Below are 56258 nucleotides of genomic sequence, written 5' to 3'. Positions count from 1 at the left end.
GTCCAGTCGTACTCGGTGACGAACCGGCCCACGCTGCTCGCGCCCGCCGCGCCCAGCATCGGCACGGCCGCGGCGAGCACCGTCCACAGGCTGTGGGTGGCCGTCCACAGCAGCGGCACCGCGACGCAGGCGACCACGAGCCAGCCCCAGGTCGCCCCGGTCAGCAGCAGGGAGACGGCGAGCACGCCCGGCGGCACCCGCACCATCCGCCGGGACGGCGCCTCACCCACCTCGTGCGCGGTCTCCGGTGCGAAACCCGCCGCCCGCGCGAGCAGTTCGGCGCGCAGCACCCGCGCCTCGTCGGCGCCGAGGAAGGCCAGCTCGTCCTTCTTGTCGGCGCCTATGACGTCGAGTTTGAGTTTCGCCACGCCCGCGACCCGCGCGAGCAGCGGCTGGGTGACGTCGATGGCCTGGATCCGCTCCAGCCGGATGTGCGCGGTGCGCCGGAACAGCAGCCCGGTACGGATGCGCAACTCGGTCCCGGTCACCGCGAAGTGGGTGAACCACCAGGTCAGGAAGCCGTAGAGGGCGGCGGCCGGGAGGAGCACGGCGAGCCCGATCAGCAGGGTCGTGGTCGTCAGCCGGGTCAGCTGGCGCTGTGCCTGGTCGGGGTCGTGCACCGCCCACCCGATCAGCACCGCGACGGGCGCCCACGCCCGCCTGAACGGCGTGATGGGATGCAGCCGCCGCTCGGTCACGGGCGGCCGGTCGCGTACGTCCTCGTGGACGTCCGGGGCCGTCACAGCCCCGCCGATCGGGCCTCGCCCAGCTCCGTGAGCCGGTCGCGCAGCCGTTCCGCCTCGGCCGGGTCGAGGCCGGGGATGGTCGCGTCGGTCGCCGCGGCCGCCGTGTGCAGCTGGACGCTGGCCAGCCCGAAGTGCCGTTCCACGGGCCCGGAGGTGACCTCGACCAGCTGCATCCGCCCGTACGGCACGACCGTCTCCTGGCGCCACAGGACGCCCCGGCTGATCAGCAGGTCGTCGGCGCGCTCCGCGTACCGCCAGGACCGCCAGTTCCGCTCCAGCATCACCCAGCCCCAGACCAGCAGGGCGAGCGGCAGGGCCGCGAAGGCCGCCCAGCCCGGTCCCGCCAGCAGCCCCGGCACCAGCCCGGTGGCGAGCGTCAGCAGGCCCAGCCACACCACCAGCAGCAGGCGCCGCATGGTCAGCAGTCCCGGGGGCAGGGCGATCCACACCGGTTCGTCCCCCGCGCCCGCCGGCCCCGCCGCCTGCGCCGTCCTGCCCGTTCCCGCTGGCCCCGTGTCGTGCGGGCTCCCCGTCTCCATGGGGCCAGCGTACGTAGGAGAGACTGTGTTCATGACTCCTACGACGGAGACCATGGTCGGCATCGGCGGCGCGGCGGAGAGCACCGACATGGTGCTCAACATCGGACCCCAGCACCCGTCCACGCACGGGGTGCTGCGGCTGAAGCTCGTCCTGGACGGCGAGCGCATCACCCGCGCGGAGCCCGTCATCGGTTACATGCACCGGGGCGCGGAGAAGCTCTTCGAGGCCCGCGACTACCGCCAGATCATCATGCTGGCCAACCGCCACGACTGGCTGTCGGCCTTCTCCAACGAGCTGGGCGTGGTCCTCGCCGTGGAGCGGATGCTCGGCATGGAGGTCCCCGAGCGCGCGGTGTGGCTGCGCACGCTGCTCGCGGAGCTGAACCGGGTGCTCAACCACCTGATGTTCCTCGGCTCCTATCCGCTGGAACTCGGCGGCATCACCCCGATCTTCTACGCCTTCCGGGAGCGCGAGGAGCTCCAGCACGTCATGGAGGAGGTCTCCGGCGGGCGGATGCACTACATGTTCAACCGCGTGGGCGGCCTCAAGGAGGACCTTCCCGCCGGATGGACCACGCGCGCGCGCGGCGCGGTCGCCGACGTGCGCTCCCGCATGGACCGCTTCGACGGTCTGGTGCTCGGCAACGAGATCTTCCGGGGCCGCACGCGCGGCGTCGGCGTGCTGTCCCCGGAAGCGGTGCACGCCTACGGGGTGAGCGGGCCGATCGGGCGTGCCTCGGGCGTCGACTTCGACCTGCGCCGCGACGAGCCGTACCTCGCCTACGGCGAACTGGGCGACGTCCTGAAGGTGGTGACCCGCGAGGAGGGCGACTGCCTCGCCCGCTTCGAGTGCCTCCTGGAGCAGACCCACAACGCCCTCGACCTCGCCGACGCCTGCCTCGACCGGCTCGCCGACCTGCCGCCGGGCCCGGTCAACCAGCGGCTCCCGAAGGTCCTGAAGGCGCCCGAAGGACATACGTACGCGTGGACCGAGAACCCGCTCGGCATCAACGGCTACTACCTGGTCAGCAAGGGTGAGAAGACGCCGTACCGGCTGAAGCTGCGCTCGGCGTCGTACAACAACATCCAGGCGCTCACCGAACTGCTGCCGGGGACGCTGGTGGCGGACATGGTGGCGATCCTGGGGTCGATGTTCTTCGTGGTGGGAGACATCGACAAGTAGGTCCCCCGGCGGGGCGCCGCGGGGGCTCGGCCGTCCCGGTCGCGGTCAGCCGCCGATCACGTCCCCGATCCCCACCGGCTGCACCAGCCACCCGAAGTCGCCGAGTCCGCCGGGCGCGGTGAGTTCGGCGGCCTCCCCGGCGCCCGCGAGGGCGCGCACGTACCCGGCGGGGTCCGTGGACGCCAGGGCGAGCGGGGGGCGTGCGCCGCTCACCCCCAGGGCGTCGAGGGCGTCCCGCTGCGCCAGCAGGCGCGCGCCGGGGAGCGCGCAGGCCGCGGCGCACGCGTCCAGTGCGACATGCGCGGTGATGTCGCACGACCCGTCCGGCACGGGCGCCGTCTCCCGCCCCTCCCGGAACCCGGTGAGCGTTCCGAACGGCGGACGGGCGGCGGCCGTGTGCGCGTAGTCCACGGCGACGGCGAGCCCGCGCGCGACCGTCCCGGCCACCGCCGCCCAGGCCCGGTCCCGGGGCAGCCCGATCTCCGCGCGGAGCCCCTCCTCGGCCGCCAGGGGCCACCACCGCGCCAGCCACGCGGCCTCCGCACCGGTGACCGGCTCCCCGAGCCGCTCCGTCCCGTCCGCCCGCACCAGCACCAGGCGCGGCACGCCCGCCGCGTCCACCTCGGCGACGTCGACGGGCACATTGTCCAGCCACTCGTTGGCGAAGAGCAGCCCCGTGACCCCCTCCGGGGGCCCGGTCCGCCACTCGATCCGGTGATCGAGCCCCGCGGGCCGGCCGGCGAGCTCGACGGCGTACGCCCGCGTGCGCTCCGCCACGCCGGCGGGCAGCGCGGCGAGGACACCCGCGGCCAGCTCGCCCCGCCCGGCCGCCATGTCCACGAAGTCGAGCACCGCGGGCCGCCCCAGTGCCTCGTCCACCCGGCACAGCAGCCGCGCCACGGCACCCGCGAACAGCGGCGAGGCGTGCACCGACGTACGGAAGTGCCCGGCCGGTCCCTCCCCGGGCCGGCGGTAGAAGCCCTCCGGCCCGTACAGGGCCTCCCGGGCCGCCGCCCGCCAGCCCCGCGGGCCCTCTCCGGTCGCAGCCGTCACCGGTTCCGTTCACCCGCCCTCGCGCTCGCCATCCGCCCAGGTTAAGCGCGGGGATATGCCGGGCCTCCACCTTGCGGAGTACGCGTGCCGACCGGGGATCGACCCTCCGGTTGACCCCTGCACGCATTTCGCTTCCCTACGCTGGGTTACGTGCAGCGCCTCTATGACTTCCTCCGCAGACACCCGACATGGGTCGACGGCTTCTGGGCCGTCGTCCTGTTCGGCCTTTCGGTGATCAGCGGAGAGAATACGGAGGCGGCCCGGGGAACGGATCTTCTGGTCCTCACCCTGCCGGTCATGCTGCTGCTGTCGCTGGTCGTCGCGCTGCGCCGCCGCATGCCCGAGCGGATGCTGGTCCTCGCCCTCGCCGTGGGCGCGGGGCAGCTGATCACGGACGTGGCGACGCTGCCCGCCGACTTCGCCCTGCTGGTGATCGTCTACACGGTCGCGGCCGTCGGTGCCCGCTGGGCCTCCCGCCTCGCGCTGACGGCCGGCCTGTGCGCGGCCCCGCTCGCGCAGCTGCGCTGGCCGAACGAGGAGACGGGCACGGCGGGCAATCTCGCCCTGATGATCTTCCAGGCCGTGCCCTTCGCCCTCGCCTGGGTGCTCGGCGACTCCATCCGCACCCGCCGCGCGTACTTCGCGCAGCTCGAGGAGCGGGCCGCCCGCCTGGAGAAGGAACGCGCGGCGCAGGCCAAGGTCGCGGTGGCCGCCGAACGCGCCCGGATAGCGCGCGAGCTGCACGACGTCGTGGCGCACAACGTGTCGGTGATGGTGGTGCAGGCCGACGGCGCCGCCTACGTCCTCGACGCCGCGCCCGACCAGGCCAAGAAGGCCCTGGAGACCATCTCCTCCACGGGCCGCCAGGCCCTCGCCGAGATGCGCCGCCTGCTGGGCGTGCTGCGCACCGGCGAGCACGAGGAGGCGGGCGAGTACGTGCCGCAGCCCGACGTGCGGCAGATCGAGGACCTCGTCGAGCAGTGCCGGGGGTCAGGGCTGCCCGTGGACTTCAAGATCGAGGGCACCCCGCGCCCGCTGCCCAGCGGAGTCGAGCTCACCGCGTACCGCATCGTGCAGGAGGCGCTCACCAACACGCGCAAGCACGGTGGCCCCAACGCGGGCGCCAGCGTGCGCCTGGTGTACTTCGACGACGGTCTTGGCCTGCTCGTGGAGGACGACGGCAAGGGCGCCCCGCACGAGCTCTACGAGGAGGGCGGCTTCGACGGCCAGGGCCACGGCCTGATCGGCATGCGCGAGCGGGTCGGCATGGTCGGCGGAACCCTGGACGCGGGACCGCGCCCGGGCGGAGGATTCCGCATCAGCGTGCTGCTGCCGCTCAAACCCGCGCATTGACGCCTTCGCACGCCCCCTGTTGACACCTGTCACAACCCCTGTGACGACCTGACGACCGAACGGAAGAGACCCGATGACGATCCGCGTGATGCTCGTCGACGACCAGGTGCTGCTGCGCACCGGGTTCCGGATGGTGCTCGCCGCCCAGCCGGACATGGAGGTCGTGGCGGAGGCGGGCGACGGCGTCGAGGCGCTCCAGGTACTGCGGTCCAGCGCCGTCGACGTGGTGCTGATGGACGTCCGCATGCCCAAGCTCGACGGGGTGGAGACGACCCGCCGGATCTGCGCGGACACCGACCCGCCGAAGGTGCTGATCCTGACCACCTTCGACCTGGACGAGTACGCCTTCTCCGGGCTGAAGGCGGGCGCCTCCGGCTTCATGCTCAAGGACGTGCCGCCGGGCGAGCTGCTCGCCGCGATCCGCGCGGTGCACAGCGGCGACGCCGTGGTCGCCCCCTCCACCACCCGCCGGCTCCTGGACCGGTTCGCGCCGATGCTGCCCAGCAGCGGCAAGCAGCCCCAGCACAAGGAGCTGGAACGGCTCACCGAGCGCGAGCGGGAGGTCATGATCCTGGTCGCGCAGGGCCTGTCCAACGGCGAGATCGCGGCCCGGCTGGTGCTCTCCGAGGCGACCGTGAAGACCCACGTGGGCCGCATCCTCACCAAGCTGGGCCTGCGGGACCGGGTGCAGGTGGTCGTCCTCGCCTACGAGACGGGTTTGGTGCGGGCCGGCGGACACGGCTGACCGGTGGCCCGGCCGCCGGTAGGGTCTGCGCATGCTCCTGTGGATCAACGGGCCCTTCGGGGGCGGTAAAACACAGACCGCACACGAGATACGGCGCCGCCTGCCGGGCAGTGTCATCTGCGATCCGGAGTACCCCGGATTCGGCCTGCACCGCATGCTGCCGCCCGCACTGCGCGGCGACTTCCAGGACCTGGCGGCCTGGCGGCAGGGCGTCGTCGAGGTCCTCGACCTCGCCCTGACCCGGCACGAGGGCGTGGTGATCGCGCCGATGACCGTCACCGACTCCGGGCACTTCGCGGAGACCGTCGGCAGGCTGCGCGAACTCGGCCACGACGTACGCCACTTCACGCTCCTCGCCGAGCGTGCGACGGTGCTGCGGCGGCTGCGCGAGCGCGGCTTCGGCCACCTCCTCGGGTCCGTCCTGGGCAACGCCTCGCCGCGCCGGGAGAGCTGGGCGGTGCAGCGGCTCGACCACTGCCTGGAGCGGCTGCGCGAACCGGAGTTCGCCGAGCACCTGTGGACCGACCGCACCACGGTGCCGAAAACGGCGGACCGCATCGCCGTCCTGGCCGGACTCACCCTGCGCCCGAACCACGAGGGCCGGCTGCGGACCCGGCTGCGGCAGGCGGGCGTGGGCATCCGGCACATCCGCCTGGACTGACCGCACGCGCGCCACGGCCCCTCAGCGCAGGATCCCCTCCAGGAAGTCGCTGCCCAGCCGGGCCACGACCGTCACGTCCAGCTGGTGCAGCACGTACCGACCGCGGCGGCGGGTGCTGATCAGCCCGGCCTTCTTCAGCACGCTCAGGTGCCGGGATATCTCCGGCGCCGTCATGCCGTGCACCTGGGCCAGTTCGCTGGTGGTGTACGCGCTGCGGGCGAGATGGCGGCACATGCGCATACGGACCGGATGGGACAGCGCGGTCATCCGCAGGGCCAGCTGGTCGACCGTCGGCGGGGCGGCCGGCTCGGGGGAGCCGACCGGGTAGTGCAGCACCGGCTGCCAGCCGTGCCGGTGGAGCACCATCAGGTGCGGCCGGCCGAGGCTGGTCGGGATCAGCAGCAGTCCGCCGTCGCCCGTGGCCGTACGGCCCTCACCCAGCTTGTCCACGGTGATCAGGCCCGCCGCCTCGTCGAGCGTCACGGCGGGGGACACCGAGGCCAGTGCCTCGGCCAGCCCCCTGTGCCGGAGCAGGTCGGTCTTGAGGCGGGTGTCGGCGGCGAGCTGCCGGCGCAGCCGGGACCACGTCCCGGCGAAGAACGCGTCGTCGCAGTCCTGGAGGAACTGCCGCAGCCAGTCCCTGATCCGCGGCGGATCCGCGAGCAGCCGCTCGGTGAACAGGACCTGCCGCGGCCCCCGCGCGGCGGCCAGCTCCAGCGAGCGGCGGCGCAGCCCCTCGTCGGCGAGCGGGCCGGCCCCCGGCAGGCCGTAGGGCAGGGCGCAGGTGAACTCGAGGGCGGCGTCCACGAACTGCTCGTCGGACAGCTTGTCCAGCAGGTCCAGTTCCTCGGCGAGGGTCCCGCCCGGGAGCGTCCCGCGGCCCGGTGTGCCGGCGCTCGGCAGGAACAGGTCCGAGAACGTCGTCCGCCACAGGAAGTCCGCCTCGCACATCCGGTCCGCGAGATGCGGGTCAAGGCGCGCGGTCACGCCCGTCACCCAGCCCTGGAGCCCCGGATGGTGCGACGGCTCGGACAGCGCGTGCAGCGCCATGCCGAGCTCGGCCAGGGGCGAGGGCACGACGGCGACCCTCTCCGGCCGCAGCCCCGCGATGTCGATGCTCACACCCATGCCCACATGGTGCATGACGGCGTGTCGAAGGACCGTCAGACCCGGAGCAGCCGCCGCGCGAACTCCACCGCCGCCGCCCGCACGTCCTCGGCGCTCCACTCCAGCCCCGCGGCCCGGATGTACACCTCCGTGAAGGACAGGCCCGGACCCTTCGGGTCCCAGTGGTTGGCGAAGAGCGCCGCCCCCGTCTCCTCAGCCGCCGCGATCGCCACCTCGGCGGCCACGTCGGCCTCGTACGGCAGCCACACCTGGAAGTCGTGGGTGTGCGGCACCTCGGGATGGACCCGGAACCAGGGCAGCCCGCCCTCCGCCAGGCCCTCGCGCAGCGCGGCCGCCACCAGGCGCGCGTGCCGGACGTACTCCGGCAGCCGGGGCAGCTCCCGCTCCAGCCCGATCAGCGCCGACAGCGCGGTCGGGAACTGCTGGAACACGTTGCCGCCGTAGCGGTGCCGCCAGGCCCTCGCCTCCTCCACCAGCGTCTCGGGACCGGCCAGGGCGGCGCCGCCGTAGGCGTCGAGGGACTTGTAGAACGACACGTAGACGCTGTCCGCGAGCCCCGCGATCTCCTCCAGCGGCCGCCCGAAGTGTTCGGTGCACTCCCACAGCCGTGCCCCGTCGATGTGCACGACCGCCTCGCGTTCCCGCGCGGCGTCCACCACCTCGGTCAGCTCCTCCCACGTGGGCAGGACGAAACCGGCGTCCCTGAGCGGCAGTTCCAGCATCAGCGCTCCGAAGGGCTCCTCGAAGTCACGCACCTCGGCGGCGGTGGGCAGCCGGGGCTCGCTCGTCATCCGTACCGGCCGCAACCCGCTGACCTGGCTGAACGCGTTCCGCTCGTACACCTCGGGGTGGCTCAGCGGGTGCAGGGCGACCGCCGGGTCGCCGGTGCGGCCGGCCCAGCAGCGCAGCGCGACCTGCTGGGCCATCGTGCCGGTCGGGAAGAACGCGGCGGCCTCGGTGCCGAGCAGCCCGGCGACCCGCTTCTCCAGGGCCTCCACGACACCGTTGCCGTAGATGTCGGAGGTCTCGCCGAGGTCGTACACGCTCCCCGCCGCCTCCAGCAGCGCCAGCCGCTCCGAGAGAGGGGCGAGGAAGCCGAGGCGCGCGAGCACGCGCGGGGCACCGCGCCAGGCGGCGATCCGCCGCTCGCGCAGCGTCGGCCGCGCCGCGCCGCCCGCCTCCGGGCCGGACCCCGGCTCGTCCCGCACCGTCGCGGTGCCTTCCTTGCCGTCCGTATCGGTCATGCGCGCGATCATCCCGCGTGCCCGTCCGCGCGGGCACCCCCATTTCCGCACGCGCGTGTGCCGCGGCGGCGCACGGAAACCCACAGCCTGTGGACAACCGACCGCCCCCGGAACCGATCGCGTTAACATGACGAGAAATCGTCCGGTACCCCGAGCGGACTGGAACGGGAAGGCCGCCGTCGCGTGAACACAACCCCACAGCCCGATCCCAGGGACCGCCCCGCGCGGCTCACCGTCGGCGTCGTCGGCGCCGGACGCGTGGGCCCCGCCCTGGCCGCGTCCCTCCAGCTCGCCGGGCACCGCCCGGTGGCCGTCTCCGCCGTCTCCGACGCCTCCCGCAGGCGCGCCGGGCAGATGCTCCCGGACGTGCCGGTGATGACGCCCGCCGACGTCCTCCAGCGGTCCGAGCTGGTGCTGCTGACCGTCCCGGACGACGCGCTCCCGGAGCTGGTCTCCGGACTCGCCGACACCGGCGCGGTACGGCCGGGCCAGCTGCTGGTGCACACCTCAGGACGGTACGGCGCGAAGGTCCTCGACCCCGCACTGCGCGCCGGTGCCCTGCCGCTCGCCCTGCACCCCGCGATGACGTTCACCGGCACCCCCGTCGACGTGCAGCGCCTCGCCGGGTGCTCCTTCGGCGTCACCGCGCCCGAGGAGCTGCGGCTGGCCGCCGAGGCCCTCGTCATCGAGATGGGCGGCGAGCCCGAGTGGATCGCCGAGGAGAACCGCCCGCTCTACCACGCGGCCCTCGCCCTGGGCGCCAACCACCTGGTCACCCTGGTCGCCCAGTCCATGGAGCTGCTGCGCGCGGCCGGCGTCGGAGCCCCCGACCGGATGCTCGGCCCGCTGCTCGGCGCCGCCCTGGACAACGCCCTGCGCTCCGGCGACGCGGCCCTCACCGGCCCGGTCGCCCGCGGCGACGCGGGCACGGTCGCCGCGCACGTCACCGAGCTGCGCCGGCACTCCCCGGGGGCCGTCGCCGGTTATCTCGCGATGGCCCGCGCGACCGCCGACCGCGCCCTCGCCCACGGCCTGCTGAAGCCGGAACTCGCCGAGGACCTCCTCGGCGTACTCGCCGACGGAGCCGACGGCACCGGAAGCACCCCGGGGGAGTCCCGATGAGCGGCACGCCCCGCCCCACCGCCCACCCCACCCGTACGACGACGCGCGCGTGCCGGAACGGAGCCGCCCGATGACCACCCTGCTGCGCACCGCCGCCGAACTGCACGCACGCGCGCGCACGGGCCGCCGCGCCGTCGTGATGACCATGGGCGCGCTGCACGAGGGCCACGCCACGCTGATCCGCACCGCACGGGACATCGCCGGCCCCGACGGGGAGGTCGTGGTCACCGTCTTCGTCAATCCGCTGCAGTTCGGCGCGGGCGAGGACCTGGACCGCTACCCGCGCACCCTGGACGCCGACCTCGAGCTCGCCGGACGGTCCGGTGCCGACGCCGTGTTCGCCCCCGCCGTGGACGAGGTCTACCCGGGCGGCGAACCCCAGGTCCGCGTCAGCGCCGGTCCCATGGGCGAACGCCTGGAGGGCGCATCCCGCCCCGGCCACTTCGACGGCATGCTCACCGTCGTCGCCAAGCTGCTCCACCTCACCCGCCCCGACATCGCCCTGTACGGCCAGAAGGACGCCCAGCAGCTCGCCCTGATCCGCCGCATGGTGCGGGACCTGAACTTCGGCGTCGAGATCGTGGGCGTGCCCACCGTCCGCGAGGAGGACGGGCTCGCCCTGTCCAGCCGCAACCGCTACCTCTCGCCCGCCGGGCGGCGCACCGCGCTCGCCCTGTCGCAGGCCCTGTTCGCCGGACGCGACCGGCACGCGGCCCAGCAGGCACTGCGCGCGCGTGCCCGCGAGGTGCCCTCCACGCGCGCGCGTGCCGAGGCGCTCAGCGCCATAGGCGAGTCCCGCGCCGCGGCCGACGCGCACGCCGTCGCCACCACCGCCGGCGGCCCGGCGGCCATCCGCGCCGCCGCCCGCCTGGTCCTCGACGAGGCCGCCCGGCTCGACCCGCCCCTCCAGCTGGACTACCTGGCCCTGGTCGACCCGTCCGACTTCACCGAGATCGGCGACGACTTCACCGGCGAGGCCGTCCTCGCCGTCGCGGCCCGCGTGGGCGGCACCCGCCTGATCGACAACGTCCCCCTGACCTTCGGAGCCGCCTCGTGACCAGCACAGGCATACGCCCGCCCGTCGCCCGCCACCACCCTCGGACGAGAGCGCTTCGCGCTCACCCCCGTTTGCACGCGCCCGCGCCCGGGTGGTCCATCGACGCGGACGTCGTGGTCGTCGGCTCCGGCGTCGCCGGCCTCACCGCGGCCCTGCGCTGCGAGGCCGCGGGCCTGAGCACGGTGGTCGTCACCAAGGCCCGCCTCGACGACGGCTCCACCCGCTGGGCGCAGGGCGGCATCGCCGCGGCCCTCGGCGAGGGCGACACCCCCGAGCAGCACCTGGACGACACCCTGGTCGCCGGCGCGGGCCTGTGCGACGAGGAAGCGGTCCGCATCCTGGTCACCGAGGGCCCCGACGCCGTACGCCGCCTCATCGCGACGGGCGCGCACTTCGACGAGTCCACCGAGGGCGGCCTCGCCCTCACCCGCGAGGGCGGCCACCACCGCCGCCGTATCGCCCACGCGGGCGGTGACGCCACCGGCGCGGAGATCTCCCGGGCCCTCGTCGACGCGGTCCGCGCGCGGGGGCTGCGCACCGTCGAGAACGCCCTGGTCCTGGACCTCGTCACGGACGCCGACGGCCGTACCGCCGGCGTCACCCTGCACGTCATGGGCGAGGGCCAGCACGACGGCGTGGGCGCGGTCCACGCCCCGGCCGTGGTCCTGGCGACCGGAGGCATGGGCCAGGTCTTCTCGGCGACGACGAACCCCTCCGTCTCCACGGGCGACGGCGTGGCCCTCGCGCTGCGCGCGGGCGCCGAGGTGAGCGACCTCGAATTCGTCCAGTTCCACCCCACGGTCCTCTTCCTCGGACCTGAGGCGGAGGGCCAGCAGCCCCTGGTCTCCGAGGCGGTACGCGGCGAGGGCGCCCATCTGGTGGACGCCGAGGGCGTGCGTTTCATGCAGGGTCAGCACGAGCTCGCCGAACTGGCGCCCCGGGACATCGTGGCCAAGGGCATCATGCGCCGCATGCGGGAGCAGGACGCCGAGCACATGTACCTCGACGCCCGCCACTTCGGCGCCGAGATGTGGGAGCACCGCTTCCCCACGATCCTCGCCGCCTGCCGCGCCCACGGCATCGACCCGGTCACCGAGCCCGTCCCGGTCGCCCCGGCCGCCCACTACGCCTCCGGCGGCGTCCGCACCGACTCCCACGGCCGCACCACCGTGCCCGGCCTGTACGCGTGCGGCGAGGTCGCCTGCACGGGCGTGCACGGCGCCAACCGACTCGCCTCCAACTCCCTCCTCGAGGGCCTGGTCTACGCCGAGCGCATCGCCACCGACATCGCCCGCACCGGCACCCTCCACCCGCGAGTGCCGCAGCCGCTCCCCACCACGGAGCGCCCCGAGCACCCCCTCCTCCCCCCGGAGGCCCGCTTCACCATCCAGCGGATCATGACCCGGGGAGCAGGCGTGCTGCGCTCCGAGGCCTCCCTCTCCGAGGCCGCGCACCGCCTCCACGAGCTGCACGCCGACGCGCGCGACGCCCTCGACGAGAACGGCAAGACCGCCGAGCCCGGCGTCGACACCTGGGAGGCCACCAACCTCCTGTGCGTGGCCCGCGTCCTGGTGGCCGCCGCGCTGCGGCGCGAGGAGACCCGCGGCTGCCACTGGCGCGAGGACCGCCCCGAGCGCGACGACACCAACTGGCGCCGCCACATCGTCGTACGGCTGAATCCGGACCGATCGCTGGCGGCGCACACCACCGACACCACAGACTTCCCCCCGACCCTCCCTCAGTCCCAGGAGCAGTGACAGCAGTGACCACCCCCGACCTTCCCCTCGTTTCCTCCGGCGGCTGTGGCGACGGCTGTGCCTGCGGCGCCGGCGAGGAGACCTACCTGGAGTGCGGCCTCGACCCCGCCCTCGCCCAGCTCCTGGCCGACGCGGGCCTCGACCCCGTCGAGGTCGAGGACATCGCCAACGTGGCCCTCCAGGAGGACCTGGCCCACGGCGTGGACGTGACCACGGTCGCGACCATCCCGGAGGACGCCGTTGCCACCGCCGACTTCACCGCGCGCGAGGCGGGCACGGTGGCGGGCCTGAGGATCGCCGAGGCGGTCATGTCGATCGTCTGCACGGAGGAGTTCGAGGTCGAACGCCACGTGGAGGACGGCGACCGCGTGGAAGCGGGCCAGACCCTCCTCTCGATCACCACCCGCACGCGCGACATCCTCACCGCGGAACGCAGCGCCCTGAACCTGCTGTGCCGCCTGTCGGGCATCGCGACGGCCACGCGCGCGTGGGCGGACGTCCTCGAGGGCACCGGGGCGAAGGTCCGCGACACCCGCAAGACCACCCCCGGCCTGCGCAGCCTGGAGAAGTTCGCGGTGCGCTGCGGGGGCGGCGTCAACCACCGCATGTCCCTCTCGGACGCGGCCCTGGTCAAGGACAACCACGTGGTGGCAGCGGGCGGCGTCGCCCAGGCCTTCCACGCGGTCCGCGAGCGCTTCCCCGACGTCCCGATCGAGGTCGAGGTCGACACCCTCCACCAGCTCCGCGAGGTCCTGGACGCCGGCGCCGACCTGATCCTGCTGGACAACTTCACGCCCGGTGAGTGCGCGGAGGCGGTGGCCCTCGTCGACGGCCGCGCCGCCCTGGAGGCCTCCGGCCGCCTCACCCTCGCGGGCGCGAAGGCGTACGCGGACACGGGCGTGGACTACCTGGCCGTGGGAGCCCTCACCCACTCCTCGCCGATCCTCGACATCGGCCTCGACCTGCGAGCGGCGGAGTAGGACCGGCCATGCTGCTGACGATCGACGTGGGCAACACCCACACCGTCCTGGGCCTCTTCGACGGCGACGACATCGTCGAACACTGGCGCATCTCCACGGACTCCCGCCGCACGGCCGACGAGCTGGCGGTGCTCCTGCAGGGCCTCATGGGCATGCACCCGCTGCTGGGCGACGAGCTGGGCGACGGCATCGACGGCATCGCGATCTGCGCGACGGTCCCCTCCGTGCTGCACGAACTCCGCGAGGTCACGCGCCGCTACTACGGGGACGTCCCCGCCGTCCTCGTCGAACCGGGCGTGAAGACCGGGGTCCCCATCCTCACCGACAACCCCAAGGAGGTCGGAGCGGACCGCATCATCAACGCGGTCGCCGCGGTCGACCTCTACGGCGGTCCGGCGATCGTCGTCGACTTCGGCACGGCGACGACGTTCGACGCGGTCAGCGCGCGCGGGGAGTACGTCGGCGGCGTCATCGCGCCCGGCATCGAGATCTCCGTGGAGGCGCTCGGCGTCCGCGGCGCGCAGCTGCGCAAGATCGAGGTGGCGCGTCCGCGCAGCGTGATCGGCAAGAACACGGTCGAGGCGATGCAGTCCGGCATCATCTACGGGTTCGCCGGTCAGGTCGACGGTGTGGTCAACCGGATGGCGCGGGAGCTGGCGGACGACCCCGACGACGTGACGGTCATCGCGACGGGTGGGCTGGCGCCGATGGTGCTGGGCGAGAGCTCGGTGATCGACGAGCACGAGCCGTGGCTGACGCTGGTCGGGCTCCGCCTGGTGTACGAGCGGAACGTGTCGCGCCTGTAGCCGGGGGCCGTTGCTTGCGTGGTCCACGGCGTTGGTGCGGACCGGGGGATGGTGGCGCAGCCCGGCGCCAACGGGGTGCCGTCGCGCCCACCCTCCCCCACTCTCGACCTAGCTCGAGCGGAGGGACCCCCATGAGCGGGGGGACCCCCATCGCCCCTGGGGGCCACCTCCCAGGCCCTCAAGGCACTGGGGGAGGCACGACTGCCCGCGTAGGCGGTGGTGGGTCGGCGGAGGCGGCCGGGGCGGCGCAGGGGCGGCCCGCAGGCGCGTACGGCGCGGAGGGGTCGGGGCGGGGGTGTGCGCCCGCAGCGGCTGGTGCGAGTCAGCGCCCCGCACCTCCACCGAGAGGCCCGATCGCGCCAGTCCGAGGACGTACACCCCCGACCCGGCCCCGACCCACCCACCGGCACCAGGCGCTACGCCCACCCCCACCCCCACCCCCCCGACGCAGGCGCGGCATCCCACCCACCCGGGTGGCTCCCCACGCCACACCAACGCCCCATACGCGGTGTTTGTCTGATTAGCGCGTATCGTCGCAGCATGCCCACGCCCTACGGATCCCGCGGCGGCATGGCGTTCGGCGCGGAGGAACTGCGCGTGCTCCGCCGCGCTCTCGCCCTCGCCCTGCACCCCACCCCCGCCTCGGCCGACGACGTCCAGGACTGCCTCCGCCTCGCCGACTCCCTCGACGAGGCATCGCGGGAGAGTGCCCGGCTGCGCGCCTTCCTCCTGGCCGACCTCGGCCGCTACCGCGCCGCGCTCCCCGGCACCGCCGCCGGCTACCTCACGCTCCTGGAGGAGGCGCTGGGCGCCGGATACCGCCCTCATCCCGACGATCTGGCAGCCCTCCGCGCCCTGCGCGGCAACCCCACCGCCGCCGCCCTCCTGCACCACTGCGAGCGCACCCGCCTCACGGCCCTCCCCGGAGGACGCGGAGCCGCCGCCGAGGAACAGGAGAAGAAGAAGCCCGCGGAGAAGCCTCCCGCCCCCCACCCCGCGCCGAACCCCAGCCCCGCCCCCGCTCCCACCCCGTCCCCGGCCCCCGGCACCCCCAAGCCCACCCGCCGCCCCGTCCCCACCCCCGGCGAGGTCTTCCCCCGCCGCAAACCCGCGCCACCCCCGGCCGACCAGCACCTCGCCGCGGGCTGACGGCCCGCCCTGGCTACCCTGGAGCCATGGACTACGTCTCCGCGCTCCTCCCCCCGGCCGTCATGGCCGTCCTCTTCATCGCCGTGATCCGGGTGATCGTGAAGACCCAGGGTGGCGCCAACAAGACCAAGGAGGACGCCGCCGTCGACGCGGCCCTCGCGAGGGCGGAGGGCGCGACACCCTCCCCCAAGACGGAAGCCTGACCACCCCGGCCAGGCCTCCCACCAGCAGGGCCCGCACGGCCCGCACGAGCACACCCAAGGGCGTACGACTCACCCTCGTACGCCCTTTTTCGCCATGTTCGCACCAGTTGATGCCCGCCCGGCACGCCGTGACCGGGATCTCCCACTATTGTTCTGAGTTGTGCCTCGCCCATTGGGAGAACTCGAAGACGCGGTCATGACGCGGGTGTGGAAGTGGAACCGCCCGGTGACCGTTCGGGAAGTCCTGGAAGATCTTCAGAAGGAACGGTCCATCGCGTACACCACGGTGATGACCGTTCTGGACAATCTTCATCAGAAGGGCTGGGTCCGCCGAGAAGCCGAGGGCCGGGCCTATCGATATGAGGCGGTCTCCACTCGCGCCGCCTACGCCGCGGCCCTGATGAACGAGGCGTGGTCGCAGAGCGACAACGCCGCCGCCGCTCTCGTCGCGTTCTTCGGCATGATGAGCGAGGAACAGCGCCGGTCACTCACGGACGCGGTGCGGATCGTCCAGCTCCCCGAAACCCCCGACGAGAGCCCCGACGAGAACCTCGACGAGAACCCCGGAGAGAACCCCGGAGAGAACCCCGGCTCCGCCGGCGGCCACGGCGGACGATAGCGTCCGCTCATGTCAGCAGACAGCCCCGAAGCCGCCGCAAATGCCATCACGGTCCGACGGGCCCGCACCAGCGATGTGCCGGCCGTACGCCGTCTCCTTGACGCCTACGTCCGCGGGGGCATCCTGCTCGACAAAGCGACGGTGACGCTTTACGAGGACATCCAGGAGTTCTGGGTCGCGGAACGGGACGACAACGCGGAGGTGGTCGGCTGCGGCGCCCTGCACGTCATGTGGGAGGACCTCGCGGAAGTCCGCACCCTCGCCGTGAAGCCCGGACTGAAGGGCGCCGGCGTCGGACACCGGGTGCTGGAGAAGTTGCTGGAGACGGCCCGCTGGCTCGGTGTTCGGCGCGTATTCTGCCTGACCTTCGAAGTGGACTTCTTCAGCAAGCACGGCTTCGTGGAGATCGGCGAGACGCCCGTCGACACCGATGTCTACGCGGAGTTGCTGCGCTCCTATGACGAGGGCGTCGCGGAGTTCCTCGGTCTCGAACGCGTGAAACCGAACACCTTGGGCAACAGCCGGATGCTTCTGCATCTGTGATCTGCAGGGGGTGCCCTATGTCCGAAACGCGCATGTTTCCGTACCGGTTGCGGGCAGCAGGTCTCTGCCAGGGGTTTGTGTTTTCACGGCAAAAGCGGTTTGCTTTCCGCAGTACTGCAGTACTGCATATAACAAGGGGCGGCGATACGGCGGACGCCGGCACACCCCGGCCCTCAAGTTATCGATGAAAGGAAATCCGGTGGCACAGAAGGTTCAGGTCCTTCTTGTCGACGACCTCGACGGCGGCGAGGCGGACGAGACCGTGACGTTCGCGTTGGACGGCAAGACGTACGAGATCGATCTCACCACCGCCAATGCGGACAAGCTCCGTGGCCTTCTCGAGCCTTACGTGAAGGGCGGTCGTCGCACCGGGGGCCGCGCTTCGGGTGGGCGCGGAAAGGCGCGTGCTTCTTCCGGTGGCAGCCAGGACACCGCGGCCATCCGCGCCTGGGCGAAGGAGAACGGTTACGAGGTCAACGACCGCGGCCGCGTTCCGGCGTCCATCCGCGAGGCCTACGAGAAGGCCAACGGCTGACCGTCGGCCTCGACGGCGGCGCCCGCACGGGCGCGCCGCAGCCGAACGCGGTGGATCTGCGTCGCCACCGTGTTCACCAGCCGCACGAGATCCGGGGGGCTGTCACGGCCCCCCTTCGCACTCCTCGTGCCCATCGCCGACAGCGTCGGCAGCGGGGCCCCGGCCCCGCGTTCCGGCTCGGGGGGCCGCAGCCACAGGGCGGCCCCCTGCGAACCGCCCGGGACTCCCGCGCCACCGCCACGGGGCCGGCCCTCGCGCGCCTCCCCACCGGGGCCGGCGGGCCGGGGAGCCTCCATGGACCCTCCCGCGCCGATCGCCGTCAGATCCAGGTCCAGCGGTGGGCCCCATTCCAGCCACTCCAGCAGCCCCGGCAACTCCTCCGCGCTGCCCGCGGCGACCAGCAGCCGCATCCGGCCGCCGCACAGGGCCACCGGGAACCCCCGCCCGAGGCGACCGCACCGTCCTTGACGCTCCAGACGCCCGAACGCCGCCCACCCCGCCTCCGCGGGCAGGTCGAGGACGTCGAACCTCACTCCCGCCGCCAGCCGCAGCGGAGCCCCGGGCACCGTGGGCCAGCCCAGGACGTTCTCGTACCAGTGCCTCACCTCGTCGTCACCCGGCGCGAGCGGTGGACGGGGAAGCGGTACGCCGGCGGAGCGGGGGCCAACCATGCCCCGCGCAACCGTCCGGAACCCCGGCGGGTTACGGTGGGTCGCGTGATGTGAGCACACAGTGTCGAACCAGGGGGCGCGTGGGGGTGCGGGGAGGCGCAAGGTTGTTCGCCCGTAGCGGAGGGAACCCGTGCACTCGGCATGGACCGTCCGTAGCAGCGGGTAAGACATCCCTAGTGGGAGGGGGCGACACGCAGGGTGGGACGTCTCCCGTTCGCCATGGGCGTACTGGCGATGGGGGTAACTGCCTGGCCTGCGGGAACATCGTCTCGCACCATCGGGTTGGAGCAGATGTCGGCGTTAGCGGGGTCAGGAGGCCATCGACGGTGTCGGCAGTTGGAATGAGCGGTCCCCGCTTGCGGGACTAAGCTGCGGAAGGACAGGGAGGGGAAGTTCCCCCCACTGCCTGACCGCTCTGAGGAGCGATTAACGATGTTCGAGAGGTTCACCGACCGCGCGCGGCGGGTTGTCGTCCTGGCTCAGGAAGAAGCCCGGATGCTCAACCACAACTACATCGGCACCGAGCACATCCTCCTGGGCCTGATCCACGAGGGTGAGGGTGTCGCCGCCAAGGCCCTTGAGAGCCTCGGGATTTCGCTCGAGGCGGTCCGCCAGCAGGTGGAGGAGATCATCGGGCAGGGCCAGCAGGCCCCGTCGGGTCACATTCCCTTCACCCCCCGTGCCAAGAAGGTCCTGGAGCTCTCGCTCCGCGAGGCCCTTCAGCTGGGCCACAACTACATCGGCACGGAGCACATCCTGCTCGGCCTGATCCGTGAGGGCGAGGGCGTCGCCGCCCAGGTCCTGGTCAAGCTGGGCGCTGATCTGAACCGCGTGCGGCAGCAGGTGATCCAGCTGCTCTCCGGTTACCAGGGCAAGGAGACCGCCACCGCCGGCGGTCCTGCCGAGGGCACCCCCTCCACGTCCCTGGTCCTCGACCAGTTCGGCCGGAACCTGACCCAGGCCGCTCGTGAGTCCAAGCTCGACCCGGTCATCGGGCGCGAGAAGGAGATCGAGCGGGTCATGCAGGTGCTGTCCCGCCGTACCAAGAACAACCCGGTGCTGATCGGTGAGCCCGGCGTCGGCAAGACCGCCGTCGTCGAGGGCCTCGCGCAGGCCATCGTCAAGGGCGAGGTGCCCGAGACCCTCAAGGACAAGCACCTCTACACCCTGGACCTCGGCGCGCTGGTCGCCGGCTCCCGCTACCGCGGTGACTTCGAGGAGCGCCTGAAGAAGGTGCTCAAGGAGATCCGCACCCGCGGCGACATCATCCTGTTCATCGACGAGCTGCACACGCTGGTCGGTGCGGGTGCCGCCGAGGGCGCCATCGACGCCGCCTCCATCCTGAAGCCGATGCTGGCCCGCGGTGAGCTCCAGACCATCGGCGCCACCACGCTGGACGAGTACCGCAAGCACCTGGAGAAGGACGCGGCCCTCGAGCGCCGCTTCCAGCCGATCCAGGTCGCCGAGCCGTCCCTGCCGCACACGATCGAGATCCTCAAGGGCCTCCGTGACCGTTACGAGGCGCACCACCGCGTCTCCATCACGGACGAGGCCCTGGTCCAGGCCGCCACCCTGGCCGACCGCTACATCTCGGACCGCTTCCTGCCGGACAAGGCGATCGACCTGATCGACGAGGCCGGCTCGCGGATGCGTATCCGCCGGATGACCGCGCCGCCGGACCTGCGCGAGTTCGACGAGAAGATCGCCGGTGTCCGCCGGGACAAGGAGTCCGCGATCGACTCGCAGGACTTCGAGAAGGCCGCCTCCCTGCGCGACAAGGAGAAGCAGCTCCTGGCCGCCAAGGCGAAGCGGGAGAAGGAGTGGAAGGCCGGCGACATGGACGTCGTCGCCGAGGTCGACGGCGAGCTGATCGCCGAGGTCCTCGCGACCGCCACCGGCATCCCGGTCTTCAAGCTCACGGAGGAGGAGTCCAGCCGTCTGCTCCGCATGGAGGACGAGCTGCACAAGCGGGTCATCGGCCAGAACGACGCCGTCAAGGCGCTGTCCAAGGCGATCCGCCGCACCCGTGCGGGTCTGAAGGACCCGAAGCGTCCGGGTGGCTCGTTCATCTTCGCCGGTCCGTCCGGTGTCGGTAAGACGGAGCTGTCCAAGGCGCTCGCGGAGTTCCTCTTCGGTGACGAGGACGCGCTGATCTCCCTCGACATGTCGGAGTTCAGCGAGAAGCACACGGTCTCGCGTCTCTTCGGTTCGCCCCCCGGCTACGTGGGCTACGAGGAGGGCGGTCAGCTGACGGAGAAGGTGCGCCGCAAGCCGTTCTCGGTCGTCCTCTTCGACGAGGTCGAGAAGGCCCACCCGGACATCTTCAACTCGCTGCTGCAGATCCTGGAGGACGGTCGACTGACCGACTCCCAGGGCCGGGTCGTGGACTTCAAGAACACGGTCATCATCATGACGACCAACCTCGGCACCCGGGACATCTCCAAGGGCTTCAACCTGGGCTTCGCCGCCGCGGGTGACACGAAGACCAACTACGAGCGCATGAAGAACAAGGTCTCGGACGAGCTCAAGCAGCACTTCCGTCCCGAGTTCCTCAACCGCGTCGACGACGTGGTGGTCTTCCCGCAGCTGACCCAGGGCGACATCCTGCGGATCGTCGACCTGATGATCGACAAGGTGGACGAGCGCCTGAAGGACCGGGACATGGGCATCGAGCTCTCCCAGTCCGCGAAGGAGCTGCTGGCCAAGAAGGGCTACGACCCCGTCCTGGGCGCCCGGCCGCTGCGCCGGACCATCCAGCGGGAGATCGAGGACTCGCTGTCGGAGAAGATCCTCTTCGGCGAGCTGCGTCCCGGTCACATCGTGGTCGTGGACACCGAGGGCGAGGGCGAGTCCCAGACCTTCACCTTCCGCGGCGAGGAGAAGTCGGCCCTGCCCGACGTCCCGCCGATCGAGCAGGCGGCCGGCGGAGCCGGCCCGAACCTGAGCAAGGACGCGTAGGCGCCGCGCTCGGCCTGAACGGACAAAGGGGTCTGCCCCGGGACATGCGTCCCGGGGCAGACCCCTTTGTCCGTGGCTGCGGCCGGTTCAGGACAGCCGGCCGTCGTAGTCCGGCAGCTTGAAGGTCTTCTCGGCGTGGCCGCCCGACAGGTCGGTGGGGCTGTTGCCGATGTTGGCGATGATCGTGTAGCCCTTCCGTTCGATGGCGACGCGCTGGGCCGTCTTGTAGTCGGCGACGTTCTTGAACAGGTCGAGGAAGCCGCGGACGTACAGGCCGGAGGACTCGTAGCCGGCCTGGTCGAGGTTCCACTCGGTGGGCGCGTGGATGATGCCGGGACGGGCGGTCACGAAGAACAGGTCGACACCGCGTTCCTCGGCGTACCGGGCGACCTCCAGAACGGGCTCGTTGGCCGGCTGGGGGAAGCTGAAACCGAAGTCGGTCTCCAGGGCCGTGTTGTCGATGTCGAGCACGATCGCCTGCTTCTCGCCAGGCCCGGTGTCCGCGATCCGCTGCTTCAGATAGGGCAGGGCCTGGTCCATGACCGCCCTGCAGTCCCGCTGCCAGGTGTCGTAGTCGACGTCCGCGGCGGTGGCGGCCGGGGCCGCGGTGACGACGGCGGGGGAGCCGGAGGGGGTCGTGGCCTCGGCCGGTGCGGCGAGGGCCACCAGAGCGGTCGCGGAAACGGCGGTCACCGATACGCGGCGCAACAGGGGGCGTCGGCTTCTCATATCGTGGGGGGTCCTCTCACGTCCGTGACGCTGCCAACATGTCGTGTGCATGTTCGTGTGCGAGGGTGACGCGAGGTGAACCGTAGGGTTACCGGACGGTAGGTGCATAGAGGCCTGCGCCACATTTCTGGCGCGGCAGACCCCGCGGCCCGGTGACATGCCGCACAGGCGTTATGTCCGGTACTACCTGGAATAGTGAGAACAGGGTAGAAAGCAAATCGGACATTTAACGCAATGCTTTGATCGATCAGCCTGAAATGGGGGTTTTGCCTCGTAAGAGGGCTCTGTCAAGAGACGTGCATCTCAGGCCGTAAGTACGACGTTACGTCGTAGATCACACCTTTGCGGCTTTCTGGACGGACGGGTTACCACTGAATGGCCACCGCGGCGCGGTCCTGTGCGCCGGGTGGTTTTCCTCTGTCCCCTTCCTGATGAGGTTGAGATGTCCCAGCGCGTCACGTCCCGTTCCTCCCGTACGTCCCTGATCCGCACCCGCGCGGCCGTGCTGGCCGCCGGCCTGGGGGCCTCGGTCGCACTGGGGGCCGGGGTCGCGGCCGCCGTCGACACCACGGCCGCATCCGGCGCCGCCGGTGCCGTTCAGGCGCAGGCCGCCGCCCAGGCCGAGGCCGCGAAGGCGCAGGCCGCCGCGCAGGCCGAGGCCGCGCAGGCCAAGGCCGCCAAGGCCGTCGAGGCGAAGAAGGCCGCGGCCGCGAAGGCCGTCCAGGCGAAGAAGGCGGCCAAGCAGGCGGCCGCGAAGAAGCAGGCGTCCTGGGTCTCCCCGGTGAAGAGCTACAAGCTGTCCGCGAGCTTCGCCCAGAACGGCGGCATGTGGGCCTCCAAGCACTCCGGCCAGGACTACGCCGTCCCCACCGGCACCCCGGTCCTCGCCACCCACGGCGGCACCGTCGTCAAGGCCGGCGGCAACGGCGCCGGCGACGGCCCCGCCTACGGCAACGCCGTCGTGATCAAGCACGGCAACAAGACGTACTCCCAGTACGCCCACCTGTCCTCGGTCAACGTGAAGGTCGGCCAGATCGTCAAGACCGGCCAGAAGATCGCCCTGTCCGGCAACACCGGCAACTCCAGCGGACCCCACCTGCACTTCGAGATCCGCACCACCCCGAACTACGGCTCCGCCGTCGACCCGGCGAAGTTCCTGCGCGTCAACGGCGTCAACCTCTGACCCGGACGACACCCCGGGCGCGCGACAGTGCCTAACCGCCCCCGGAACCCCGGTGGGCCTGGGTGATCAGATCGGTGGCGACCTCGAGGACGGCCTTGCGCTTCTCCTCGGGGTCGCTTTCCACGTCCTGCAGGACGTGCATCCCCGCGTGCATGGTGAACAGGGCGCTGACGCAGCGCACCTGGTCGACCAGATCGGCGTCCGGGTCCATGAGGATGTCCCGCAGCCCGAGCATGCGGGTCTTGAACATCTCGCCGATGCGCAGCTCGCGGATCGTCGCCTGGTTCTCCTGCATGAAGCGGAACAGCGGGGCGGCGCCCGTCAGGGCCTCGCTGTAGCGGCGGATGATCTCCTGCTTGGTCTCCAGCGAGTGCGGCTGCTGCCGCCCCCACTCGATCAGCTCCTCGATCGGCCGCGAGAGGTCCTCGAAGATGCTGACGAGGATCTCTTCCTTGGTCTTGAAGTGGTAGTAGAGCGCCGCCTTGGTGACGTCCAGGCACTCGGCGATCTCGCGCAGCGAGGTCTTCTCGTAGCCCTGCTCGGCGAAGAGTTCGAGCGCCACGTCCTGGATGCGCTGGCGGGTGTTCCCGCGGCGCCGCTTTCTGGTGCCGTCCATGGTGCCGCCCATCCTCCTACTCGACCCGTCTTGGCAAAAACTTACTTGACGACCGGCTAGCTGCGCGACTAGCTTCCCTGGGCAGGAAACTAGCCGGGCGGCAAGTAAGTAGCGGTGGCCACACCACGGTGGCCGGGGGAGTGAGAACCGATGGCGGACACAGTAACGGCGGAGATCGCCGAGAAGGACGGCGGCAAACAGCCGCGCAGTGTGCGGGTGGTCCTGCTCGCACTCATGATCGCGATGATGCTGGCCATGCTCGACAACATGATCATCGGTACGGCGATGCCCACGATCGTGGGCGAGCTGGGCGGCCTGGAGCACCTGTCCTGGGTGGTCACCTCCTACACCCTCGCGACCGCTGCCTCCACTCCGGTCTGGGGCAAGCTCGGCGACATGTACGGGCGCAAGGCCACGTTCATGACGTCCATCGTGATCTTCCTGATCGGCTCCGCGCTCAGCGGCATGGCGCAGAACATGGGCGAGCTGATCGGCTTCCGCGCGGTGCAGGGCCTGGGCGCCGGCGGTCTGATGGTCGGCGTCATGGCGATCATCGGCGACCTCATCCCGCCCCGCGAGCGCGGCAAGTACCAGGGCATGATGGCCGCCGTCATGGCGCTGGCGATGATCGGCGGGCCCCTGGTCGGCGGCACCATCACCGACAACTGGGGCTGGCGCTGGGCCTTCTACATCAACCTGCCGCTCGGCGCGGTGGCACTGGCCGCCGTGGGCGTCGTCCTGCATCTGCCGAAGAAGCGCGCCGAGGCCGGCATCGACTACCTCGGGGTCGTCCTGCTGACCGTCGGCATCACCGCCGTCGTGCTGGTCACCACTTGGGGCGGTACGGAGTACGCCTGGACCTCCGCGCGGATCATGGAGCTGATCGGTCTCGGTGTCGCCTCGCTCGTCGGTTTCGTGTTCTGGCAGACCCGGGCCGCCGAACCGGTGCTCCCGCTGCACATCTTCCGCAGCCGTAACTTCACGCTGATGTCCGTGATCGGCTTCATCACCGGCTTCGTGATGTTCGGCGCCACGCTCTTCCTGCCGCTGTACCAGCAGGCCGTGCAGGGCGCCTCCGCCACCAACTCCGGTCTGCTGCTCCTGCCCATGCTCGGCGCGATGCTGGTCACCTCGATGGTCGCGGGCCGGGTGACCACCAGCACCGGCCGGTACAAGGTCTTCCCGGTCCTCGGCAGCGCGCTGATGATCGTCGGCCTGTACCTGCTGTCCACGATGGACACCGGCACCTCCCGCTTCACCTCCGGAGTCTTCATGGCCGTGGTCGGTCTCGGCATGGGCTGCCTGATGCAGATCACCATGCTGGTCGCGCAGAACAGCGTGGAGATGAAGGACATGGGTGTGGCGTCCTCGTCCGCCACCCTCTTCCGCACCCTCGGCTCGTCCTTCGGCGTCGCGGTCATGGGCGCGCTGTTCAACGGCCGCGTCCAGGACGTCATGGCCGAGAAGGCCGGTGCGCCGGGCTCCCAGGTGACCGAGGGGTCCGCCCAGCTGGACGCGGAGAGCCTGGCGAAGCTGCCGGACGCGGCACGCGAGGCCTACCAGTACGCGGTGTCCTCGGGCACGCACTCGGCGTTCCTCCTGGGTGCCGTGATCGCGGTGGTCTCGCTGGTGGCGGCCGTGTTCGTGAAGGAGGTCCCGCTGAAGGGCTGAGGCCCGGGCAGGAAGGACACCGGCGACGGCGCCCCGGCGGCCGCGGCGGTGACCGACTCCGTCCGAGGCCTCCCCCGAGCGGCAGGGAGAACAGCCCTGCCGAGCGGCAGGACGAGCGGCACGAAGACCCCCGGCGGCGCCCACGCCCCCGGGGGTCCTTCCGTACGCCCAGGCCCGGACCCGACTTGATGTCAGAGCCCCGTGCCACCATCGAAGGCATGGACAAGGCGCGCCAGTTGCGGCTGGCCAAGGACGCGATGGACCGGGACTGGGCCGACCCGGACCTCGACCTGTCCGCGATCGCCGCGCACGCCGGCTACTCGCGCTACCACTTCCTGCGCGCCTTCAAGGAGACGTACGGCGAGACCCCGGGCCAGTACCTCACCCACCGCCGGATCGAGCGTGCCGAGGACCTGCTGCGCACCGCCAACCTGTCGGTGACGGAGATCTGCCACCTGGTCGGCTTCAGCAGCCTGGGCACCTTCTCGGCGCGGTTCAAGACCTGGACCGGCCTCACCCCGAGCGAGTACCGCGTCAAGCATGTGGGCCGCGGCGCCGCCCTGATACCCGGCTGCTACGCCATGCTCTGGGCCGGCGGCTTCAGACCCGGGCCCGGCTCGGCGGGCGCACGGCGCAATTCCGGAGAAGCGGACTGACTCCGCCGCCGCCTACGGTGGCAGGGCAGTGCGGAAACGGCCGCGAACAGGGAGTACGTCATGATCAAGGGTCTCGCCATCTCCACCGTCTGGGTCCTCGACCAGGACCGGGCGAAGGAGTTCTACACGGAGAAACTGGGTCTGGAGGTCCGCACGGACATGACGATGGGCGAGGGCGGCATGCGCTGGCTCACCGTGGGCGCACCCGACCAGCCCGACGTGGAGCTGACGCTGATGGTCCCCGGCTCGGGCACGGACCCCGAGTCCGCCGAGATGATCAGGAAGCTGGTGGCCAAGGGCGCACTCGGCGCGGGCGTCCTGACCACCGACGACATCCACGGCGACTACGCCAAGCTCAAGGACCGCGGGGTGGAGTTCATCCAGGAACCGCAGGAGCGCCCGTACGGCATCGAGGCGCTGTTCCGCGACGACTCGGGCAACTGGTTCTCCTTCACCCAGCACCGCGAGGGCGGTCTCGACCTGGACCAGGCCTGGTCCTCCTGAGGCGCCCCCGCTACGTCAGTACGGGATAGCTCCCGGTGTTCGTCGGCGCGTGCTCCGGCAGCCACAGCACGGCGACCGCGCCCTCGGCCGGCACGCCGTCCGGCGCCCCCGCGGGTCGTACGTTGCGGAAGGTGAGCCGCGCGCCAAGCACCCGGGCCTGACCGGCCGCGATGGTCAGGCCCAGGCCGTGACCGCGGCCGGCCCGGTCGGCGCTGCCGGTGCGGAAGCGGCTCGGTCCCTCGGCGAGCAGTGCCTCGGGGAAGCCGGGCCCGTGGTCCCGGACCCGGATGACCCGGCCCTCGACGGTGACCTCGAGGGGCGGCCTGCCGTGCCGGGCGGCGTTGGCGAGCAGGTTGAACAGCACCCGCTCCAGACGCCGCGGGTCGGTGGTGACCTCCGACTCGTGCACCACGTGCACCGTGGCGTCCGGCTCCTTCGCCGCGACCCGCCGGGCCACGAACTCCCCCAGCAGGATGTCCTGCAGCTCGGCCCGTTCGGAGGCGCTGTCCAGCCGGGCCACCTCCAGGACGTCCTCCACGAGGGTGCGCATCGCCTTGGCCCGGTCCAGCACCAGCTCCGTCGGCCGGCCCGGCGGCAGCAGCTCGGCCGCGGTGAGCAGGCCGGTCACCGGCGTGCGCAGCTCGTGCGCGATGTCGGCGGTGACCCGGCGCTCGGCCTCCAGCCGCTGCCGCAGCGCGTCCGCCATGGCGTCCACCGCGCTGGCCAGATCGTCGGTCTCGTCCCGCACCACGCCGCCGATGGCCTCCCGCACCCGGACGTCCGTCTCGCCCTTGGCGACCCGGTTGGCGGCGCTGGCAGCCTTGCGCAGCCGCCGCGACAGATGCCCGCCGATGAGCACCCCGAGCGCGCTGCCGCCCAGCACGACCGCGATGGAACCGATCACCAGGGCCTGGTCGAGGTCCGTGAGAATGTCCGAGCTGCGGTCGGTGAAACCGGAGTGCAGGGACATCACGTGCCCGTTCTTCAGCGGCACGGCCGCCCAGATGTCGGGCGCCCCGCTCCGGTCGGTCACATAGGTCGCCCGCCGCCCCGCCTCGGCCTTCTCCCGCAGTTCCTTCGGCAGCCGAGGATCGTCGATCTTGGTGTTGGGGAAGTTCAGCCGCCCGGACATCTCGTAGTTGCGCTGGGCGATCATGATGCGCTCGTCGGCCAGGTCGCGCGCGTTGTCCAGCATCGACACCCGCGCCGCGTTGTGCACCACCAGGCTGAGCACGACCGCCACCAGTGCCCCGACCAGCGCGATGGCCGCACTGAGCTTCCACCTCAGACCCGCCCCGATGCCCGCCCGGTCGACGCACGCCGCCACCAGGCGCCGGAAGTACCCCCGCATCCGCTCGCTCAGGCCTTCAACTTGTAGCCGAAGCCGCGGACCGTCTCGATACGGTCCTGGCCGATCTTCGTACGCAGCCGCTGCACATGGACGTCCACGACCCGGGTGTCACCGCCCCAGCCGTACTCCCACACCCGTTCGAGCAGCTTGTCGCGGGAGAGCACGGTGCCCGGCGCCGCGGAGAACTCCAGCAGCAGCCGCATCTCGGTCGGCGTCAGCGCCACCGGCTGCCCGGCCCTGCGCACCTCCATGCCCTCCGTGTCGATCTCCAGCTCGCCGAAGGCCAACAGGCCCCCGTCGTCCGGGGCGTCCTGCTCCTCCCGGCCGCTGCCCGCCCGGCCGAAGCGCCGCAGCACCGCGCGGATACGGGCCACCAGGACGGCCCCGTCGAACGGCTTGGTCACATAGTCGTCGGCGCCCGCCTCCAGGCCCAGCACCACGTCGATGGCGTCGGCCCGCGCGGACAGCATGATCACCGGGACCATCGACTCGTCCCGGATGCGCCGGCACAGGCTGACCCCGTCGAGCCCGGGCACCATGACGTCGAGGAGGGCGATGTCCGGCCGGTCGGCCCGGAACGCCTCCAGGCCCGACAGCCCGTCGGGCCTCGCGGTGACCGCGAAGCCGTCCCGCTCCAGGGCGAGCTGGGTGGCCTCGCGGATGACGTCGTCGTCCTCGACGAACAGGACGTGGGTCTGTTCTGCCATCCCGGTGCTCTCTGTCCTCGTGTGATCTCGGATCGGTGTACGGACGCGGTCCTCCCGGTCCGCCCGGTGCGTTCTCCTCGCCCCACCGGACGGACGCGTGAGCGGCGTGCGGGGTTCATCCCTTCATCGGACTGGGTGATCCCGCCGGTTCACGCCGTGAGCCACGTCTCAGCTGTCGGGCATCGGCGGCGGCTCTGCGCCGGCCACCTGCCCGTAGTCGTTGTACGTGTGGTACTCCTCGTCGAACCGGTCCGAGGCCCAGCGGTACGTGATCACATGCTCGCCGGACGGATTCGACACCGGGTCGTCGCGGTCGTACACCTGCTTGGTCACCACCAGGTCCCCGCGGTCGATCTCCGCGTACACCGGGGGCTCCTCGGCGGTGAACGCGTTCACATACGCACCGCCCTGGTCGCGGTACACGTACGAGCCGACGCCCACGGGGTCCCCGCAGGTCAGCACGTTGACGACGACGTCGTCGACGGTTCCTCCGGTGAGGTTCCCGTAGCTCACGTCGACGGGGTACTCGTCGGCGACGCACGGTTTGAGCTCCCGCTTGACCTCCGCCGAGACCGCCGGGTCCGCCTTGACCAACCGGACCGCGTCCACCCGGTCGGGGGTCCGTGCGGGCGAGGCCGACGGCGCGGCCGCGCTCGCCACGGAGTCCGCGTGCGCCGGGCCCTCGTCCCGGGCTCCGGTGCCGCCCGTGCCGCAACCGCCGGTGAACAGCACGACAGCGGCGAGCGCGGCCGTCGCCGCGATCGCCGCCCGGGCGGTGGACCGGGTCCGTGCGGACCCCGGGCCGGTCAGGCCGCGCAACGCTCCCGCTCCTCACGCTCCAGCGCGCGTGCGTCCAGATCGCGCGCCTCCAGCTCCTCGCGGAGCCGGGCGAGCGCCCGGTGCAGCGTGCTCTTGACCGTTCCGGCCGACATACCGAGGGCGGCGGCCGTCTCGTCCGTGGACATCTGCTCCCAGTGTCGCAGCACGACCACACTGCGCTGCTTCGGGGCGAGCACCTTCAGGACGTCCATCAGCAGGGCCCGGTCCGCGTGCTGCTCGGTGGAGTCGTCCACACACGACTCCGGGAGCTGCTCGGTGGGCACCTCCTCCAGCTTGCGGGCCCGCCACCACTCCGTGCGCGTATTGATCATCACGCGGCGCAGATAGGCGTCGGCCAGCCGCTTGTCCTCGATGGTCTCCCAGCGGCCGTACGTCCGGGCGAGCGCGGTCTGCAGCAGGTCCTGCGCGTCCACGGGGTCCGGGACCAGGCGGCGGGCGCTGCGCAACAGCGCGTCCTGCCGGGTGCGGACGTACTCCTCGAACTCGAGCACCTCGCCCTGCGCCATGGTGAACCGCCTTCCGCTCCCCGTTCCGGCCCGCCCCTGCGGGCCGGTCGCACTGCCTGTGTTCCTTGGCCGTCGTGCCCTTGCCGAGCACGTGATCGAAGGTACGGAGGCGTTGTCACGGCACTGTCCGAGGCAGCTTGCGGGCAGCCCTCGGCTGTCCGTCGGTTGTGTAACGGAAGGAGGAAGGGGGTAAAGCGGTTGCCTGATCGAGATGGTTATACGCTGGTACGCCCGGTTGCGCGGAGGGGGCGGCAGTGGACCGGTGTGGCTCGATTCAGGTCAGCGGCAGCCGGTACAGACCGCCCGGCAGCGGCTCCACCAACCCGTCGGCGACCAGACCGTCCAGCGCGCGGGCACGCTGCACCGGCTCGTGCCACACCCGGTCCAGGGCGGTCTGCGGCACCGGCCCGTGCGCCTCCCGCAGCACGGCCAGCAGCCGCCCACGGACCTGCCGGTCCGTGCCCGCGTACGTCTGACCGCGGCGCGGCGGACCCTCGTGGGCCGGCTTGCCCGCCAGCCGCCAGGCGCACTGGGCGGCGATCGGGCAGCGCTGGCACGACTCGTTCTTCGCCGTGCACACCAGCGCGCCCAGCTCCATGGAGGCGGCGGCCCACCGCGCGGCGGTCGAGGCGTCCTCCGGCAGCAGGGCCCGGGCGAGCCGGCGCTCGGCGGCGGTGGTGGCGTTCGGCGGGTACTGCGTACCGGTGACCGCGCGGGCGAACACCCGGCGGACGTTGGTGTCCAGCACCGCGTGACGCTGTCCGTAGGCGAACGACGCCACGGCGGCGGCCGTGTACTCGCCGATGCCGGGCAGCGCCAGCAGCTGGGCGTGGTCCGCCGGGACGTCACCGCCGTGCCGTTCCGTTATGGCGACCGCGGCGCCGTGCAGCCGCAGCGCGCGGCGCGGGTAGCCGAGCCGGCCCCAGGCGCGGACGGCCTCGCCGGGCGCCTCCGCGGCGAGGTCGGCGGGGCGCGGCCAGCGGGCCAGCCACTGCTCGTAGACGGGCAGGACCCGGTTCACCGGGGTCTGCTGGAGCATGAACTCACTGACCATCACCCCCCATGCACCGGCCTCCGGGCGCCGCCACGGCAGGTCCCGGGCGTGCTCGTCGAACCAGTCGATGACGGGGGAGTGCAGCGGCTCACCGGGAGCGCGCTCGGACGCGGAATCGGCGGCGTCGCCGTACGGGGGCTTCGTGGGAGCAGTCATGACACACCGATCCTGCCACGCCGGGCCCCGCCTCCGGGGGGAGCGCCACGGCCCGGCGGGCGCGGGGGACCCGTAAGGCGCCGCCGGTCACATCGGATCCCGGCGCAGGCGGCCCCGTCCGCCGTGCCGCGTCCGCCGTCCGCGCCCTTCACCCGGGCCCGGCGCCGTGTCGCCGCCGGTATCGGTGCCGCCGCCTGTGCGGGCGTCGGGCATCGGCTGGTACGCGTACACCGAGCGGCACTCGGTGCTGGAACCGGCCGCGTACGCCGGGCTGCGCCCGGGCACACCGGTCGAGGAGGTCGCGCGGGTGCTGCCGGACCGGCACATCCAGGACCCGCCGTCGGACCGCGCGCCCGCGCCGCCCGAGGGCACCGACTGCCGTTACTGCCGCGCGAGCGGTGAGCTGTTCGTCGCCGTCGGCCACGTCCGGCTGTGCTTCGACGGCGCGGGCCGCCTCGCCGCCGAGAACGTGAGCCCGCGCGTCGGTCCGCCCGGCGAAGGCCGGGAGGAGTACGAGAAGTACGAGGAGTTCGCACGATGATCCGGGTCCTGCCGGCCGACGACGAGGCGAGGGTGCGGAGGCCGAGGCACCCGCGATCGTGGCGTGGTTGATCGGGAACGACCAGTCGCCGTGCGGCGGGCACTCCGCGAGGGACGGGGCGGCACCTGCGACCGCACGGCACGGACGTTCCTCCGCCACAAGGGACTTGAGCATCTCGCTGCACACATACGCCACGGCCGTGACCAGAGGCGCAAGGGCCGCGATCGCGAACGCCCGGGTGTGCGCACGCCGGGCCCGCCACCAGCCGGCCACGAACAGCGCGACGAAGACCAGCAGTCCCGCTTCCGTCCCGATCTCGGCCGTGTGCCGCACCCACGCCGGGGTGTCCCGTGCGTAGCCGGTGATGTCGCGGCAGAGCCCGCTGTCCACGAAGCCATGGTCACGGACCGTAGGTGAGACGCCGGAACGGTCACACCCCGCGATCGTCGGGTGCCGCACCCGACGAACGTCAGGGGTCACAGGGCGGTTTCCGGGATGATGATCCTGAAAAGTTGTTGCTCTGAGCGGCGGGTGGGACCGGCGAACGCGTCGATCTCTCGTAAGGTTTGCGCCGTGGGATCTCTGCGCAATCCGGTCGGGCCGCTTCCCTCCTCCATCTACTGGCGAAGGAGGGCCGTACTGCTGTCCGTACTGGCCCTGTTGGCGTTGTTGATCACCTGGGTCGTCGTCTCCGGCGGCGGGGGTGGCAACGGCGGTGACAACGGGGCCAACGGCAAGAATCCCGCGCCGTCCATCACGCCGGGGCCGTCGAGTTCGGGACCCGCGATCAGTCAGGCGCCGGGTGGGCGGGACGAGTCGGGGGACGGAGGAACCGACTCGGGCGGGTCCGGCGGTTCCGGTGGATCGTCGTCCGGCGCGGGTGACGACGGCGCAGGCGGCGACCCCGCGGACTCCGGTGGCGCCGGCGGCGCGGGAGGCAGCGCCGGTGGCGGTTCCGAGGGCGGTACGTCGGCCGGGGTCGGCGCGGGGGACGCGTTGCCGGCCGGGTCCGGGTCGGGGCTGCCCAACTGCACCGCGAAAGCGGTGAAGTTCAGCCTGCGCAGTGCCCGCAACGCCTACGAGCCGGGGCAGACGCCGACGTTCCTGCTGACCGCGCGGAACACCTCGGGCAGTGACTGCAGGATCGATCTCGGGCCGGAGAGCGCGGTGTTGACGGTGACCGAGGCGAGCGGTGACGACGCGTTCTGGGCGTCGGACGACTGTCCGAAGGGGGCCCGGAGCCTGGTGTTCCGGGTGCCGGCGGAGGACGGCATCACCTACACGGTGAAGTGGGACCGCAAGGCGAGCGCGCCGGAGTGCGCGACGCCGAAGGCGGGGGCGGCGAAGCCGGGGACGTACCTGGTGGAGGCGAAGGCACCGGGATTCGAGAAGGTCCGGACGTCGTTCGTGCTGGAGGCGGACTGACCCGCCCGCGGGCAGTCGTGCCTCCCCCGGTGCGGGCACCCCGCGAGCACCGGCAGCCGGGGCACACCCCGGCCGACACCGGCGACCGGAAGCCGGGGGTGCTACACGTACCGCTCGAGGATCGAGCTCTCCGCCAGCCTCGACAGGCCCTCGCGCACGCTCCGCGCCCGCGCCTCGCCGACGCCGTCCACCGTCTGCAGATCGTCCACGCTGGCGGCCAGCAGCTTCTGCAGGCCGCCGAAGTGCTCCACCAGGCGGTCGATGATCGCGCCGGGCAGCCTCGGCACCTTGGCCAGCAGACGGAAGCCGCGGGGCGACACCGCCGAGTCCAGGGTCTCGGGGGAACCGGTGTAGCCGAGGGCGCGTGCCACGGTCGACAGCTCCAGCAGCTCCGCGTGGGTGAGCACGTTCAGCTCGTGGAGGGCCTCGTCGACCGTGCGGGAGCGCTTGGCGGTGGGCTCGGGCACGTAGTCCCGCACGACCAGTTCGCGCTCCGGCTCCACGCCCGCGATCAACTCGTCGAGCTGGAGGGCGAGGAGACGCCCGTCGGTGCCCAGTTCCACCACGTACTCGGCGATTTCGGTGGCGATGCGGCGCACCATCTCCAGCCGCTGCGCGACCGCCGAGACGTCCCGGACGGTCACCAGGTCCTCGATCTCCAGCGCCGACAGCGTGCCGGCCACCTCGTCGAGGCGGAGCTTGTAGCGCTCCAGGGTGGCCAGGGCCTGGTTGGCACGGGACAGGATCGCCGCCGAGTCCTCCAGGACGCGGCGGTGGCCGTCGACGTACAGCGCGATCAGGCGCATCGACTGCGACACCGAGACCACGGGGAAGCCGACCTGCTTGGAGACGCGGTCGGCGGTGCGGTGCCGGGTGCCGGTCTCCTCGGTGGGGATGGTGGGATCCGGCACGAGCTGGACGCCCGCCCGCAGGATCTTGGACAGGTCGGACGACAGGACGATGCCGCCGTCCAGCTTGCACAGTTCGCGCAGCCGGGTCGCGGTGAACTCGACGTCCAGCACGAAGCCGCCGCTGCACAGCGTCTCGACCGTCTTGTCGAAGCCGAGCACGATGAGCCCGCCGGTGTTGCCGCGGAGCACGCGCTCCAGGCCGTCACGCAGGCTGGTGCCCGGTGCCACGGCGCTCAGCGAGGCGCGCATCAGGCCCTCGGAACCGGCACTCCCACCGGACTTTCCGGGAGCCGCTGCCCGGTCGTTGGCTGCCACTGCACTCCTCCGGTCGCAGGTTCTGGGCGCCCCCGTTTCGCGCACTCGGTTCGTACGGACGGGCGAGACCTGGGCAAAGTCTACCGGCGGTCCTCCTCGTCCCGTGGGGCCTCTCGGCGACGGGAGCGCGGGAGGACGCGCAGCGCGTCCCCTATGTCCGCGACTTCCAGCACCTTCATGCCCGGCGGGACCTTGCCCGGATCGCCCGGGACCAGGGCGTGCGTGAAGCCCAGGCGGTGCGCCTCGGAGAGCCTGCGCTGGACGCCCGTGACCCGTCTCACCTCGCCGGCGAGGCCGACCTCGCCGATCGCGACCAGGTTCTTCGGCAGCGGGGTGTCGCTCGCCGCCGACGCCAGCGCCAGCGCGACGGCCAGGTCGGCCGCCGGTTCGGAGAGCTTCACCCCGCCGACCGTCGCGGAGTAAATGTCCCGTTTGCCCAAGGCGCTGATGCGACCGCGCTGTTCCAGCACCGCCAGCATCATCGACACCCGTGACGTCTCCAGACCGGACGTGGTGCGCCGGGGGGAGGGGATCTGCGAGTCGACCGTGAGCGCCTGCACTTCGGCGACCAGGGGGCGGCGGCCCTCCAGGGTGACGGTCAGACAGGTGCCCGGGACCGGTTCGGCACGGCGGGTCAGGAAAAGCCCGCTGGGGTCAGCGAGGCCCGTGATGCCCTCGTCGTGCAGTTCGAAGCAGCCCACCTCGTCCGTGGTGCCGTAGCGGTTCTTCACCCCGCGCACCAGGCGCAGCCGCGCGTGCCGGTCGCCCTCGAAGTGCAGGACGACGTCCACCAGGTGCTCCAGCAGGCGCGGACCGGCGATCGCGCCGTCCTTGGTGACGTGTCCCACAAGGAGGGTGGACATCCCGCGCTCCTTGGAGGCCCGGATCAGCGCGCCCGCCACCTCGCGGACCTGGGCCATGCCGCCCGGGGCGCCGTCGATCTCCGGGGACGCCACCGTCTGCACCGAGTCCATGATCAGCAGCGACGGCTTCACCGCGTCCAAGTGGCCGAGCACGGCGGCCAGATCCGTCTCGGCGGCCAGGTACAGGTGGTCGTCGATGGCGTGGATGCGGTCGGCGCGCAGCCGGACCTGGCTCGCCGACTCCTCGCCCGTGACATAGAGCGTGCGGTGCTCCTCGCTCGCCGACTTGGCCGCGACGTCCAGCAGCAGCGTCGACTTGCCCACGCCCGGCTCACCCGCCACGAGCACCACCGCACCGGGCACGAGCCCGCCGCCGAGCACCCGGTCCAGCTCGGGCACGCCGGTGGAACGGGCGGTGGCCTGACGGCCGTCCACCTGGCCGATGGGCAGGGCGGAGGTGGTGACCCGCCCGGGCGCCGTCGTGCGGACCGCGGGCGTGCCGTACTCCTCGACCGTCCCCCAGGCCTGGCACTCGGGGCAGCGGCCGAGCCACTTGGCCGTCTGCCAGCCGCACTCGGTGCAGCGGTAGGACGGGCGGTCCTTGGTGGTCTTCGTACGGGCAGCCATGCGGAAAAGGTAGCGGCAGGCTCTGACAACGGGCCGTCCACGCCCTCGTGCCGCCGTCCGGAACGGCCCGGCTCGCGGGTGGTGAAAGGTTCCTGTCCCCTATTGAGGGATCGTTTCACCCGTACGGATTAAAAGTGCGCAGGGCTCCGGGAGGGGCCGCCCCGGGCCGCCTACGGTCGCCGAATGACGAGCAGCGGCCCGGAAACCTCGACCCGCACGACCGGAGCACGCCGGGCGCACCGGGAAGTGCGCGACCGCGCGGCCGCGCGCACCCTGGCCCAGCGTCCGCCCACCCGCTACGAAGCCCACCTGGACGGCCTGTTCACCTACTGCCTGTCCGCGCTGTGCGACCACGACGCGGCGACCTCCGCCCTGGCCGACGTCCTGGCGCTCGCGGAGCGCAGCGGGCGGCACGTCCCGGACGAACTCGGGAGCCGCAGGGCCTGGCTGTACGCGCTGGCCCGCTGGGTGTGTCTGCGCACCCTGGCGGAGGCCAAGCAGAAGCACCGGGCCGGCCACGCCGTGGGCCGCGCCGGACGGCGGCGGGCGGCCGGGACGGCCACCGCCCCTGCCGTCTCCGAGGAGGTCCAGGAGCAGCGCCGCCGGGAACTGGCCGAACTCGCCTGGCCGGAGGCCGCCGGGACCACCCCGGAGCAGCGCGAGGCACTCGAACTCGCCGTGCGCCACCACCTCGCCGCCCACGAGGTCGCCTCCGTGCTCGGCATGGAGCCGTCCGCCGCGCGTGAGCTGCTCGCCACCGCGGCCTGCGAGGTGGAGCGCACCCGCGCGGCGCTCGCCGTCGTCGAGACCGGCGCCTGCCCCGGCGTGGCGCATCTCACCGGCGACCGGCGTCTCGTGCTCGGCACGACCCTGCGCCGCGAACTCGTCCGGCACGTCGACGACTGCCCGCGCTGCCGCCGCACCGCCGAACGGGCGGTTCCGGGCCGCTGGCCCGGCTCCAGCGTCACCCCGGACGCGCTGCCCGTCCTGCCGGCGCCGGGCGCGGCCCTGCACGCCGCCATGGCGCACCATCCACGCGCGCGCGGCGCCGCGCCCCGCTTCGACCGGCGCGGCTTCCCCGTGGACCCGAAGGACCGTGTCGCCCGCCGGGACCGGCTGCGCGCGCGTGCCGTCACGACGACCGTCGTCGCCACCGTCGTCGCGGCGCCCGTGCTCGCGCTGTGGGCCGCCTACCGGGGCACCCCCGTCGGCGAGGCCCAGGACGGCCGTGCGGCCTCCGCGCGGGAGGACGGCGGCATCGTCGACCTCGACGGCGAGGAGGCGGGCGCCGGCTACCAGAACACCGGCAACGCCGCCACCCGCCCCGGCCTCCGCTTCGACGAGGACGGCGAGGCGGACGTGTCCGTGGAGGTCGTCGGTGTCCCCGGCGCGGGGGACGAGGGCGCCGCCGCGTTGGCCGTCACGGCCGGCCACAGCGGTGACACCACGCTGGTCACCCTGACCGCCGGCGGTTCCGGGCCGGTCCGCTGGTCGGCCTCGACGGGAGCGCCCTGGCTCTATCTGAGCCAGGCGTCGGGGACGCTGGGCCCCGGGGAGTCGGTGACGATCAGGGTGTACGTCGACCAGCTGCGCGAGCCGTCCGGCCACTGGCGCGCGACCGTGGCGGTCTCCCCCTCCGCCTCCGTCGTCACCATCGACGGTTACGGCACCGCCCCGTCCGCCCCCGGCGGAGGCCCGCCCTCCGGCCACCCCGGCGGTCCGGGCACCGCGCACCCCGGCACTCCGAGCGACCCTCCCGCGTCGTCGCCCGCCCCGGAGCCGGCTCCCGCGACACCGGCGCCCTCCGAGCCCACGCCGAGCGACCCGCCGGGCTCACCGGCCCCGGAGCCCACGACCGGCGGCCCCACCCCCACCGGGCCGACGCCCGGCGAGCCGGTGGCGACCGGCTCGGGCACGGCGGAGCCGGGGGACTCGTCGCCCCCGGCCGACAGCACCGCCCCGAGCCCGGCCGCGCCGTAGTCCGCGACGGGTGCCGGGCATTCCGGTGCCGGGCGTCCGGCTGCCGGACATCCGGATGCCGGGCGTCCGTGCGTCAGGCGTACGGACGCCGGGCGTCCGTGCGTCAGGCGTCCTGTCGTCCGGCGGGATCCGCCGGATGGGGCGCCAGCAGCGGCAGCTGGGAGGCCAGCCGTTCCTCGCACAGCTCGACCAGACGGTCGTAGCCCGCCTTGCCCATCAGCTCGGTCAGCTCCGCGCGGTAGGAGACGTACACCGGGTCCCCTGCGCCGTGCGCCGAGGTGGCCGAGGTGCACCACCAGTGCAGGTCGTGGCCGCCCGGGCCCCAGCCGCGACGGTCGTACTCACCGATCGACACCTGCAGCACGCGTGTGTCGTCCGGGCGGTCGATCCACTCGTAGGTCCGCCGGACGGGCAGTTGCCAGCACACGTCCGGCTTGGTCTCCAGCGGCTCGCGGCCCTCCTTGAGGGCGAGGATGTGCAGCGAGCAGCCCATGCCGCCGGCGAACCCCGGCCGGTTCTGGAAGATGCACGAGCCCTGGAACGGGCGGGTCTGACGGTCGCCGTCCTCGTCCTCGGAGACCCAGCCGCCCCGCTTGCCCTCGTCGTGGTGCTGCCAGATGTCCGGAGTGAGCCTCGCCACATGTCCGGCGACCCGCTTCTCGTCGTCCTCGTCCGAGAAGTGGGCACCCAGAGTGCAGCACCCGTCGTCCGCGCGGCCGGCCTGGATGCCCTGGCAGCCGCTGCCGAAGATGCAGTTCCAGCGAGAGGTCAGCCATGTCAGGTCGCAGCGGAAGACCTGCTCGTCGTCCGCCGGATCAGGAAATTCCACCCATGCGCGGGCGAAGTCGAGGCCCTTCTCGTCGTCCACCGGCGCCTTCCCCGGCGTCTGCGGTGCTGTCACCCGCGAAGAACGCGCGGCCAGTCCGGCCTTCTTGTCCTTCTTGGCCTTCTTGTCCGTCTTTTCGTCCTTCGCCTTTTTCGTCTTTGGCACCCGTCCAGGGTAAGTCGCCCGCACCCCGTCCGGGACCGGCCCGCCGCCGCAGACAGGGCACGACACGGCGCTGCGGGCAGTAGCGTTCCGTACATGAGACTCGGTGTCCTCGACGTGGGTTCGAACACGGTGCACTTGCTGGTGGTGGACGCGCACCCCGGCGCGTGCCCGCTGCCCGCGCACTCTCACAAGGCCGAACTGCGCCTCGCCCAGCTCCTCGACGACGGCGGGGCCATCGGCCCCGACGGGGTGGACAGACTGATCGCGGTCGTCCACGAGGCGCTCCAGGCCGCCGAGGACAAGGGCGTCGAGGAGCTGCTGCCGTTCGCGACCTCGGCGGTGCGCGAGGCGGGCAACGCCGACGACGTGCTCGCGCGGGTGCGCGAGGAGACCGGGGTCGAGCTCCGGGTGCTCAGCGGTGAGGAGGAGGCCCGCCTCACCTTCCTCGCCGCCCGCCGCTGGTACGGCTGGTCGGCCGGGAAACTGCTCGTCATCGACATCGGCGGCGGATCCCTGGAGATCGCCTACGGCCTCGACGAGGAGCCCGACACCGCGGTGTCGCTGCCGCTCGGCGCCGGCCGCCTCACCGCCGGCTGGCTGCCCGGCGACCCGCCCGAGCCGGAGGACGTCCGCGCGCTGCGCCGCCATGTGCGCACCGAGATCGCCCGCACCGTCGGGGACTTCATCCGCCTCGGCGCCCCCGACCACGTGGTGGCCACCTCCAAGACCTTCAAGCAGCTCGCCCGGCTGGCCGGCGCCGCCCGCTCCGCCGAGGGCCTGTACGTCCAGCGCGAGCTGAAACGGGAGTCGCTGGAGGCCTGGGTGCCGAGGCTCGCCGCCATGACCGCCGCCGAGCGCGCCGAGCTCCCCGGAGTCTCCGAGGCCCGCGCGGGCCAGCTGCTCGCCGGGGCCCTGGTCGCGGAGGGCGCGATGGACCTGTTCGGCGTGGAGCGCCTGGAGATCTGCCCCTGGGCCCTGCGGGAGGGCGTCATCCTCCGCCGCCTGGACCACATGGGCCAGGGATAGGGCCTCCGGAGGGCCCGCGGCCGTGCCGGTGCGCGGCCCCCGCCGCGCGGGCGCGGGGGCCGCGCGGGACCCCGCACCCGCCTATGGCAATCACCACAACGGCCAACGGGCACCCCGCACCGACCCGACCGCACCCCGTAACCTGAGGCTCGTGTCAGAAGCAAGGGACGTAGTCCGCATCCCGGATGCGAAGGTCGCCCTGTCGACGGCCTCCGTCTACCCGGAGTCGACGGCGACGGCCTTCGAGATCGCCGCGCGCCTCGGGTACGACGGCGTCGAGGTCATGGTGTGGACCGATCCGGTCAGCCAGGACATCGAGGCACTGCGCAGACTCAGCGACTACCACCGCATCCCCGTCCTGGCCGTTCACGCGCCCTGCCTGCTCATCACGCAGCGCGTGTGGTCCACCGACCCCTGGACCAAGCTCCAGCGGGCCCGGGCCGCCGCCGAGAAGCTCGGCGCGGGGACGGTCGTCGTCCATCCCCCCTTCCGCTGGCAGCGGCAGTACGCGCGTGACTTCGTGGACGGCATCTGGCGGATGGCGAACGAGACGGACGTGCGGTTCGCCGTCGAGAACATGTACCCCTGGCGCTACCGCGACCGCGAGATGCTGGCGTACGCCCCCGACTGGGACGTCACCAAAGAGGACTACCGCCACTTCACGATCGACCTCAGCCACGCCTCGACCGCGCGCACCGACACCCTGCAGATGATCGACCGCATGGGCGACCGCCTCGGCCACGTCCACCTCGCCGACGGCAAGGGCTCCGCCAAGGACGAGCACCTGGTGCCGGGCCGCGGCGACCAGCCCTGCGCCGAGGTGCTGGAGCGCCTCGCGTCGAGCGGTTTCGACGGCCATGTCGTCATCGAGGTCAACACCCGCCGGGCCATGTCGAGCGCGGAGCGCGAGGCCGATCTGGCCGAGGCGCTGGCGTTCGCCCGCCTGCACCTGGCCTCCTCCCGGATCCGGGTGCCCCGGCGGTGACCGGCATCGCCGCGAGCGACGGCCCGGGCGCCTCCGCGCGGGGGGACGGCACCACCCGGCGCCGCGGCCGTCCTCCTGGTACGGAATCGGCCGGCACCCGGGACCGCATCCTCGACGCGGCCCGGGAGGAGTTCTCCGCACGGGGGTACGAGAAGACGTCCGTCCGGGGGATCGCCAAGTCGGCCGGGGTCGACTCCGCGCTGGTGCACCACTACTTCGGCACCAAGGAGCAGGTGTTCGAGGCCGCCGTCGAGGTCGCCTTCGCACCGGCGTTCACCGCGCGGGACACGGTTCTCGAAGGGCCGCTCGACGAGGTGGGCGAGCGGATGACCCGCATGATCATCGGACTCTGGGAGAGCCCCGTCACGCGGGCCCCGCTGCTCGCGATCGTCCGCTCCGCCGTGAACAACGAGACCGCGGCCGGGGTCTTCCGCCGCCTGATCGCCGGCCAGCTGCTGCGCCGTATCGCCGGACGGCTCGACCTCCCGGACGCGGAACTGCGCGCCGAGCTGGCCGCGGCCCAGCTGGTCGGCATCGCGATGGTCCGGTACGTGATCAAGGTGGAGCCGCTGGCCTCGGCCGATGCCGAGCAGATCATCAGACGGGTGGCCCCGGTGGTGCAGGGACACCTGACCGGCCGCTGACAACACCCCTCCGGGGGCGCGCGGACCCCGGCGTGCGCGAGACATTCGTCCCGCATTCCGGACACCTCGTCCCACCCTCTGAATGACCGGCGTACGCTCGACGACAGTCATTACTCTCCGAAGGAGCGAGCGACGATGCCCGAACTGAGGTCCCGCACAGTCACCCACGGCCGCAACATGGCGGGCGCCCGCGCCCTGATGCGCGCCTCCGGTGTACCCGGTGCGGACATCGGGCGGAAGCCGATCATCGCGGTCGCCAACAGCTTCACGGAGTTCGTCCCCGGCCACACCCACCTCGCCCCGGTCGGCCGGATCGTCAGCGAGGCGGTGACCGCGGCCGGCGGCATCCCGCGCGAGTTCAACACCATCGCCGTCGACGACGGCATCGCCATGGGCCACGGCGGCATGCTGTACTCCCTGCCCTCCCGCGACCTGATCGCGGACAGCGTGGAGTACATGGTCGAGGCACACCGCGCGGACGCCCTGATCTGCATCTCCAACTGCGACAAGATCACCCCGGGCATGCTCAACGCGGCCCTGCGGCTGAACATCCCCGCGGTCTTCGTCTCCGGGGGCCCGATGGAGTCCGGCCGCGCCACCCTGGTGGACGGCACGGTCCGCACGCTGGACCTGGTCGACGCCATGGTCGAGGCGGCCAACGACAAGGTCTCCGACGCGGACGTCCTGCGCATCGAGGAGAACGCCTGTCCGACCTGTGGCTCCTGTTCCGGCATGTTCACCGCCAACTCGATGAACTGCCTCACCGAGGCCATCGGCCTCTCCCTCCCCGGGAACGGCTCGGTCCTGGCCACCCACACCGCCCGCAAGGCGCTCTACGAGAACGCCGCGCAGACGGTCATGGACCTGACCCGCCGCTACTACGAGCAGGACGACGACTCGGTCCTGCCCCGCAACATCGCCACCGCCTCGGCCTTCGAGAACGCCATGGCGCTCGACATCGCGATGGGCGGCTCCACCAACACGATCCTGCACCTGCTGGCCGCGGCCCAGGAGGCGGAGGTGCCCTTCGGCCTCACCGAGATGGACGCCCTCTCGCGCCGCGTCCCCTGCCTGGCCAAGGTCGCCCCCAACGTCGCCAAGGACCGCACCTACTACATGGAGGACGTGCACCGCGCGGGCGGCATCCCCGCGCTGCTGGGCGAACTGCACCGCGCGGGACTCCTCAACGAGGACGTCCACTCCGTCCACAGCCCGTCCCTGGCGGACTGGCTCAAGACCTGGGACATCCGCGGCGGCTCCCCCTCGCGGGAGGCGGTCGAGCTGTGGCACGCCGCGCCCGGATGCGTGAGGTCGGCGGAGGCCTTCTCCCAGTCCGAGCGCTGGGACTCCCTGGACGAGGACGCCGAGGGCGGCTGCATCCGCTCCGCCGAGCACGCCTACTCCGAGGACGGCGGCCTCGCCGTCCTGCGCGGCAACCTCGCGGTCGACGGCTGCGTGGTCAAGACGGCCGGCGTCGACGAGTCCATCTGGACCTTCGAGGGCCCGGCGGTCGTCTGCGAGTCGCAGGAGGAGGCCGTCCAGAAGATCCTCACCCAGCAGGTCAAGGAGGGCGACGTGGTCGTCATCCGCTACGAGGGTCCCAAGGGCGGCCCCGGCATGCAGGAGATGCTCTACCCGACGTCGTACCTGAAGAGCCGCGGCCTCGGAAAGGCCTGCGCCCTGATCACCGACGGCCGCTTCTCCGGCGGTACCTCCGGCCTGTCCATCGGCCACGCCTCCCCGGAGGCGGCCTCCGGCGGCACCATCGCCCTCGTCGAGGACGGCGACCGCATCCGCATCGACATCCCGAACCGCTCGATCGAGCTGCTGGTCGACGAGGCGGAACTGGCCCGCCGCGAGCAGGCCCTGAACGGCCGGTACGCCCCGAGGAACCGCGACCGCAAGGTCTCGGCGGCGCTGAAGGCGTACGCCGCGATGGCGACGAGCGCGGACAAGGGCGCGGTGCGGGACGTCAGCAAGCTGGGCTGACCGCCCGTCGGGGTCACCAGCCCGCCGGATCGCTCCCCGTCACGCCGAACACGGTCCCGTCGGGCGCGCCCGCGTAGACGTGGCCGCCCGCGAGCACGGGCGCGGGCAGCGCGGCGGGGACACGGTCGGAGCCGGCGCCGAGCCGCGGCCGGGTCTGCCCGAGGAGCTTCCCCCGGCGGGCGTCGACGCCCAGCAGCCGCCCGTCGGGCGCGGTGACGTACACGCGCCGTCCGTCGGAGACGGGCTCCGAGCCCCGGCTCACGCCCGTCTCCAGCCGCCACCGCTGCTTCCCCGCCGCCATGTCGACGGCCACCAGCGATCCGCCCGCACCCATGAGGTGGACGGTGTCCCCGTGCACTCCGGCCTGCGCCTGCGCGACCGGCACGGGCAGCGTCACCCGGCGGGTGTCCCCGGTGCCGGGCGTGTAGCGGAGCACGGCCGTCGCGTCCCCGTACACCTCGCCGCCGGCGACGAGGTACACGGCCCCGTCCGCCGCTCCCACGGGTGTCAGTGACCCCTCCAGCTCCGCGTCCCACCGCACGTCGCCCGTCGCCGGATCCACCGCGGTGACCCGGGTCCCGCTCCCGTCCCCGGACGGACTCGTCGCGTACGCCGCCGGCTCCCCGCGCTCCCCGGCGAACGAGGAGAAGTACGGCACGGCCTGCCCGGGAATCCGGCGTGACCACCTGGTCTCGCCCGAGGCGGCGTCCACGCCCGTGACCGTCCCGTCGGCGCGGGTCAGCAGGAGCATGCCGCCGACCGCCCGCACTCCGTCGTACCGGGGCGCGTCCTGCCGCCACACCGGCTCGCCCGTGGCCGGGTCGAGCGCCTCCAGGTCACCGATCCGGTCGAGGGAGGGCTGGACGAGGCCACCCGACACGACCGGCGGTTCGCTCCGGGTGGTCCCCTCGACCCCGTGCCGCCACAGCGTGCGGCCGTCGGCCGGATCGAGGGCGAGGACCGAACCGGGCAGCGCGCACAGCAGCCGACGCGTTCCGTACGAGCACTGGGGCATGCCGCCGCCCTCGGGGACGGGCTCCGCCTCCCACACGCCGAAGCCGCCCGGCGTGCTCTGTGCGGCGGTGGTCCTCCGTGCCGGTTCCGTGCCGCCGGACACCTGAAGCGCCGTGAGCCCGCCGAGCACGGCGAGGCAGAGCACCCCGGCCACCAGAAGAGTGCGCCTGCCGAGACGCCGCGCGGGTGCGTCCGCCGAAGGCTCCGGCGCGCTCTCCTCCCGCGGCTCCCGCGTCCGCTGCGCCGGTACGAACACCTGCGTGTCGTACGCCGCCGCCACCGACCGCAGCTCCCGCATCAGCTCGTCCGGCGTGGGCCGGTCGTCGGGCTCCTTGGCGAGACACCGCAGCACCAGCGGCGCGAGCGACTCCGGGACGCCGGTCAGGTCGGGCTCGTCGTGCACGACCTGGTAGGCGACGACGTACGGGCTGTCGGAGTCGAACGGACCGCGCCCCGTCGTCGCGTGCACCATGAGCGAGCCGAGGGCGAACACGTCGGCCGCGGGGCCCACCTCGCGGGGCCGGCGGAACTGCTCGGGCGCCATGAACGGCGGCGTACCGATCAACTTCCCCGTCTCGGTCCGCAGTTCGCTGTCCCTTGGCCGGGAAATGCCGAAGTCGATGACCTTCGGCCCGTCCTCGGCGAGCAGGACGTTGCTCGGCTTCAGGTCCCGGTGCACGACCCCGACCCGGTGGATGTCACGCAGCGCCTCCGCGAGCCCGGCCATCAGCCGGCGCGCCTGGTCCGGGTCCAGGGGTCCGTTCCGCTTGACCCGCTCGGAGAGCGTAGGACCGGGGATGTACAGGGTGGCCATCCACGGTCGCCCGCCCTCCGGATCGGCGTCCACGACCGGCGCCGTGAACGCCCCGCTCACCCGCCGCGCCGCCGCCACCTCCTGCCGGAACCGCCCCCTGAACTCGGGGTCCATGGCGTACCGGGCGTGCACCACCTTCACCGCGACCCGCATCCCGGAGGTACTCCGGGCCAGATGCACGACGCCCATGCCACCCGAGCCCAGACAGGACTCCAGACGGTAGTGACCGGCGTACTCCGGAAGTTCCGCTTCCGCGCCCGCTCCGATGTTCCGCTGCGGCGCCATGGAACCACCCCCGTGCTGTTCGTCCGCGCGCGCGACGCTCGGAGCCTAGTCGATGGCGCGTGCGGGACCGAGGCGGCTTGCCCGCCTCCGCGTGCGAGTGGCGAACTGGTGTTTCATGGCTTGTTCCAGGGGAATCAACGTGACCCCACGACAGTCGTGGGGTGCGACGGGGGAGGTTTTTTCATGTCTGTCGACCAGAACCGGGAGATCGCGGGCGGGGACGAGAAGGGGGCCACGGAGGCGATCACCACGGCGGCCGCGGCCGCGGTCTCCTACCCGGTGGCGCCGGGCTACCGGCTCAACGTCCGCAGCGGTCCCGGCACCGGCTACCCGGTCGTGCGGGTCCTGGCCGAGGGCGCCTGGGTCTCGATCCACTGCCAGACGCCGGGCACCTGGGTGTCGGGCCCGTACGGCACCTCGAACATCTGGGACAACATCGGCAGCGGCCAGTACGTCTCCGACGCGTACGTCCGCACCGGCAGCGACGGGTACGTCGCCTCCCGCTGCTCTTGACCTCCCTCCGCCGGGAAGACGCCGGCGGAGGGAGGCCGGCCCGGGTTCACCGGTCGGCGGTCCCGTCCGCGGTCCCGGGGAGCGCGAGCATCACGAGCGCCGCCACGACATAGAGCACCGCGGAGACGACGAGGACGATGCCGAGCGCGTGACCGTAGTCGGCCACACCCGGTGTGCCGGTCGCCGACCCGGTGACGGCGGTGAAGAAGACCGTCCCCAGAGCGGCGATGCCGATGGCGGCGCCGATCTGGTTGACGGTGGAGAGCACACCGCCCGCGGCGCCCGCGCTGCGTCCGGGGACGCCGGCGAGGACAACGCCGACGAGGACGGGGGCGGCAAGACCGAGCCCCAGGCCGCCGATGAGAAGGGCGAGGGCGAGCGGCCAGTATCCGGGATCGTCGCCGTCCCTGACGACCACCCACAGGACGCACTGGGACGCGGCGATGGTGAGTGAGCCGGTGATCAGCAAGGCTCTCCCGGCCCTGGTGGCGAGAGCGACTCCGAGTCCTGAGGTGATGATCGAGCCGAACGCGTAGGGCAGGATCACCAGGCCGGTCTCCCAGGCGCTGCGGCCGGTACCGACCTGGAGGTAGACCGACAGCGTGAGGAAGAACGCCCCGAGGCCGCCGAAGAAGAGCACGGACGCGCCCAGGCCGACCGAGAAGGCGCGGATGCGGAGCAGATCCGGATCGAAGACGGGTTCGCTCCCGCGTCCGGTCAGGCGGCGCTCGTGGGCGAGGAAGAGCGCCAGCACGATGACGCCGGCGGCGAGGAGGGCGTAACTGGCAGCGCTCCATCCCCAGGTCTCGGTCTGGATGATCGGGAGCAGCAGGAGGAGGATGCCCGAGGCCGAGAGCAGCGCGCCCAGGAGGTCCAGCCGCGCGGTCGAGGCGGAGCGGGATTCCGGCAGGGCCTTCGCGCCGATGACGAGCGCCAGGACCGAGACGGGCACGTTGATCCAGAAGATCGTGCGCCATCCCAGTCCGAACAGGTCGGCATCGACGAGCAGTCCGCCCAGCAGCGGCCCCGCGACCGAGGCGAGACCCTGGACGGCCCCATAGGCGCCGAACGCCTTGGCCCGCTCGCCGGGAGCGAACGAGGCCCGGATGATTCCGAACACCTGCGGGACCATGATGCCCGCCGTCAGTCCCTGCACGGCGCGCATGCCGATGAGCATTCCCGGACCGGTGGCCAGCGCACAGAGTGCGGAGGTGAGCATGAACCCGGCCAGCCCGACCATGAACAGGCGCTTGCGGCCGTACTGGTCACCGAGCCGTCCGCCGGTGATCAGGCCCGCACCCAGGGCCAGGACGTAGGCGGCGATCATCCACTGGATCTGGGCGGCGCCGGCCCCCAGGTCCTGGGCGATCGCAGGGGCCGCGACGGTCACGATGGTCGCGTCGAGAAGGTCCAGGAAGGAGCCGAAGAGCACCACCAGGAGCGCCGTGCCCGCGCTTGCGCCGGAGACGAGCGGTGAGGAGGTGACGGGTGCGTGTGCCCCCTCCTGACGGATTCGTGAAGCGGTCATGGCGGCCACGTTGACAGCTATAGTTGCCGTCGAGTGACCGCAATGGCGGAGGGGAACGAGCGATGGCTGCCACCTCCGCGCGGACGCTGAGGCTCCTGTCGATCTTCGGGACCGGCGCGGCCCTGACCGCCGAGCAGCTCGCCGCCAGACTTGGGACGTCCGTGCGGACCGTACGACGCGACATCGACACGCTCAGGGAGCTCGGGTACGAGATCGAGGCCGTGCGCGGGGTGGGCGGAGGCTACCGGCTCGGCCGCTCCACCCGGCTGCCGCCTGTCGTCTTCGACGAGGACCAGGCCGTCGCGGTGGCCGTCGCTCTCCAGACCGCCCCCACCCTCCTGTCCGGCATCCGCGAGAACGCGGCCCGCGCCCTCACCACGCTGCGGCAGGCGATGCCCGCCCGCAGCCGCATCCACACCGAGGCGTTCACCGTCTCCGCCGCACGCAACTACTGGGAGTTCCCCGCACCGCCCATCGACGCCGGGGCCATCGGCGTCATCGGTGGCGCGATCCACCGACGGCACGTCCTCCGCGTGGACTGCACGGGCGAGGACGAACCGACGACGCTCACCCTGGAACCGCACGACCTCGTCGTGTGGGCGGCACGGTGGTACCTCGTCGCGTTCGAACCGGACGCGGACCGATGGCGCGCGCTGCGCGTCGACCGCCTCGCACCACGCGCGTCCACGGGGAGGACCTTCGACCGCCGCGACGTCCCGCACGGCGATCCGGTCGCATTCGTCATGGGCACGCACGACCGCGGCGACACCCCGGCGGAATGGCCCTGCCGCGGCTCCGCGGTCCTCGCACTGCCCGCACCCGTCGTCGCCCGGTTCGCCCCCGGCGGATCGACGGTCGAGCACGTCACCGACTCCAGCTGCCGGCTCACACTCGGCGCCTGGTCGTGGGCCGGCCTGGCAGGCCTGCTCCTGACGTTCGACGCCGACGTCACGGACATCGAGCCGGCCGAACTCAGGCAGGCACTGCACTCCTTGCGCACCCGCATCGACGAAGGACTGGGACCCGCCAGGTGAGTTCCACGTTCCGGTGAACTCCGGGGATTCGCCGGTGACGGTACCCGTGCTTCCCGGCGTGGCTTTCGCCGGGCGTGATCCGACGGGGCACGACCGGCTGTTGTCGGTGCTGAGCCGACGCCGTCGACCGGGCCCCGGGGCTTCACCCGGAGCCGCAGGGCCGCGACGGCCCGCGGCGGGGGAGGGGGGACCCGCGTGCGCATGCGGGGGAGGAGACACAATCGACCCGTGAGCGCAGCAGAGAACGACACGAACGGCACGCCCGCCGGCCCCCGGCCCGAACCCATCCGCTTCTTCGGCACGACCTGGGTCGACCACTCCGGCGGCTACACCGGCCGCCGCATCGGCGTCGCCGTCGGCTCCCTCGCCGCCGCGGCGGCCGCCTGCTTCGTGCTGCGCATCGCCTACGACGGGCTCCGGATCGCCGACGTCGGCAGCTTCGTCTCGCTGCTCATGGTCGTGATGTTCGCGATCTGCAGCGCGCTCGCCTTCCGCCACACCTGGTCCGCCTTCGCCACCCGCCCAGACCCCGACCGCCAGGCCTCCCTGCGCGGCCTGCTGGCCATCGGCTTCGTCGGCTCCCTCCTCGCCTACTTCCTCCGCACCTTCACCGAGGCGCCGGGAGAGAAGCTCCGCCGCGCCGAGTACGAGAAGGCCCGCGAGGACTACGAGAAGCGCACCACCCGCCGCTCGGGCAACCCGTCGAAGAAGCGCCGCCGCTCCTGACCCACCGGAAACCGCGGCCACCATGGCCGTATGACGACACCGAGTGCCGATGAGGCCGCCCACGCCGCCCGGGCCCACTCCTTCAACGCCGCGGCCGCCCAGTACGCCGCCCACCGCCCCTCCTACCCGCCCGCGCTCTTCGACGCGATCGAGGAGCTGACCGGCCGTCCCCTCGCCGGCTCCCGGGTCGTGGACGTCGGTGCCGGCACGGGCATCGCGACCGCCCGCCTGCACGCGCGCGGCGCCGACGTGATCGCCGTCGAACCCGGCGACGGCATGGCGGCCGAGTTCCGCCGAGCCCTCCCCGGGGTGCCGGTCGTCCGGGGCAGCGGCAACGCCCTCCCCCTGACCGGCCACTGCGCCGACCTGCTCACCTACGCCCAGGCCTGGCACTGGACCGACCCCGCCCGCGCCGTCCCGGAGGCGGTTCGGGTCCTGCGCCCGGGCGGCGCGCTCGCCCTGTGGTGGAACACCGACGCGCTCGACGTGCCGTGGATCGCGGAGGCGGCCGAGCGGACCGACCGCCACTTCGGCCTCGACCTCTCCGCCGAGAAGCGCAACCTCGGCGCCCGCGTCGCCGACCCCACCGGCCGTCTCGGCTTCCTCCGGCGCGACATCCGCTGGAGCCGCCGTGTCCCCCTCGACACCCACCTGGCCAACATCGGCAGCCACTCGGTCTTCCTGACCCAGGAAGCGGAACGCAGCGCGGCCTACCTGGCCGAGGAGCGGCGCCACGTCCTGGACGTCTTCCCGGACGGGATCGTCGAGGAGACCTACGACGTCGTCCTCCTCCTCGCGACCACACCTTCGACCACGGCGGCTTGACGCCTCCCGCGACGCGGAGGAGTATTCATCACATGATGAATTACTCCTCCCGCCCACCGGAGGAACCGGCCGTCCGCGCCCAGGACCTCACCGTCGTCCGAGGCCCCCGCACCGTCCTGCGCGGCCTCGACTTCACCGTTCCGCGCGGTCAGGTCACCGGCCTCCTCGGCCCCTCCGGCTGCGGCAAGTCGACCCTGATGCGGGCCGTCGTCGGCACCCAGGCCAAGGTCACCGGCACACTCGACGTCCTCGGCAGCCCCGCCGGCCACCCCACCCTGCGCACCCGCATCGGCTACGTCACCCAGGCCCCCTCCATCTACGACGACCTCAGCGTCCGCCAGAACCTCGACTACTTCGCCGCGATCGCGGACCCCGGCCGCGCGGCCGCCGACCGCCGCCACGAGAACGTCACCCGGGCCATCGCCGACGTCGACCTCACCACCCACACCGACGTCCTCGCCGGCAACCTCTCCGGCGGCCAGCGCAGCCGCGTCTCCCTCGCCGTGGCCCTCCTCGGCACTCCCGAACTCCTGGTCCTCGACGAACCCACCGTCGGCCTCGACCCCGTCCTGCGCCGCGACCTCTGGCAGCTCTTCCACGCCATCGCCGCCGAACGCGGCGCGACTCTGCTGATCTCCTCCCACGTCATGGACGAGGCCGAGCGCTGCCACCGTCTCCTGCTCATGCGCGCCGGCGAGATCCTCGCCGACGACACCCCCGACGCCCTCCGCACCCGCACCGGCTCCGAGACCGTCGAGGACGCCTTCCTCCACCTGGTCGACGAGGCGACCGCGGCAGGCGGTACGAAGGAGACCACCCGATGAGCACCACCCACCCCGCGACGTCCGCACCCGCCCCGCCCGGCGCCCTGAACCTCTCCCGCACCACCGCCACCGCGGCCCGGGTCCTGCGCCAGCTCCGCCACGACCCGCGCACCATCGCGCTGATGCTCCTGGTCCCCTGCGTGATGCTGGTGCTGCTCCGCTACGTCTTCGACGGCAGCGCGCGCGTCTTCGACAACATCGGCGCATCACTCCTCGGGATCTTCCCGCTCATCACGATGTTCCTGGTCACCTCGATCGCCACCCTGCGCGAACGCACCTCCGGCACGCTGGAACGCCTCCTCGCCATGCCCCTCGGCAAGGGCGACCTCATCGCCGGCTACGCCCTCGCCTTCGGCACCCTGGCGATCGTCCAGTCCGCCCTCGCCACCGGCCTCGCCGTCTGGTTCCTGGGCCTCGACGTCATCGGCAGCCCCTGGCTGCTCCTGCTGGTGGCCCTGCTCGACGCGCTCCTCGGCACGGCCCTCGGCCTCTTCGTCTCTGCCTTCGCGGCCTCGGAGTTCCAGGCGGTCCAGTTCATGCCGGCGGTGATCTTCCCCCAGCTCCTCCTCTGCGGCCTGTTCACCGCACGCGAGAACATGCACCCCGTCCTCGAGGCCATTTCCGACGTGCTGCCCATGTCCTACGCCGTCGACGGCATGAACGAGGTCATGCGGCACACCGACATGACGACGGCCTTCGTCCGCGACGTCGGGATCGTCGCGGGCTGCGCGGTGCTGGTTCTCGCCCTGGGTGCGGCCACTTTGAAACGCCGGACGGTGTGATCGGCCCGTCCGGGGATGCCCCCTCCGGGGGAGTCCGAGGGACGAGGCCCGTCCAGGGCCGAGAGGGGGTCCGGGGGCGCGCAGCCTCCGGGGACGGGACGGAAAGGGCGGCGGGCCGAGAAACCCCGCGACGGCGCCCCACCGGCGACGTCCCGCCCACCGGACGCCCCACCCCCACCGGCCCCCGGGATGCGAGGATGACGAGGGACGACCCACCCCCGGAGGGCACCAACAGCCATGACCCAGAAAGTCGCAGTCCTCGGCACCGGCAAGATCGGCGAAGCCCTGCTCAGCGGAATGATCCGCGCCGGCTGGGCCCCCGCCGACCTCCTGGTCACCGCCCGCCGCCAGGAACGGGCCGACGAACTCCGCACCCGCTACGGAGTCACCCCGGTCTCCAACCAGGAAGCCGCCAAGACCGCCGACACCCTGATCCTCACGGTCAAACCCCAGGACATGGGCACCCTCCTCGACGAACTCGCCCCGCACGTCCCCGCCGACCGCCTGGTCATCAGCGGCGCCGCGGGCATCCCGACGTCCTACTTCGAGGAACGCCTCGCCACCGGCACCCCGGTCGTCCGTGTCATGACCAACACGCCCGCCCTCGTCGACGAGGCCATGTCCGTCATCTCCGCCGGAAGCCACGCCACCGCCGACCACCTCGCCCACGCCGAGGAGATCTTCGGCGCCGTGGGCAAGACGCTCCGCGTCCCCGAGTCCCAGCAGGACGCCTGCACCGCCCTCTCCGGCTCGGGCCCGGCCTACTTCTTCTACCTGGTCGAGGCCATGACCGACGCCGGCATCCTGCTCGGCCTGCCCCGCGACAAGGCCCACGACCTGATCGTCCAGTCCGCCATCGGCGCCGCGACGATGCTCCGCGACAGCGGCGAACACCCCGTCAAGCTCCGCGAGAACGTGACGTCCCCCGCGGGCACCACCATCAACGCCATCCGCGAACTCGAGAACCACGGTGTGCGGGCCGCCCTCATCGCCGCCCTCGAAGCCGCACGCGACCGCAGCCGCGAACTCGCGAGCGGCACCAAGGACTGACCCCCCGTCCGGCCGAGGGCGCCCTCCACGTGCCTTGACGCCGCGTGAGCGGAGAGATTGAAATCCGTGCTCATGTCAAGAACGTGAAGGAAGAGGGGCACTCCGTGTGCCGGGTGCGGTGCCGGTGCACTGCAGCCGGCCGTTGACGTACAGCCGGGTCTCGTCGGCCGGTGCGTCGTACACCGCGGTGAGACGGGTCCGCACCTTCCCGCCTCCGCCCCGCCCCCCGCCAGGGGCGGGGCTCACTTCGCCGCGGTCAGGACGTCCTCCGTCGTCACCACCGCCGCAAACCCGCCCCCGTGCAGCGACACGGCCGACGCACGCGCCAGCTCGTCCGCGCTCTGCCGCCAGCCGAAGGGCCCCTCCAGACCGAAGGTGTACGTCGCGTCGAACGCGACCACGACCTCGTACCCGAGGTTCCCGCCCATCCGCGCTGTCGTCTCGACGCACATGTTCGTCTGGATCCCGGCCAGCACGACCTGCGAGATCCCCGCCTCCCGGAGCCAGGCACCCAGGTCCGGCGTCCCGAGGAACGCCGAGTTCACCCTCTTGGTGACCAGCAACTCGGCCCCGCTCCCCTTCCCCCGCCGCCGCTCCACGTACTCCTTGAACCCGTTGCCCCCGTACCCCGTCCGCAACGGCGACCCCGGCTTGACCGAGTCGTGCCGCACGAAGACGACCGGCCGACCGGTCGACTGCCACACGTCGATGAGGGCGGCGATGTTGTCGTCCGCCGCCGGGTTGTTCCGCGTCCCCCAGAAGTCGACCTCTTCGAACCCCTGCTGCACGTCCACGACCACCAGTGCTGCGTTCTGCGCGATGTCCATGCACACGATCGTGCCGCCCGGCAGCAGCGGCTCCCAGAGGTCCGAAAGTCAGCGATCGATGGTTTACTGCCACGCATGGCAGCCCCCTACCGCGTGGCCCTCGTCGCCTTTCCCGGCATCCGCGCCTTCGACGTCTCCGTCATCACCGAGGTCTGGGGCCCCGACCGCACCGACCGCGGCGCGCCCGCCTTCGACCTGCGCCGCGTCGCCACCGACTCCACCCCCGTCCCCATGCGCGGCGGCCTCACCCTTCTCCCCGACCGCCCCCTCACCTGGCTGACCGGCGCCGACCTCGTCCTCGTCCCCGGACTCGACGACCACCTCACCCCCGCACCACCCCCCGTCCTCGACGCCCTCCGCCACGCCCACGCCCGCGGCACCCCCATCGCCGCCCTGTGCGGCGGCGCCTTCACCCTCGCCCAGGCCGGCCTGCTCGACGGCCGCCGCGCCATCACCCACTGGAACCTGATCGACCTCTTCCGCGCGCACCACCCCCACGTCACCGTCGTCCCCGATGCCCTGTTCATCGAGGACGACAACATCTGGACCGCGGCCGGCACCGCCGCCGGCATCGACCTCTGCCTCCATCTGATCCGCCTCGCCCACGGAGCCGAAGCCGCCGCGACCATCGCCCGCTCCATGGTCACCGCCCCCTTCCGCACCGGAACCCAGGCGCAGTTCATCGAGCACCCCACCCCGCGCACCGACCGCGACGCCGACGCCCTCGCCTCCGTGCGCGAGCACGCCCTGCGCCACCTCCACGAACCGCTCACCGTCGCCGACCTGGCCGCCCACGCCGGCATGTCCGCGCGCACCTTCGCCCGCCACTTCAACGCGGCCACCGGGACCACGCCGCTGCGCTGGCTCCTCGACCAGCGCATCGCCGCGGCCCAGCGCCTCCTCGAACGCACCGACCTCCCCATGCCCGAGATCGCCCGCCGGGCGGGCTTCGGCAGCGAGGTCACCATGCGCCAGCACTTCGCATCGCGCCTCGCCACCAGCCCTCGCGCCTACCGTGCCGCGTTCAGCACGGGCACCGCGGTATCCGAGCCCGCCGGCAACAAGCCGATCGCCCGGTAAGCGGCATCCACGGTCGGCCGAGCCATACCCCGCGCCCGCTCCGCACCATCCCGCAGCACCTCCTCCACGAAGCCAGGATCCGCGCACAACTCCTTGTGCCTCTCCCGCACGGGCCTCAGGACCTCGATCACGGCCTCCGCCGTGTCCCTCTTCAAAGCGCCGTACGACTCATATACACCGCCCAGCGCCTCCGGGTTCCCGCCCGAGCAGGCCGCGAGGATCTCCAGCAGATTCGCCACCCCCGGCCGGGCCTCCCTGTCGTACACGACCTCCCGCCCGCTGTCGGTCACCGCCCGCATGATCTTCTTCCGCACCACGTCCGGCTCGTCCAGCAGATAGACGATCCCCGGCCCCGTGTCGTCGCTCTTGCCCATCTTCGACAGGGGGTCATGCAGGTTCATCACTCGCGCCCCCACCGCCGGATGGGTGGCCCGCGGCACGACGAAGGTGTGCCCGTACCGCTGGTTGAACCGCACGGCGAGATCCCGCGTCAGCTCCACGTGCTGTGCCTGGTCGTCCCCGACCGGCACCTCGTCCGCCCCGTACGCCAGGATGTCCGCCGCCATCAGGACGGGATACGTCAGCAGGGACAGCCGCACGCTCCCGCCCCGCCGCTGCTCCCGGACCGACTTCTCCTTGTACTGGATCATCCGGCGCATCTCGCCGTCCGTGGCCACGCACTCCAGCACGTACGACAGCCGCGCGTGCTCGTCCACATGGCTCTGCACGAACACCGTGCAGAGCCGCGGATCAAGCCCGGAGGCCAGCAGCAACGTCGCGGACTGCCGGCTCAGCCTGCACACCCGCGCGGGATCGTGGTCCACGGTCAGCGCATGCAGATCCACCACGCAGAACAGCGCGTCGGACTGGTGCTGGTCGACCGCGGCCCACCGCCGCATGGCTCCCAGGTAGTTCCCCAGCGTCAGATGCCCGGTCGGCTTGACCCCACTGAAGACCCGTGTCATCTCTTCTCCCTGCTCCTGGCCGAGGCCGCCGTCCCCGGCCGGCCGCCCCTCGGAGTCCTGGAGGGAGAAAGCAAAACGGCCGCCGAGGCGGCGGCCGTTGAGTGCGCACGTAGCGTCGGCCGCCGTCAGGCGGCCCACCAGAACTGGCGGTACGTACGCGTCGTCATGGGGGCAAGACTACGCCCCGGGGACGGGGCGGGGCAGCGAGTTGACACACCTCGACGGGATCCGTACTGTTCTCCGAGTTGTCCGACGTGAGCGCCGACTCCGGTCGGTCCCCGGACAGCCATTCCGCAAGTACCACTACTGATCGACGTCAGAAGTCTGTCTGCTGGCGCGTCATTGGCATGCGTATTCGCGAAATGAGGAATCCGCACCCGAAAGGGAGCAGGAGCCCGATTAGGTCGGGAGCCGGGAATCCGCTAAAGTCTCACTCGTCGGAACGGCCCAACGGCCGGGAAGACAAACCCCGCTGACTGGGGGTCAGGTCGAGAAAAGGATCTGATAGAGTCGGAAACACCGAAGGGAAGCGCCCGGAGGAAAGCCCGGAAGGGTGAGTACGAAGGAAGCGTCCGTTCCTTGAGAACTCAACAGCGTGCCAAAAGTCAACGCCAGATATGTTGATACCCCGTCCATCCGGTCAATCGGATGGTCGAGGTTCCTTTGAAA

Annotated in this window: 54 protein-coding genes and 2 pseudogenes (1 of these 56 running past the window's edge); 34 read left to right on the top strand and 22 right to left on the bottom strand. The window is 72.3% G+C overall.

Annotated elements, in window-relative coordinates; translation table 11 throughout:
* Both F1615_RS33080 and F1615_RS33075 read right to left on the bottom strand, forming a co-directional pair.
* Positions 1–743: the 5' portion of a PH domain-containing protein gene (locus F1615_RS33080; RefSeq protein WP_149552734.1), read on the bottom strand. It extends 592 nt beyond the left edge of the window; the window shows 743 of its 1335 coding nt (coding positions 1–743); its start codon is at positions 741–743; its stop codon lies beyond the left edge, outside the window.
* Entirely contained in the window at positions 740–1285 is a 546-nt protein-coding gene (locus F1615_RS33075; protein WP_149552733.1) for a PH domain-containing protein, read from the bottom strand. The genes F1615_RS33080 and F1615_RS33075 overlap by 4 nt, the downstream gene beginning before the upstream one ends.
* A gap of 31 nt (positions 1286–1316) precedes the next feature.
* On the opposite strand from F1615_RS33075, the gene F1615_RS33070 reads away from it, so the two are divergent.
* Complete coding sequence (locus F1615_RS33070; protein WP_149552732.1) at positions 1317–2468, top strand: NADH-quinone oxidoreductase subunit D; 1152 nt, start codon at positions 1317–1319, stop codon at positions 2466–2468.
* Between the two features lie 45 nt (positions 2469–2513).
* On the opposite strand, the gene F1615_RS33065 is transcribed toward F1615_RS33070, so the two are convergent.
* Positions 2514–3521, bottom strand: coding sequence for an SAM-dependent methyltransferase (locus F1615_RS33065; protein ID WP_149552731.1), 1008 nt, complete (start codon positions 3519–3521; stop codon positions 2514–2516).
* A 150-nt stretch (positions 3522–3671) separates the two neighbouring features.
* On the opposite strand from F1615_RS33065, the gene F1615_RS33060 reads away from it, so the two are divergent.
* From F1615_RS33060 to F1615_RS33050, 3 genes are all read left to right on the top strand, one after another.
* A complete protein-coding gene (locus F1615_RS33060; RefSeq protein ID WP_149552730.1) occupies positions 3672–4874 on the top strand; it encodes a sensor histidine kinase in 1203 nt (400 codons plus the stop codon).
* A gap of 73 nt (positions 4875–4947) precedes the next feature.
* Positions 4948–5619, top strand: coding sequence for a response regulator (locus F1615_RS33055; RefSeq protein WP_149552729.1), 672 nt, complete (start codon positions 4948–4950; stop codon positions 5617–5619).
* 31 nt (positions 5620–5650) lie between these two features.
* Entirely contained in the window at positions 5651–6280 is a 630-nt protein-coding gene (locus tag F1615_RS33050; protein ID WP_149552728.1) for an AAA family ATPase, read from the top strand.
* Between the two features lie 21 nt (positions 6281–6301).
* On the opposite strand, the gene F1615_RS33045 is transcribed toward F1615_RS33050, so the two are convergent.
* Together F1615_RS33045 and F1615_RS33040 are read right to left on the bottom strand one after the other, a co-directional pair.
* On the bottom strand, positions 6302–7408 hold the full coding sequence (locus tag F1615_RS33045) for a DUF5937 family protein (protein ID WP_149552727.1): 1107 nt from the start codon (positions 7406–7408) through the stop codon (positions 6302–6304).
* Between the two features lie 35 nt (positions 7409–7443).
* Positions 7444–8664, bottom strand: a complete 1221-nt coding sequence (locus F1615_RS33040) for a threonine aldolase family protein (protein ID WP_149552726.1) — start codon at positions 8662–8664, stop codon at positions 7444–7446.
* Positions 8665–8835: 171 nt separating this feature from the next.
* On the opposite strand from F1615_RS33040, the gene F1615_RS33035 reads away from it, so the two are divergent.
* The 10 genes from F1615_RS33035 (at position 8836) to F1615_RS32990 (ending at position 17423) form a co-directional block, all read left to right on the top strand.
* Positions 8836–9774 carry a Rossmann-like and DUF2520 domain-containing protein gene (locus F1615_RS33035; protein WP_149552725.1) on the top strand — a complete coding sequence of 313 codons (939 nt, stop codon included), beginning with the start codon at positions 8836–8838 and terminating at the stop codon, positions 9772–9774.
* 70 nt (positions 9775–9844) lie between these two features.
* Positions 9845–10831, top strand: a complete 987-nt coding sequence (gene panC, locus F1615_RS33030) for a pantoate--beta-alanine ligase (RefSeq protein WP_149552724.1) — start codon at positions 9845–9847, stop codon at positions 10829–10831.
* 11 nt (positions 10832–10842) lie between these two features.
* Positions 10843–12588 (top strand): L-aspartate oxidase, encoded by a 1746-nt coding sequence (locus tag F1615_RS33025; protein ID WP_149552754.1) that lies wholly within the window; start codon positions 10843–10845, stop codon positions 12586–12588.
* A gap of 5 nt (positions 12589–12593) precedes the next feature.
* Positions 12594–13568, top strand: coding sequence for a carboxylating nicotinate-nucleotide diphosphorylase (nadC, locus tag F1615_RS33020; protein WP_149552723.1), 975 nt, complete (start codon positions 12594–12596; stop codon positions 13566–13568).
* Between the two features lie 8 nt (positions 13569–13576).
* A complete protein-coding gene (locus tag F1615_RS33015) occupies positions 13577–14374 on the top strand; it encodes a type III pantothenate kinase (RefSeq protein ID WP_149552722.1) in 798 nt (265 codons plus the stop codon).
* A gap of 540 nt (positions 14375–14914) precedes the next feature.
* Positions 14915–15523 carry a hypothetical protein gene (locus tag F1615_RS33010; RefSeq protein ID WP_149552721.1) on the top strand — a complete coding sequence of 203 codons (609 nt, stop codon included), beginning with the start codon at positions 14915–14917 and terminating at the stop codon, positions 15521–15523.
* 26 nt (positions 15524–15549) lie between these two features.
* Positions 15550–15726: a hypothetical protein gene (locus F1615_RS33005; protein WP_149552720.1), complete on the top strand. Its 177-nt coding sequence runs from the start codon at positions 15550–15552 to the stop codon at positions 15724–15726.
* Positions 15727–15922: 196 nt separating this feature from the next.
* Positions 15923–16345, top strand: a complete 423-nt coding sequence (locus F1615_RS33000; RefSeq protein WP_244328931.1) for a BlaI/MecI/CopY family transcriptional regulator — start codon at positions 15923–15925, stop codon at positions 16343–16345.
* Between the two features lie 9 nt (positions 16346–16354).
* A complete protein-coding gene (locus tag F1615_RS32995; protein ID WP_149552718.1) occupies positions 16355–16888 on the top strand; it encodes an amino-acid N-acetyltransferase in 534 nt (177 codons plus the stop codon).
* Between the two features lie 199 nt (positions 16889–17087).
* Entirely contained in the window at positions 17088–17423 is a 336-nt protein-coding gene (locus tag F1615_RS32990; protein WP_037939819.1) for a histone-like nucleoid-structuring protein Lsr2, read from the top strand.
* On the opposite strand, the gene F1615_RS32985 is transcribed toward F1615_RS32990, so the two are convergent.
* Entirely contained in the window at positions 17402–18094 is a 693-nt protein-coding gene (locus tag F1615_RS32985; protein WP_149552717.1) for an SCO3374 family protein, read from the bottom strand. The two genes, F1615_RS32990 and F1615_RS32985, sit on opposite strands and share 22 nt — an antisense overlap.
* Before the next feature lie 432 nt (positions 18095–18526).
* Here F1615_RS32985 and F1615_RS32975 point away from each other — a divergent pair, with 432 nt between their 5' ends.
* Positions 18527–21052 (top strand): ATP-dependent Clp protease ATP-binding subunit, encoded by a 2526-nt coding sequence (locus tag F1615_RS32975; protein ID WP_149552716.1) that lies wholly within the window; start codon positions 18527–18529, stop codon positions 21050–21052.
* Between the two features lie 87 nt (positions 21053–21139).
* Here the strand turns inward: F1615_RS32975 and F1615_RS32970 are convergent, their stop codons facing one another.
* Positions 21140–21781 (bottom strand): HAD family acid phosphatase, encoded by a 642-nt coding sequence (locus F1615_RS32970; RefSeq protein ID WP_167533927.1) that lies wholly within the window; start codon positions 21779–21781, stop codon positions 21140–21142.
* Between the two features lie 442 nt (positions 21782–22223).
* Between F1615_RS32970 and F1615_RS32965 the strand changes: the two genes are divergently transcribed.
* Positions 22224–22964 (top strand): M23 family metallopeptidase, encoded by a 741-nt coding sequence (locus F1615_RS32965; RefSeq protein WP_149552714.1) that lies wholly within the window; start codon positions 22224–22226, stop codon positions 22962–22964.
* A 31-nt stretch (positions 22965–22995) separates the two neighbouring features.
* Here the strand turns inward: F1615_RS32965 and F1615_RS32960 are convergent, their stop codons facing one another.
* A complete protein-coding gene (locus F1615_RS32960; protein WP_208818466.1) occupies positions 22996–23592 on the bottom strand; it encodes a TetR/AcrR family transcriptional regulator in 597 nt (198 codons plus the stop codon).
* Positions 23593–23730: 138 nt separating this feature from the next.
* Between F1615_RS32960 and F1615_RS32955 the strand changes: the two are divergent.
* The 3 genes and pseudogenes from F1615_RS32955 to F1615_RS32945 form a co-directional block, all read left to right on the top strand.
* Positions 23731–25248: pseudogene (locus F1615_RS32955) on the top strand (MDR family MFS transporter); the annotation flags it as partial.
* Between the two features lie 221 nt (positions 25249–25469).
* Positions 25470–25907: a helix-turn-helix transcriptional regulator gene (locus F1615_RS32950; protein WP_149552711.1), complete on the top strand. Its 438-nt coding sequence runs from the start codon at positions 25470–25472 to the stop codon at positions 25905–25907.
* A 60-nt stretch (positions 25908–25967) separates the two neighbouring features.
* Entirely contained in the window at positions 25968–26411 is a 444-nt protein-coding gene (locus F1615_RS32945) for a VOC family protein (protein WP_149552710.1), read from the top strand.
* A gap of 10 nt (positions 26412–26421) precedes the next feature.
* Here the strand turns inward: F1615_RS32945 and cseC are convergent, their stop codons facing one another.
* The 5 genes from cseC to F1615_RS32920 all read right to left on the bottom strand — a co-directional run bounded on the left by cseC (position 26422) and on the right by F1615_RS32920 (position 31025).
* Entirely contained in the window at positions 26422–27762 is a 1341-nt protein-coding gene (gene cseC, locus F1615_RS32940; RefSeq protein ID WP_149552709.1) for a two-component system sensor histidine kinase CseC, read from the bottom strand.
* Positions 27763–27770: 8 nt separating this feature from the next.
* Complete coding sequence (cseB, locus tag F1615_RS32935) at positions 27771–28469, bottom strand: two-component system response regulator CseB (RefSeq protein ID WP_149552708.1); 699 nt, start codon at positions 28467–28469, stop codon at positions 27771–27773.
* Positions 28470–28637: 168 nt separating this feature from the next.
* Positions 28638–29288 carry a hypothetical protein gene (locus tag F1615_RS32930; protein WP_167533926.1) on the bottom strand — a complete coding sequence of 217 codons (651 nt, stop codon included), beginning with the start codon at positions 29286–29288 and terminating at the stop codon, positions 28638–28640.
* The gene (locus tag F1615_RS32925; protein ID WP_037939834.1) at positions 29276–29815 is read right to left on the bottom strand and encodes a SigE family RNA polymerase sigma factor; all 540 of its coding nucleotides are present in this window, start codon (positions 29813–29815) and stop codon (positions 29276–29278) included. The genes F1615_RS32930 and F1615_RS32925 overlap by 13 nt, the downstream gene beginning before the upstream one ends.
* A 274-nt stretch (positions 29816–30089) precedes the next feature.
* On the bottom strand, positions 30090–31025 hold the full coding sequence (locus F1615_RS32920) for an A/G-specific adenine glycosylase (protein ID WP_149552707.1): 936 nt from the start codon (positions 31023–31025) through the stop codon (positions 30090–30092).
* Between the two features lie 196 nt (positions 31026–31221).
* Between F1615_RS32920 and F1615_RS32915 the strand changes: the two genes are divergently transcribed.
* Positions 31222–31566, top strand: coding sequence for a hypothetical protein (locus F1615_RS32915; RefSeq protein WP_244328934.1), 345 nt, complete (start codon positions 31222–31224; stop codon positions 31564–31566).
* Between the two features lie 39 nt (positions 31567–31605).
* On the opposite strand, the pseudogene F1615_RS36635 reads toward F1615_RS32915, so the two are convergent.
* Positions 31606–31964: pseudogene (locus F1615_RS36635) on the bottom strand (phosphatase PAP2 family protein); the annotation flags it as partial.
* A 175-nt stretch (positions 31965–32139) separates the two neighbouring features.
* On the opposite strand from F1615_RS36635, the gene F1615_RS32905 reads away from it, so the two are divergent.
* Positions 32140–32991, top strand: a complete 852-nt coding sequence (locus F1615_RS32905) for a hypothetical protein (protein ID WP_149552706.1) — start codon at positions 32140–32142, stop codon at positions 32989–32991.
* Positions 32992–33092: 101 nt separating this feature from the next.
* On the opposite strand, the gene disA is transcribed toward F1615_RS32905, so the two are convergent.
* Both disA and radA read right to left on the bottom strand, forming a co-directional pair.
* Positions 33093–34217, bottom strand: a complete 1125-nt coding sequence (gene disA, locus F1615_RS32900; protein ID WP_103542999.1) for a DNA integrity scanning diadenylate cyclase DisA — start codon at positions 34215–34217, stop codon at positions 33093–33095.
* 80 nt (positions 34218–34297) lie between these two features.
* A complete protein-coding gene (gene radA, locus F1615_RS32895; RefSeq protein ID WP_149552705.1) occupies positions 34298–35707 on the bottom strand; it encodes a DNA repair protein RadA in 1410 nt (469 codons plus the stop codon).
* Between the two features lie 183 nt (positions 35708–35890).
* On the opposite strand from radA, the gene F1615_RS32890 reads away from it, so the two are divergent.
* Positions 35891–37687, top strand: a complete 1797-nt coding sequence (locus tag F1615_RS32890; RefSeq protein WP_149552704.1) for a BACON domain-containing protein — start codon at positions 35891–35893, stop codon at positions 37685–37687.
* A 103-nt stretch (positions 37688–37790) separates the two neighbouring features.
* Here the strand turns inward: F1615_RS32890 and F1615_RS32885 are convergent, their stop codons facing one another.
* A complete protein-coding gene (locus F1615_RS32885) occupies positions 37791–38678 on the bottom strand; it encodes a hypothetical protein (protein WP_149552703.1) in 888 nt (295 codons plus the stop codon).
* 93 nt (positions 38679–38771) lie between these two features.
* On the opposite strand from F1615_RS32885, the gene F1615_RS32880 reads away from it, so the two are divergent.
* From F1615_RS32880 to ilvD, 4 genes are all read left to right on the top strand, one after another.
* Positions 38772–39704: a Ppx/GppA phosphatase family protein gene (locus F1615_RS32880; RefSeq protein WP_149552702.1), complete on the top strand. Its 933-nt coding sequence runs from the start codon at positions 38772–38774 to the stop codon at positions 39702–39704.
* A 151-nt stretch (positions 39705–39855) separates the two neighbouring features.
* Positions 39856–40689, top strand: coding sequence for a sugar phosphate isomerase/epimerase family protein (locus F1615_RS32875; protein ID WP_149552701.1), 834 nt, complete (start codon positions 39856–39858; stop codon positions 40687–40689).
* Complete coding sequence (locus F1615_RS32870) at positions 40686–41333, top strand: TetR/AcrR family transcriptional regulator (RefSeq protein ID WP_149552700.1); 648 nt, start codon at positions 40686–40688, stop codon at positions 41331–41333. The genes F1615_RS32875 and F1615_RS32870 overlap by 4 nt, the downstream gene beginning before the upstream one ends.
* 135 nt (positions 41334–41468) lie before the next feature.
* Positions 41469–43322: a dihydroxy-acid dehydratase gene (gene ilvD, locus F1615_RS32865; protein ID WP_149552699.1), complete on the top strand. Its 1854-nt coding sequence runs from the start codon at positions 41469–41471 to the stop codon at positions 43320–43322.
* A gap of 13 nt (positions 43323–43335) precedes the next feature.
* On the opposite strand, the gene F1615_RS32860 is transcribed toward ilvD, so the two are convergent.
* Positions 43336–45435: a serine/threonine-protein kinase gene (locus F1615_RS32860; RefSeq protein ID WP_149552698.1), complete on the bottom strand. Its 2100-nt coding sequence runs from the start codon at positions 45433–45435 to the stop codon at positions 43336–43338.
* 183 nt (positions 45436–45618) lie between these two features.
* On the opposite strand from F1615_RS32860, the gene F1615_RS32855 reads away from it, so the two are divergent.
* Positions 45619–45948 (top strand): SH3 domain-containing protein, encoded by a 330-nt coding sequence (locus F1615_RS32855; RefSeq protein ID WP_149552697.1) that lies wholly within the window; start codon positions 45619–45621, stop codon positions 45946–45948.
* A gap of 46 nt (positions 45949–45994) precedes the next feature.
* On the opposite strand, the gene F1615_RS32850 is transcribed toward F1615_RS32855, so the two are convergent.
* Positions 45995–47476, bottom strand: coding sequence for an MFS transporter (locus F1615_RS32850; RefSeq protein ID WP_149552696.1), 1482 nt, complete (start codon positions 47474–47476; stop codon positions 45995–45997).
* A gap of 62 nt (positions 47477–47538) precedes the next feature.
* Here F1615_RS32850 and F1615_RS32845 point away from each other — a divergent pair, with 62 nt between their 5' ends.
* The 6 genes from F1615_RS32845 (at position 47539) to proC (ending at position 52717) form a co-directional block, all read left to right on the top strand.
* The gene (locus tag F1615_RS32845) at positions 47539–48510 is read left to right on the top strand and encodes a helix-turn-helix transcriptional regulator (RefSeq protein ID WP_149552695.1); all 972 of its coding nucleotides are present in this window, start codon (positions 47539–47541) and stop codon (positions 48508–48510) included.
* Between the two features lie 201 nt (positions 48511–48711).
* The gene (locus tag F1615_RS32840) at positions 48712–49236 is read left to right on the top strand and encodes an EamA/RhaT family transporter (RefSeq protein WP_149552694.1); all 525 of its coding nucleotides are present in this window, start codon (positions 48712–48714) and stop codon (positions 49234–49236) included.
* Positions 49237–49266: 30 nt separating this feature from the next.
* Complete coding sequence (locus F1615_RS32835; RefSeq protein WP_149552693.1) at positions 49267–50061, top strand: class I SAM-dependent methyltransferase; 795 nt, start codon at positions 49267–49269, stop codon at positions 50059–50061.
* A gap of 32 nt (positions 50062–50093) precedes the next feature.
* Positions 50094–50885 carry an ABC transporter ATP-binding protein gene (locus tag F1615_RS32830; protein WP_149552692.1) on the top strand — a complete coding sequence of 264 codons (792 nt, stop codon included), beginning with the start codon at positions 50094–50096 and terminating at the stop codon, positions 50883–50885.
* Complete coding sequence (locus F1615_RS32825) at positions 50882–51667, top strand: ABC transporter permease (RefSeq protein ID WP_149552691.1); 786 nt, start codon at positions 50882–50884, stop codon at positions 51665–51667. The genes F1615_RS32830 and F1615_RS32825 overlap by 4 nt, the downstream gene beginning before the upstream one ends.
* Before the next feature lie 237 nt (positions 51668–51904).
* Positions 51905–52717 carry a pyrroline-5-carboxylate reductase gene (gene proC / locus F1615_RS32820; protein ID WP_149552690.1) on the top strand — a complete coding sequence of 271 codons (813 nt, stop codon included), beginning with the start codon at positions 51905–51907 and terminating at the stop codon, positions 52715–52717.
* 242 nt (positions 52718–52959) lie between these two features.
* On the opposite strand, the gene F1615_RS32815 is transcribed toward proC, so the two are convergent.
* Entirely contained in the window at positions 52960–53544 is a 585-nt protein-coding gene (locus tag F1615_RS32815; protein ID WP_149552689.1) for a cysteine hydrolase family protein, read from the bottom strand.
* Between the two features lie 75 nt (positions 53545–53619).
* On the opposite strand from F1615_RS32815, the gene F1615_RS32810 reads away from it, so the two are divergent.
* Positions 53620–54624: a GlxA family transcriptional regulator gene (locus F1615_RS32810; protein ID WP_149552688.1), complete on the top strand. Its 1005-nt coding sequence runs from the start codon at positions 53620–53622 to the stop codon at positions 54622–54624.
* Here the strand turns inward: F1615_RS32810 and trpS are convergent.
* Positions 54555–55589: a tryptophan--tRNA ligase gene (trpS, locus tag F1615_RS32805; RefSeq protein WP_149552687.1), complete on the bottom strand. Its 1035-nt coding sequence runs from the start codon at positions 55587–55589 to the stop codon at positions 54555–54557. The two genes, F1615_RS32810 and trpS, sit on opposite strands and share 70 nt — an antisense overlap.
* A 483-nt stretch (positions 55590–56072) precedes the next feature.
* On the bottom strand, positions 56073–56258 hold a 186-nt coding region (locus F1615_RS36025), incomplete at its 5' end, for a hypothetical protein (protein WP_208818465.1).

Origin of the sequence: Streptomyces marokkonensis, from assembly GCF_008312835.1 — a bacterium.
Lineage (GTDB): Bacteria > Actinomycetota > Actinomycetes > Streptomycetales > Streptomycetaceae > Streptomyces > Streptomyces marokkonensis_A.
This window is presented reverse-complemented; position numbering and strand designations above follow the sequence as displayed.

Excerpts from the sequence above, each read along its gene's own strand:
- F1615_RS33075 (WP_149552733.1), bottom strand. The coding sequence starts at position 1,285 with ATGGAGACGGGGAGCCCGCACGACACGGGGCCAGCGGGAACGGGCAGG.
- F1615_RS33070 (WP_149552732.1), top strand. The coding sequence starts at position 1,317 with ATGACTCCTACGACGGAGACCATGGTCGGCATCGGCGGCGCGGCGGAG.
- F1615_RS33055 (WP_149552729.1), top strand. The coding sequence starts at position 4,948 with ATGACGATCCGCGTGATGCTCGTCGACGACCAGGTGCTGCTGCGCACC.
- F1615_RS33050 (WP_149552728.1), top strand. The coding sequence starts at position 5,651 with ATGCTCCTGTGGATCAACGGGCCCTTCGGGGGCGGTAAAACACAGACC.
- F1615_RS33045 (WP_149552727.1), bottom strand. The coding sequence starts at position 7,408 with ATGGGTGTGAGCATCGACATCGCGGGGCTGCGGCCGGAGAGGGTCGCC.
- F1615_RS33040 (WP_149552726.1), bottom strand. The coding sequence starts at position 8,664 with ATGATCGCGCGCATGACCGATACGGACGGCAAGGAAGGCACCGCGACG.
- panC (WP_149552724.1), top strand. The coding sequence starts at position 9,845 with ATGACCACCCTGCTGCGCACCGCCGCCGAACTGCACGCACGCGCGCGC.
- F1615_RS33015 (WP_149552722.1), top strand. The coding sequence starts at position 13,577 with ATGCTGCTGACGATCGACGTGGGCAACACCCACACCGTCCTGGGCCTC.
- F1615_RS33010 (WP_149552721.1), top strand. The coding sequence starts at position 14,915 with ATGCCCACGCCCTACGGATCCCGCGGCGGCATGGCGTTCGGCGCGGAG.
- F1615_RS33005 (WP_149552720.1), top strand. The coding sequence starts at position 15,550 with ATGGACTACGTCTCCGCGCTCCTCCCCCCGGCCGTCATGGCCGTCCTC.
- F1615_RS33000 (WP_244328931.1), top strand. The coding sequence starts at position 15,923 with ATGACGCGGGTGTGGAAGTGGAACCGCCCGGTGACCGTTCGGGAAGTC.
- F1615_RS32995 (WP_149552718.1), top strand. The coding sequence starts at position 16,355 with ATGTCAGCAGACAGCCCCGAAGCCGCCGCAAATGCCATCACGGTCCGA.
- F1615_RS32985 (WP_149552717.1), bottom strand. The coding sequence starts at position 18,094 with ATGGTTGGCCCCCGCTCCGCCGGCGTACCGCTTCCCCGTCCACCGCTC.
- F1615_RS32975 (WP_149552716.1), top strand. The coding sequence starts at position 18,527 with ATGTTCGAGAGGTTCACCGACCGCGCGCGGCGGGTTGTCGTCCTGGCT.
- F1615_RS32970 (WP_167533927.1), bottom strand. The coding sequence starts at position 21,781 with ATGAGAAGCCGACGCCCCCTGTTGCGCCGCGTATCGGTGACCGCCGTT.
- F1615_RS32965 (WP_149552714.1), top strand. The coding sequence starts at position 22,224 with ATGTCCCAGCGCGTCACGTCCCGTTCCTCCCGTACGTCCCTGATCCGC.
- F1615_RS32960 (WP_208818466.1), bottom strand. The coding sequence starts at position 23,592 with ATGGGCGGCACCATGGACGGCACCAGAAAGCGGCGCCGCGGGAACACC.
- F1615_RS32950 (WP_149552711.1), top strand. The coding sequence starts at position 25,470 with ATGGACAAGGCGCGCCAGTTGCGGCTGGCCAAGGACGCGATGGACCGG.
- F1615_RS32945 (WP_149552710.1), top strand. The coding sequence starts at position 25,968 with ATGATCAAGGGTCTCGCCATCTCCACCGTCTGGGTCCTCGACCAGGAC.
- cseC (WP_149552709.1), bottom strand. The coding sequence starts at position 27,762 with ATGCGGGGGTACTTCCGGCGCCTGGTGGCGGCGTGCGTCGACCGGGCG.
- cseB (WP_149552708.1), bottom strand. The coding sequence starts at position 28,469 with ATGGCAGAACAGACCCACGTCCTGTTCGTCGAGGACGACGACGTCATC.
- F1615_RS32925 (WP_037939834.1), bottom strand. The coding sequence starts at position 29,815 with ATGGCGCAGGGCGAGGTGCTCGAGTTCGAGGAGTACGTCCGCACCCGG.
- F1615_RS32920 (WP_149552707.1), bottom strand. The coding sequence starts at position 31,025 with ATGACTGCTCCCACGAAGCCCCCGTACGGCGACGCCGCCGATTCCGCG.
- radA (WP_149552705.1), bottom strand. The coding sequence starts at position 35,707 with ATGGCTGCCCGTACGAAGACCACCAAGGACCGCCCGTCCTACCGCTGC.
- F1615_RS32890 (WP_149552704.1), top strand. The coding sequence starts at position 35,891 with ATGACGAGCAGCGGCCCGGAAACCTCGACCCGCACGACCGGAGCACGC.
- F1615_RS32880 (WP_149552702.1), top strand. The coding sequence starts at position 38,772 with ATGAGACTCGGTGTCCTCGACGTGGGTTCGAACACGGTGCACTTGCTG.
- ilvD (WP_149552699.1), top strand. The coding sequence starts at position 41,469 with ATGCCCGAACTGAGGTCCCGCACAGTCACCCACGGCCGCAACATGGCG.
- F1615_RS32860 (WP_149552698.1), bottom strand. The coding sequence starts at position 45,435 with ATGGCGCCGCAGCGGAACATCGGAGCGGGCGCGGAAGCGGAACTTCCG.
- F1615_RS32855 (WP_149552697.1), top strand. The coding sequence starts at position 45,619 with ATGTCTGTCGACCAGAACCGGGAGATCGCGGGCGGGGACGAGAAGGGG.
- F1615_RS32850 (WP_149552696.1), bottom strand. The coding sequence starts at position 47,476 with ATGACCGCTTCACGAATCCGTCAGGAGGGGGCACACGCACCCGTCACC.
- F1615_RS32845 (WP_149552695.1), top strand. The coding sequence starts at position 47,539 with ATGGCTGCCACCTCCGCGCGGACGCTGAGGCTCCTGTCGATCTTCGGG.
- F1615_RS32840 (WP_149552694.1), top strand. The coding sequence starts at position 48,712 with ATGCGGGGGAGGAGACACAATCGACCCGTGAGCGCAGCAGAGAACGAC.
- F1615_RS32835 (WP_149552693.1), top strand. The coding sequence starts at position 49,267 with ATGACGACACCGAGTGCCGATGAGGCCGCCCACGCCGCCCGGGCCCAC.
- F1615_RS32830 (WP_149552692.1), top strand. The coding sequence starts at position 50,094 with ATGATGAATTACTCCTCCCGCCCACCGGAGGAACCGGCCGTCCGCGCC.
- F1615_RS32825 (WP_149552691.1), top strand. The coding sequence starts at position 50,882 with ATGAGCACCACCCACCCCGCGACGTCCGCACCCGCCCCGCCCGGCGCC.
- proC (WP_149552690.1), top strand. The coding sequence starts at position 51,905 with ATGACCCAGAAAGTCGCAGTCCTCGGCACCGGCAAGATCGGCGAAGCC.
- F1615_RS32815 (WP_149552689.1), bottom strand. The coding sequence starts at position 53,544 with ATGGACATCGCGCAGAACGCAGCACTGGTGGTCGTGGACGTGCAGCAG.
- F1615_RS32810 (WP_149552688.1), top strand. The coding sequence starts at position 53,620 with ATGGCAGCCCCCTACCGCGTGGCCCTCGTCGCCTTTCCCGGCATCCGC.
- trpS (WP_149552687.1), bottom strand. The coding sequence starts at position 55,589 with ATGACACGGGTCTTCAGTGGGGTCAAGCCGACCGGGCATCTGACGCTG.